General features: G+C 68.6%; 51 protein-coding genes and 1 pseudogene. 21 read left to right on the top strand and 31 right to left on the bottom strand.

What is annotated here, in order from left to right; all coding sequences use genetic code 11:
• Nucleotides 1-284: 284 nt before the first annotated feature.
• Together GWK61_RS20105 and GWK61_RS20100 are read right to left on the bottom strand one after the other, a co-directional pair.
• On the bottom strand, nucleotides 285-965 hold the full coding sequence (locus GWK61_RS20105; protein ID WP_015796763.1) for a response regulator: 681 nt from the start codon (nucleotides 963-965) through the stop codon (nucleotides 285-287).
• A gap of 34 nt (nucleotides 966-999) precedes the next feature.
• On the bottom strand, nucleotides 1,000-2,151 hold the full coding sequence (locus tag GWK61_RS20100; RefSeq protein WP_323747651.1) for a sensor histidine kinase: 1,152 nt from the start codon (nucleotides 2,149-2,151) through the stop codon (nucleotides 1,000-1,002).
• Between the two features lie 196 nt (nucleotides 2,152-2,347).
• Here GWK61_RS20100 and phoU point away from each other — a divergent pair, with 196 nt between their 5' ends.
• Nucleotides 2,348-3,001, top strand: a complete 654-nt coding sequence (gene phoU / locus GWK61_RS20095) for a phosphate signaling complex protein PhoU (protein ID WP_194910264.1) — start codon at nucleotides 2,348-2,350, stop codon at nucleotides 2,999-3,001.
• 158 nt (nucleotides 3,002-3,159) lie between these two features.
• On the opposite strand, the gene GWK61_RS20090 is transcribed toward phoU, so the two are convergent.
• From GWK61_RS20090 to GWK61_RS20055, 8 genes are all read right to left on the bottom strand, one after another.
• Nucleotides 3,160-4,455 carry a hypothetical protein gene (locus GWK61_RS20090; protein WP_194910262.1) on the bottom strand — a complete coding sequence of 432 codons (1,296 nt, stop codon included), beginning with the start codon at nucleotides 4,453-4,455 and terminating at the stop codon, nucleotides 3,160-3,162.
• Nucleotides 4,456-4,462: 7 nt separating this feature from the next.
• Entirely contained in the window at nucleotides 4,463-4,996 is a 534-nt protein-coding gene (locus tag GWK61_RS20085) for a SigE family RNA polymerase sigma factor (RefSeq protein ID WP_194910260.1), read from the bottom strand.
• Nucleotides 4,997-5,074: 78 nt separating this feature from the next.
• Nucleotides 5,075-6,997: a GTP-binding protein gene (locus tag GWK61_RS20080; protein ID WP_194910258.1), complete on the bottom strand. Its 1,923-nt coding sequence runs from the start codon at nucleotides 6,995-6,997 to the stop codon at nucleotides 5,075-5,077.
• Between the two features lie 135 nt (nucleotides 6,998-7,132).
• The gene (locus tag GWK61_RS20075; protein ID WP_194910257.1) at nucleotides 7,133-7,504 is read right to left on the bottom strand and encodes a hypothetical protein; all 372 of its coding nucleotides are present in this window, start codon (nucleotides 7,502-7,504) and stop codon (nucleotides 7,133-7,135) included.
• Nucleotides 7,505-8,027: 523 nt separating this feature from the next.
• Nucleotides 8,028-9,812: an ATP-binding protein gene (locus GWK61_RS20070; RefSeq protein ID WP_194910255.1), complete on the bottom strand. Its 1,785-nt coding sequence runs from the start codon at nucleotides 9,810-9,812 to the stop codon at nucleotides 8,028-8,030.
• Between the two features lie 640 nt (nucleotides 9,813-10,452).
• The gene (locus GWK61_RS20065) at nucleotides 10,453-10,872 is read right to left on the bottom strand and encodes an NUDIX hydrolase (protein WP_194910253.1); all 420 of its coding nucleotides are present in this window, start codon (nucleotides 10,870-10,872) and stop codon (nucleotides 10,453-10,455) included.
• Nucleotides 10,869-11,525, bottom strand: coding sequence for an NUDIX hydrolase (locus GWK61_RS20060; protein ID WP_194910251.1), 657 nt, complete (start codon nucleotides 11,523-11,525; stop codon nucleotides 10,869-10,871). Before GWK61_RS20060 ends, GWK61_RS20065 begins: the two co-directional genes overlap by 4 nt.
• Before the next feature lie 426 nt (nucleotides 11,526-11,951).
• The gene (locus GWK61_RS20055; protein WP_194910249.1) at nucleotides 11,952-12,329 is read right to left on the bottom strand and encodes a GntR family transcriptional regulator; all 378 of its coding nucleotides are present in this window, start codon (nucleotides 12,327-12,329) and stop codon (nucleotides 11,952-11,954) included.
• 117 nt (nucleotides 12,330-12,446) lie between these two features.
• Here GWK61_RS20055 and GWK61_RS20050 point away from each other — a divergent pair, with 117 nt between their 5' ends.
• The 11 genes from GWK61_RS20050 (at nucleotide 12,447) to GWK61_RS20000 (ending at nucleotide 20,115) form a co-directional block, all read left to right on the top strand.
• Nucleotides 12,447-12,764 (top strand): hypothetical protein, encoded by a 318-nt coding sequence (locus GWK61_RS20050; protein WP_194910247.1) that lies wholly within the window; start codon nucleotides 12,447-12,449, stop codon nucleotides 12,762-12,764.
• Nucleotides 12,765-12,771: 7 nt separating this feature from the next.
• Complete coding sequence (locus GWK61_RS20045; protein WP_194910245.1) at nucleotides 12,772-12,969, top strand: hypothetical protein; 198 nt, start codon at nucleotides 12,772-12,774, stop codon at nucleotides 12,967-12,969.
• A complete protein-coding gene (locus tag GWK61_RS20040; RefSeq protein ID WP_194910243.1) occupies nucleotides 12,954-14,321 on the top strand; it encodes a hypothetical protein in 1,368 nt (455 codons plus the stop codon). Before GWK61_RS20045 ends, GWK61_RS20040 begins: the two co-directional genes overlap by 16 nt.
• A 170-nt stretch (nucleotides 14,322-14,491) precedes the next feature.
• Nucleotides 14,492-14,866 (top strand): hypothetical protein, encoded by a 375-nt coding sequence (locus GWK61_RS20035; RefSeq protein ID WP_194910242.1) that lies wholly within the window; start codon nucleotides 14,492-14,494, stop codon nucleotides 14,864-14,866.
• A gap of 452 nt (nucleotides 14,867-15,318) precedes the next feature.
• Nucleotides 15,319-15,630 carry a hypothetical protein gene (locus tag GWK61_RS20030; RefSeq protein WP_194910240.1) on the top strand — a complete coding sequence of 104 codons (312 nt, stop codon included), beginning with the start codon at nucleotides 15,319-15,321 and terminating at the stop codon, nucleotides 15,628-15,630.
• 5 nt (nucleotides 15,631-15,635) lie between these two features.
• Nucleotides 15,636-15,827 carry a hypothetical protein gene (locus GWK61_RS20025; protein ID WP_194910238.1) on the top strand — a complete coding sequence of 64 codons (192 nt, stop codon included), beginning with the start codon at nucleotides 15,636-15,638 and terminating at the stop codon, nucleotides 15,825-15,827.
• A 1-nt stretch (nucleotide 15,828) separates the two neighbouring features.
• Complete coding sequence (locus GWK61_RS20020; RefSeq protein ID WP_194910236.1) at nucleotides 15,829-16,488, top strand: DUF2637 domain-containing protein; 660 nt, start codon at nucleotides 15,829-15,831, stop codon at nucleotides 16,486-16,488.
• Nucleotides 16,489-16,636: 148 nt separating this feature from the next.
• Nucleotides 16,637-17,242: a hypothetical protein gene (locus GWK61_RS20015; protein WP_194910234.1), complete on the top strand. Its 606-nt coding sequence runs from the start codon at nucleotides 16,637-16,639 to the stop codon at nucleotides 17,240-17,242.
• Complete coding sequence (locus tag GWK61_RS20010; RefSeq protein WP_194910232.1) at nucleotides 17,239-18,681, top strand: replication initiator; 1,443 nt, start codon at nucleotides 17,239-17,241, stop codon at nucleotides 18,679-18,681. The genes GWK61_RS20015 and GWK61_RS20010 overlap by 4 nt, the downstream gene beginning before the upstream one ends.
• Entirely contained in the window at nucleotides 18,678-18,875 is a 198-nt protein-coding gene (locus GWK61_RS20005; RefSeq protein ID WP_194910230.1) for a helix-turn-helix transcriptional regulator, read from the top strand. Before GWK61_RS20010 ends, GWK61_RS20005 begins: the two co-directional genes overlap by 4 nt.
• A gap of 1 nt (nucleotide 18,876) precedes the next feature.
• Complete coding sequence (locus GWK61_RS20000; protein WP_194910229.1) at nucleotides 18,877-20,115, top strand: tyrosine-type recombinase/integrase; 1,239 nt, start codon at nucleotides 18,877-18,879, stop codon at nucleotides 20,113-20,115.
• 83 nt (nucleotides 20,116-20,198) lie between these two features.
• Here GWK61_RS20000 and GWK61_RS19995 read toward each other — a convergent pair whose 3' ends face one another.
• The 3 genes from GWK61_RS19995 to mshA all read right to left on the bottom strand — a co-directional run bounded on the left by GWK61_RS19995 (nucleotide 20,199) and on the right by mshA (nucleotide 22,882).
• Nucleotides 20,199-20,954 carry a phosphoglyceromutase gene (locus GWK61_RS19995; RefSeq protein ID WP_194910228.1) on the bottom strand — a complete coding sequence of 252 codons (756 nt, stop codon included), beginning with the start codon at nucleotides 20,952-20,954 and terminating at the stop codon, nucleotides 20,199-20,201.
• A gap of 9 nt (nucleotides 20,955-20,963) precedes the next feature.
• Nucleotides 20,964-21,512, bottom strand: coding sequence for a type III secretion system chaperone family protein (locus GWK61_RS19990; RefSeq protein ID WP_194910227.1), 549 nt, complete (start codon nucleotides 21,510-21,512; stop codon nucleotides 20,964-20,966).
• An 86-nt stretch (nucleotides 21,513-21,598) separates the two neighbouring features.
• On the bottom strand, nucleotides 21,599-22,882 hold the full coding sequence (gene mshA / locus GWK61_RS19985; protein ID WP_194910226.1) for a D-inositol-3-phosphate glycosyltransferase: 1,284 nt from the start codon (nucleotides 22,880-22,882) through the stop codon (nucleotides 21,599-21,601).
• 862 nt (nucleotides 22,883-23,744) lie between these two features.
• On the opposite strand from mshA, the gene GWK61_RS19980 reads away from it, so the two are divergent.
• From GWK61_RS19980 to GWK61_RS19965, 4 genes are all read left to right on the top strand, one after another.
• Nucleotides 23,745-24,218 (top strand): helix-turn-helix domain-containing protein, encoded by a 474-nt coding sequence (locus GWK61_RS19980; protein ID WP_194910225.1) that lies wholly within the window; start codon nucleotides 23,745-23,747, stop codon nucleotides 24,216-24,218.
• 16 nt (nucleotides 24,219-24,234) lie between these two features.
• The gene (locus GWK61_RS19975) at nucleotides 24,235-24,948 is read left to right on the top strand and encodes a hypothetical protein (protein WP_194910224.1); all 714 of its coding nucleotides are present in this window, start codon (nucleotides 24,235-24,237) and stop codon (nucleotides 24,946-24,948) included.
• Between the two features lie 180 nt (nucleotides 24,949-25,128).
• On the top strand, nucleotides 25,129-25,455 hold the full coding sequence (locus GWK61_RS19970) for a DUF2516 family protein (protein WP_194910223.1): 327 nt from the start codon (nucleotides 25,129-25,131) through the stop codon (nucleotides 25,453-25,455).
• Nucleotides 25,452-26,348 (top strand): alpha/beta fold hydrolase, encoded by an 897-nt coding sequence (locus GWK61_RS19965; RefSeq protein ID WP_194910221.1) that lies wholly within the window; start codon nucleotides 25,452-25,454, stop codon nucleotides 26,346-26,348. Before GWK61_RS19970 ends, GWK61_RS19965 begins: the two co-directional genes overlap by 4 nt.
• 555 nt (nucleotides 26,349-26,903) lie before the next feature.
• On the opposite strand, the gene GWK61_RS19960 is transcribed toward GWK61_RS19965, so the two are convergent.
• Complete coding sequence (locus GWK61_RS19960; protein WP_194910219.1) at nucleotides 26,904-27,407, bottom strand: MarR family winged helix-turn-helix transcriptional regulator; 504 nt, start codon at nucleotides 27,405-27,407, stop codon at nucleotides 26,904-26,906.
• A 328-nt stretch (nucleotides 27,408-27,735) separates the two neighbouring features.
• Between GWK61_RS19960 and GWK61_RS19955 the strand changes: the two genes are divergently transcribed.
• Nucleotides 27,736-29,244, top strand: a complete 1,509-nt coding sequence (locus GWK61_RS19955) for an MFS transporter (RefSeq protein ID WP_228562609.1) — start codon at nucleotides 27,736-27,738, stop codon at nucleotides 29,242-29,244.
• Here the strand turns inward: GWK61_RS19955 and GWK61_RS19950 are convergent.
• Complete coding sequence (locus GWK61_RS19950) at nucleotides 29,165-30,175, bottom strand: permease prefix domain 1-containing protein (protein WP_194910217.1); 1,011 nt, start codon at nucleotides 30,173-30,175, stop codon at nucleotides 29,165-29,167. The two genes, GWK61_RS19955 and GWK61_RS19950, sit on opposite strands and share 80 nt — an antisense overlap.
• Nucleotides 30,172-30,546: a PadR family transcriptional regulator gene (locus tag GWK61_RS19945; RefSeq protein WP_194910216.1), complete on the bottom strand. Its 375-nt coding sequence runs from the start codon at nucleotides 30,544-30,546 to the stop codon at nucleotides 30,172-30,174. Before GWK61_RS19945 ends, GWK61_RS19950 begins: the two co-directional genes overlap by 4 nt.
• Nucleotides 30,547-30,699: 153 nt before the next feature.
• Here GWK61_RS19945 and GWK61_RS19940 point away from each other — a divergent pair, with 153 nt between their 5' ends.
• From GWK61_RS19940 to GWK61_RS19930, 3 genes are all read left to right on the top strand, one after another.
• Nucleotides 30,700-31,119, top strand: a complete 420-nt coding sequence (locus tag GWK61_RS19940; protein WP_194910213.1) for a YciI family protein — start codon at nucleotides 30,700-30,702, stop codon at nucleotides 31,117-31,119.
• A gap of 124 nt (nucleotides 31,120-31,243) precedes the next feature.
• Nucleotides 31,244-32,569, top strand: a complete 1,326-nt coding sequence (locus GWK61_RS19935; RefSeq protein WP_194910211.1) for an RNA polymerase sigma factor — start codon at nucleotides 31,244-31,246, stop codon at nucleotides 32,567-32,569.
• Between the two features lie 73 nt (nucleotides 32,570-32,642).
• Complete coding sequence (locus tag GWK61_RS19930; protein ID WP_194910209.1) at nucleotides 32,643-32,981, top strand: hypothetical protein; 339 nt, start codon at nucleotides 32,643-32,645, stop codon at nucleotides 32,979-32,981.
• Between the two features lie 84 nt (nucleotides 32,982-33,065).
• Here the strand turns inward: GWK61_RS19930 and GWK61_RS19925 are convergent, their stop codons facing one another.
• From GWK61_RS19925 to ygfZ, 4 genes are all read right to left on the bottom strand, one after another.
• Entirely contained in the window at nucleotides 33,066-34,061 is a 996-nt protein-coding gene (locus GWK61_RS19925; protein WP_194910207.1) for a DUF5996 family protein, read from the bottom strand.
• Between the two features lie 87 nt (nucleotides 34,062-34,148).
• The gene (locus GWK61_RS19920) at nucleotides 34,149-35,105 is read right to left on the bottom strand and encodes an asparaginase (protein ID WP_194910205.1); all 957 of its coding nucleotides are present in this window, start codon (nucleotides 35,103-35,105) and stop codon (nucleotides 34,149-34,151) included.
• Nucleotides 35,106-35,113: 8 nt separating this feature from the next.
• Nucleotides 35,114-35,674, bottom strand: a complete 561-nt coding sequence (locus tag GWK61_RS19915; protein WP_194910203.1) for an RsiG family protein — start codon at nucleotides 35,672-35,674, stop codon at nucleotides 35,114-35,116.
• Between the two features lie 208 nt (nucleotides 35,675-35,882).
• A complete protein-coding gene (gene ygfZ / locus GWK61_RS19910; RefSeq protein WP_194910201.1) occupies nucleotides 35,883-36,890 on the bottom strand; it encodes a CAF17-like 4Fe-4S cluster assembly/insertion protein YgfZ in 1,008 nt (335 codons plus the stop codon).
• Between the two features lie 96 nt (nucleotides 36,891-36,986).
• On the opposite strand from ygfZ, the gene GWK61_RS19905 reads away from it, so the two are divergent.
• Nucleotides 36,987-38,369, top strand: a complete 1,383-nt coding sequence (locus GWK61_RS19905; protein ID WP_194910199.1) for a hypothetical protein — start codon at nucleotides 36,987-36,989, stop codon at nucleotides 38,367-38,369.
• 28 nt (nucleotides 38,370-38,397) lie between these two features.
• Here the strand turns inward: GWK61_RS19905 and GWK61_RS19900 are convergent, their stop codons facing one another.
• The 11 genes and pseudogenes from GWK61_RS19900 to GWK61_RS19855 all read right to left on the bottom strand — a co-directional run.
• Nucleotides 38,398-38,865: a Fur family transcriptional regulator gene (locus GWK61_RS19900; protein ID WP_194910197.1), complete on the bottom strand. Its 468-nt coding sequence runs from the start codon at nucleotides 38,863-38,865 to the stop codon at nucleotides 38,398-38,400.
• 68 nt (nucleotides 38,866-38,933) lie between these two features.
• Complete coding sequence (locus GWK61_RS19895; RefSeq protein WP_194910196.1) at nucleotides 38,934-39,467, bottom strand: heme-binding beta-barrel domain-containing protein; 534 nt, start codon at nucleotides 39,465-39,467, stop codon at nucleotides 38,934-38,936.
• A 354-nt stretch (nucleotides 39,468-39,821) separates the two neighbouring features.
• Nucleotides 39,822-40,121 (bottom strand): DUF1416 domain-containing protein, encoded by a 300-nt coding sequence (locus tag GWK61_RS19890; RefSeq protein ID WP_015796793.1) that lies wholly within the window; start codon nucleotides 40,119-40,121, stop codon nucleotides 39,822-39,824.
• Complete coding sequence (locus tag GWK61_RS19885; protein WP_194910195.1) at nucleotides 40,118-40,981, bottom strand: sulfurtransferase; 864 nt, start codon at nucleotides 40,979-40,981, stop codon at nucleotides 40,118-40,120. The genes GWK61_RS19890 and GWK61_RS19885 overlap by 4 nt, the downstream gene beginning before the upstream one ends.
• 206 nt (nucleotides 40,982-41,187) lie before the next feature.
• A complete protein-coding gene (locus tag GWK61_RS60830) occupies nucleotides 41,188-41,268 on the bottom strand; it encodes an Ms5788A family Cys-rich leader peptide (protein ID WP_344661945.1) in 81 nt (26 codons plus the stop codon).
• Nucleotides 41,269-41,368: 100 nt separating this feature from the next.
• Nucleotides 41,369-42,058, bottom strand: coding sequence for an anti-sigma factor family protein (locus tag GWK61_RS19880; protein WP_194910194.1), 690 nt, complete (start codon nucleotides 42,056-42,058; stop codon nucleotides 41,369-41,371).
• Nucleotides 42,055-42,588, bottom strand: a complete 534-nt coding sequence (locus GWK61_RS19875) for a sigma-70 family RNA polymerase sigma factor (protein WP_194910193.1) — start codon at nucleotides 42,586-42,588, stop codon at nucleotides 42,055-42,057. The genes GWK61_RS19880 and GWK61_RS19875 overlap by 4 nt, the downstream gene beginning before the upstream one ends.
• Before the next feature lie 251 nt (nucleotides 42,589-42,839).
• A complete protein-coding gene (locus GWK61_RS19870) occupies nucleotides 42,840-43,601 on the bottom strand; it encodes an LmeA family phospholipid-binding protein (RefSeq protein WP_194910192.1) in 762 nt (253 codons plus the stop codon).
• Nucleotides 43,598-44,827 carry a hypothetical protein gene (locus tag GWK61_RS19865; protein ID WP_194910191.1) on the bottom strand — a complete coding sequence of 410 codons (1,230 nt, stop codon included), beginning with the start codon at nucleotides 44,825-44,827 and terminating at the stop codon, nucleotides 43,598-43,600. The genes GWK61_RS19870 and GWK61_RS19865 overlap by 4 nt, the downstream gene beginning before the upstream one ends.
• A 53-nt stretch (nucleotides 44,828-44,880) precedes the next feature.
• The gene (locus GWK61_RS19860) at nucleotides 44,881-45,132 is read right to left on the bottom strand and encodes a MoaD/ThiS family protein (protein ID WP_194910189.1); all 252 of its coding nucleotides are present in this window, start codon (nucleotides 45,130-45,132) and stop codon (nucleotides 44,881-44,883) included.
• Nucleotides 45,132-45,440: pseudogene (locus GWK61_RS19855) on the bottom strand (hypothetical protein); the annotation flags it as partial. The gene GWK61_RS19860 and the pseudogene GWK61_RS19855, both read right to left, overlap by 1 nt.

The following is a 45,440-nucleotide window of genomic DNA, read 5'->3' as shown; positions in this document are numbered from 1 at the left end:
CCCGCAGTCGACGACCCCGCCGAGGCCGACCACCACGGCCCCGCCCCCGCCGCACAGCACCACGCCGACGGGCCCGGTGATGGGCTCGCGCCCGAGCGGCGGGCCCTCGACCCCGCCGCCGTCGATGTCGACGCGCTGAGGGGCACCCTGAGACAGCCGAAGGGGCCCCGGTGAAAACCGAAGCCCCTTGGCACGTACCTGCTCGCGCGTCGGCCCCCGAGGCCGGCGCGCACACAACCGTCGAATCAGCCCAGCCCTTGAGCCGGCTCGGCCCGTCAGCGGGTTCAGCCCTCGAACTTGTACCCGAGCCCGCGCACCGTCACCAGGTGCACCGGCGTCCCCGGGTCCGGCTCGATCTTCGCGCGCAGCCGCTTGACGTGCACGTCCAGCGTCTTGGTGTCGCCGACGTAGTCGGCGCCCCAGACCCGGTCGATCAGCTGCATGCGGGTCAGCACGCGGCCGGAGTTGCGCAGCAGCATCTCCAGGAGCTCGAACTCCTTCAGCGGCAGCTCCACCGGGCGGCCGTCGACGGTCACCTTGTGCCGGTCCACGTCCATGCGGACCGGGCCGGCCTCCAGGGCCCCGCCGTCCGGCTCGTCGCTGGCGGCCTGGCGGCGCAGCACCGCGCGGATGCGCGCCACCAGCTCGCGGGCCGAGAACGGCTTGGTGACGTAGTCGTCGGCGCCCAGTTCCAGGCCGACGACCTTGTCGATCTCGCTGTCCTTGGCGGTGAGCATGATCACCGGGACGTTGGACTTGGCCCGGATCTGCCGGCAGACCTCGGTGCCGGGCAGCCCCGGCAGCATCAGGTCCAGCAGGACCAGGTCGGCGCCGTGCCGGTCGAACTCCTCCAGCGCGGCCGGGCCGGTGTCGGCGACCGCCACCTCGAAGCCCTCGTTGCGCAGCATGTAGGACAGGGGGTCGCTGATCGAGTCCTCGTCCTCGACCACGAGTACACGGGTCACTTCGGGGTCCTCCCACTTGGTTTGTTCATGGCCATCACATGGCCCGTGCCAGATCGCGTTCCTCGACACAGACCGGGAGCTTCAGGGTGAAGGTGGAGCCGTTCCCTTCGGAGGACCACACCGACACCTCCCCGCCGTGCGTGGCCGCGATGTGCTTGACGATCGACAGGCCCAGACCGGTGCCGCCGGTCGCGCGCGAGCGCGCCGGGTCGACACGGTAGAACCGCTCGAAGATCCGCTCCAGGTCGCGTTCGGGTATCCCGATGCCCTGGTCGGTGACCGCGATCTCGACCAGGTCGCCGTTGTGCTTGACGGCCACCGCGACCCGGGTGTCGTCCGGCGAGTAGTTCACGGCGTTCTCGACCAGGTTGCCCAGGGCCGCGGCCAGCTGGGTCCGGTCGCCGCGCACCGCGACGTCTTCCTCGGCGTCCGCGATCAACTCGATCCGGCGCGCCGCGGCCGTCTCGTAGCTGCGGTCCAGGGCGTCGGCCACCACCTCGGCGACGCGCACCTTCTCCGCCGAGGCGGACAGCGGGGCGTCGATCTGCACCCGGGACAGGTCGATCAGGTCCTGGATCAGAGAGGTCAGGCGGGCCGACTCCTGCTGCATCCGGGCCGCGAAGCGGCGGACCGCCTCGGGGTCGTCGGAGGCCGACTGCACGGCCTCGGCCAGCAGCGACAGCGCCCCGACCGGGGTCTTGAGCTCGTGCGAGACGTTCGCCACGAAGTCCCGGCGCACCTCGTCCACCCGCCGGGCCTCGGTGCGGTCCTCGACCAGCACCAGCACCAGCGTGGCGCCCAGCGGCGCGATCCGGACGGTGGAGTGCAGCACGGCCGTGGCGCCGTGCGGCACGTCCATCTCGACCTGGCGTATCTCGCCGTCGCGGCGCACCTGGCGGGCCAGGTCGAGCAGTTCGGGCGAGGTGAGAGAGCGGGACTTGACCAGTCCCATGGCATAAGCTGCCGGTGATGCCTTCACGACGGCGTCGCTGGCGTCCAGTACGACAGCCGAGCTTCGCAGGACCTGCAGGACACCGGCCACGCCCGGCGGGACCGGATCGTCGCTCGGCGGTTCGGGTGGACCCACGCGTTCCCTTTCACTGAACCGGAAGGCCAAAGCTCCGCTGACCCCGGTACCGAGGCCGATCAGCGCGGCCAGCCCGGCGGTCGCAGCATTGACGTTCACACAGCCAACAGTAAGGGCGCTTCGCACCGGCACAACTCCCACGGATCATTCCGCCGTACCGACGTGGCCAAGAGTTCACTTTCCGGCCCCAGTCGATTCACCGGCGGCATTGTCCCGGGATGCCTGGACGGGGAAGAGTAGTCCGCGTCCGTACAGCAGATCACCAGCACACGCGACGACAGGAGCGGTAACCCCCATGCGCGACGCCTTCCACGAGGAGCTCGACTCGATCAGCGAGACCCTGGTCGAGATGACGCGGCTGGTCGGCTCGGCCATGGCCCGGGCCACCACCGCGCTCCTGGACGCGGACCTGACCCTGGCCGAGTCCGTGATCGACGCCGACGACAAGGTCGACGAGCTCCAGCACACGCTGGACGACAACAGCTTCGACCTGCTGGCCCGCCAGCAGCCGGTCGCCGGCGACCTGCGCACCATCATCACCAGCCTGCGTATGAGCGCGGACCTGGAGCGCATGGGCGACCTGGCCCGGCACGTGGCCAAGGTGGCCCGCCGCCGCTACCCGCAGTCGGCGATCCCGCCGGAGATCCGCGGCACCATCGTGGAGATGGGCGACATCGCCTCCGAGCTGGTCGCCAAGGTCGGCTCGATCATCGCCGCCCGCGACGTGGAGGCCGCGCTGGCCCTGGAGTCCGAGGACGACGAGATGGACCGCCTGCACCGCGGCCTGTTCAAGTCGCTGATGGACGACAAGTGGAAGCACGGCATCGAGACCGCCGTGGACGTCACGCTGTGCGGCCGCTACTACGAGCGGTACGCCGACCACGCGGTGTCGGTGGCCAAGCGCATGGTGTTCCTGGTGACCGGCGAGCACCCCGAGGCCGTCAGCTGAGCGAAGTACTCGGGCCGACCTGTACTTGACTCGGGCCGACTTGCACCAGACAGACACGGCTCCGGCCGGCTGCCGGGAACGGCAGCCGGCCGGAGCTGTTTCTTCACTGGTCAGCGGACCCAGGGCAGCAGCGGACCCAGGGCAGAGGGGTCATCGGGTCAGTACAAGGCGGCCAGCTTGGCGACGTCGCCGATCACCTTCGCCGCGCCCGGCGCCTTGACGATCGCCATGGCCTGCTGCGGTGTCAGCCCGGGGCCCTGAGGCGCGGTCTCAAAGGGCTTGCCCATCTGCGTCGGCTCCACCGACTCGCCCAGCTTCGACTCGCCGAAGACATCGATCACGACCGACGAGTCGGCGGACTTCCCGGTCCATCCCCCGTAGACACCGAGCCGCGCCTTGCCGTCGGGTCCGACCTTGGTTCCGAGCCCTACGCCGCTGTACGGAGCGAAACACAACGACTGGGCAGGGCAGGAAATCTGCTGGTCCTTGCCCAGGAGACTGAACCACTGGAAAGTGTTGACCCCGCCAGGGCCGACGAGTTCGAGCGCGCCCGGCGCGCCCGGGTTGAACTTCAACCGGAATCCCGGCGGCAGGACCTTCTGCGCCTCGGCGTTGATCTTCGCCTCGGTGGCGTACCGCTGCCGGACGGCGTCGGCCGAGGCCGGGACCGACGGGTCCAGAAGCTGCCGGAGCTTTGCGAACGCCGGCGATTCCACCATCTTCTTGAAAGCCGTGGAACTGATGGGGGTGGCACTGCCGGAGCCGTAGAGGTAGAAGCGGAACACCTGCTTGGAGCCGGTGGGCTTGAACTCGTACCACGCGGTGAACTGGTGCTTCGGCGACTCGGTGCCACCCTGCACCACCGCCACCCGGATCGTACCTCCGGCCACTGCGATCGAGGGGGCGGAGGTCCTCGCAAAGGCGTCGGTGTACCCCGCGTTGTTGTCGGAGTTGTCGAAGCGCAGGAGGTAGTCGTCGCTCCCGGAGCGCACCACGATCGCCGGCACGTAGTCGCCGGTCATCGTGTACGAGACGCCGGTAGCCTGCATCTGATTCGGGCTCACCGTCACCCCTGCCGGGAGCAACGGGCGGAACACCGACGGCAGCTGCTGGACGATCTCCCGCTGCCGGTCCGCGTACGTCGGGCCGGAGTCTTCGTAAGCCTGCGGCGCGATCTGCGCCGTGGAGTCGGTGTTGATCGACCAGTCGCCGCCGACGACGGAAGGGCTCGCCCCGCCGGTCATCGCGACGACCCCGCCGATCACCGCGACCACGCTCAGCGTCGCCCCGGCGACGGCCAGGCCCCGGCGGCGCGACACCGCCATGCCCTGCGCGATCGCGCCGTCGGCCAGATCGGTGCGGTGCAACGGCTCCGGCTCGTCGAAGAGCCGGCCGATCATGGCGTGGACCATCAGGTCCGTGGTGTCTCGGTTCTCTGAGTTCGCTGGTGTCATTTCCAACTCACCTGGTTTCTACGGAGTCGGGAAGCAGGCTCGCGAAGTCGCCCAGCCGCCCGCGCAGCTGGGCCAGCCCGCGCGCGGACATGCTCTTGACCGTGCCCGGGCTCATGCCCAGCGCGGCCGCCGTCTGCTCGACGCTCTGGTCCTCCCAGTAGCGCAGGGCGACGACCGCGCGCGTGCGCGGGGCCAGCTCGGCCAGCGCCGCCAGGATGGTCAGCCGCATCGCGGCGTCGCCCTCCTGGGCCGGCCGGTCGACCAGCGCCTCGATCGAGGCCGCCTCCCGCTGCCACTTGCGGCTGTCGAGATAGCAGCGGTAGACGACGCGGCGCGCGTACGCGTCCGGCATGTCCACCAGCCGTATCCGCTGCCAGGACCGGAAGATCCGCTGATAGGCGGTCTGGACGAGGTCTTCGGCAAGGTGCCAGTCGCCGCACAGCACATAGGCCGAGCGCCTCAGGTGGCCCTGACTTCCCGTGACGAAGGCCCGGAACTCCTCTTGGGGCTCCGGGCTGGTGCCTTTCCTGAGAGATCTCACGCAGATACAACCGGTGTCCGCGCGCTCAGGGTTCTAGCGCCTCTCCGTACTTTCTCCAAGCGTTCTCCCACAACGGCTCTACGCCTTCTCCAACGCCAGGTGACGCAGGTACTCCCCCAGCTCGGCCGGATTCCCGTCGGTCCGCTCCCGGGCCGGCGGCCGGCTCCGCACCAGCCGGTCCCCCGCCGCCTGCGACAGCCAGACCGCCTCACCTCGCGTGAGCGCGGGCAACGTCTTCTCGACGTCCTGCACCGTACGCGCCGGCAGGTTCCCGCGCAGGGACCACGACGCCGTGCCGCCCTCCGACAGCTCGATCTCGGCTTCCGCCGCGATCAGCGCCGACAGCACCGCCGAGACCGTGTCCGCCGGGACGTCGAGTTCGAAGGCGTGGCAGGGCTCGTGAACGTCGGTCCCGGCCTCGGTCAGCGCCCGCATCAGCACGAACGGCGCCAGCTTCCGGAAGTCGGCCGCGGTGCTGGTCACCGAGCAGAAGCCGCTGTGCACCATGGTCACCACCACGTCCGTCACCTCCCAGCCGTCGAGCCCCTGGTCCAGCGTCCGCAGCACGGTCTCCTCGGTCGCGCGGTGGTACACCGGCGGCAGCGCGCCGAGCTCGGTCTCATAGCGGAACACCCGGCCGCTGCCCGCCTGGCCCGGCGCGACCCGGAATCCGAGCGTCGCACGGAACCGGGTGCCGGGGTCGTGGGTCATGTCCTCGCGGTACTCGCCGACGCCGACGGGACGCTCGGTGTAGACGGTGCGGCTCGGTTCGAAGAGCGCCTGGACGCCGTACTCCTCGGCCAGGGTCGCGGCGACGACCTCCTTCTGGACCTCGCCGTAGAGGAGCACCGAGCTTTCGCCGCCGGGCAGCGCGCGGGTACGGATCAGCGGGTCCTGATCCGCCATGGCGACCAGGGCGGCGTGGAGGCGGGTGCGGTCGCCGTCTGCTGCGTGGACGACGGTTTCCAGGCTTGGGGTGGCGAAGTCTGTTGAGGTGTTGGCATTCACAGATCGATCGGTCTCGCCGGATCCGAAGCGGTCGCCGACCCGGATTCCCGTCAGCCCCCTGACCTTCGCGATGTCGCCGGGGCGGGCCTCGTCGGCGCCCTGGAGTCCGACCACCTCCACGCCGGTGACCGTGCCGAACTCGGTGCGGTCGCGGACGCGGAGCACGCCGTTGCGCACGCGCACGTAAGCGATCTTCTCTCCCGCACGTCCGCGCTCAATGGCGAAAACGGTGCCGCGGGTCTCGCCATCGGCATCTCCGCCAGCACGCGGCAACAGATCACGCACCCCGTCGACGAGTTCCGCGACCCCGACTCCGGTGATCGCCGAGCCGAAGTAGACCGGGTACGCACGGCCGAGCGCCGTCTGGCGCGCCAGGGCTTCGCGCAGCTCGGACTCGCCGGGGAAGCGGTCGTCGACCAGTGCGGCCAGGACGGCGTCGTCGTGCTCGGCCAGCCGCTCGGCGTCGGCGGCGCCGAGGATCGCGGGCCGCACACGCGCCGCCTTCGTCCCGGCGTCCTCGGCCGCGGTCACGGCGACGGCGCCGGGCGTCAGCAGCCTGCGCACATCCGCGAGCAGCTCTTCGTGCCTCGCACCGACCCGGTCGATCTTGTTCACGAACAGCAGCGTCGGTACCCGCAGCCGTCGCAACGTCTTCATCAGCCGCCGGGTGTGAGCCTGCACCCCCTCGACGGCCGAGAGCACCAGCACGGCACCGTCCAGCACCCCCAGCGCCCTCTCGACCTCGGCGACAAAGTCGGAGTGCCCAGGCGTGTCGATGAGGTTGACGCGCAGGTCGCCGACACTGAACGCGGCGACCGCAGACTTGATGGTGATCCCCCGACGCCGCTCGATCTCACCACGGTCGGTCTGCGTGGTCCCGGCATCCACACTGCCAAGCCGCCCGATGACCCCGGTCTCGAAGAGCAGGCGCTCGGTCAGGCTGGTCTTACCCGCGTCGACATGCGCGAGGATCCCGATGTTCACAGTAGGCACGGTTGATTGCGTCCTCGAAAGCTCGATCCATAGGGGAAACGAAGATTTCGGAACGACGGCGCATGCCCGTGGCCTTTCCAGAGAACGACAGTGCCGCCGTGCAGGCTCGCACGACGGCACCGGTGGGGCAAACGATTATTCGGTGCTGGCTGTGAACTGCAGACGCCGGAAAGTGCCGGTTGCACCCTCGGCACTTATGTCGGGCGTTGCGTAGTGGCTGGAGGCCTGCCAATCAGGCGTGCCGTGCCCCGCAGCGTGGATCGCGGTCCGCATTGCCGCCAAAGCTCGCTCGATGCACTCCGGTTCCGACGAGCCGGACACCCTGAGCTCAACCTCGACGATCATCTGGTCGGCGTCCATGGCGACGCCAGCGTCGCTCAACTCGGAGTTGCACTCTTCGAGCGCCAGAAGGGCCTCCATCACCTTCCCGGCGCTCTGCTCGAGTTCCTCAGCCGTCTCGGGCCCGTCGACGCGGAACGACAGCGCCAAATGCACCTCGATGCTCATGGCACGTTCCTCCAGCACGGTTGACGCTTGCCCCAGCTCACAACATTCTTAGCGTAGTTTGCCCCGCTTGGCGTGAGGTGATACCACCTCATGTGCGCCCCACAGGGGCACTTGAGTGTGTAGTACGTGGGCGGATCCTTGATGGTCCACCCGTTGCGATGAAAGAGTTCGAGGACCTCTTCGTGGTCCTTTTTATGTCGCTGCCAGTACCCCATGCGATTTCCCGAGTCGAAGGCCGTGGCCTTCCACTGTAAGCACATCGGGCACGCAGCGTAGTCGATTGTGCACACTACTGATCAGTATCGTAGCGTGCCACGTCAAGGGCCGGTTGCTCTCACCGAGAGCAGCGACTCCGGTGAGAGCAGAATCCGTCTTGCCCTACTTCTTCCCCTGGGACTTGTAGTCCACTCCTGCGACCAGCATGCCCGTTCGGCACCATGCCGCTGAGCTGGGGTTGGACTGTCGTCGCTTGTCGTCGTTTGTCGCCGTCGGCTAACCTCCCACGGCCCACGGACGGCCCAGGTTAGGCCTGGCTGGGATCCTCGCTGTGCGGCTTGGTTGTGCGGATCCATTTCGCGCTCCGGGATCTCTGTTGGCCCACCAAGCCAACAAACCCCTTATCCTTCAGGGAAGCCAAGGCAGAACCCACCTGGGCGCTATCGAGCCCTGTTGCCGCCTCAATTGCCTTACGCTGAAGCATTCCCTGACCCAGAGCATCATAGACAAGCTTCTGGTTACCAGTAAGCATCTCTTCAGGAGTTACCCATCTTGCCGTCATGCCAGACGAAAAGAGAATGTACTCGGCTTCTGGCTCCTCGCCGTCCAAAATCAGGCTGTACGAGGTGCCTCCCCTAACTCCGCTTTGAGTAACAAGACCACGTTCCACTAGGTCTTTCAACTCCTTTGCCGCGAGACGGCTATCGGCAATTCCGGTCGCCACACGGAATTCGCTGTTCGTGAAAGTACGCCCCTGTCGCATCATGACCAGACCTGTCATCTGAGCACGACTCAACGGCGCCCCGCCAAGAGACCCGAGCCACTCCAGAGCGTCCTGATCAATAAGGGTGTGATTTGGGAACTCTGCCTCAAACGTTGAAATATAGTCACGGAAGGTCGGCTGTTCCATTCCGGCCTCCGACATCACATATCGCATCCTAGCAATACCACTACCGCGATTCTCACAAACCATGTGATCTACCATAAGTGGCGTGTCTTCCAGGATCTTCAAGAGCGAGCCGTTACGGGAAGAGGAAGCATTCAACGTCCCTAGCGATCCAACGTCCACCGGGCCAAAAAGGCCTCCGGGATTTCTCACGATCAGCCTATCCGGATACATCTCGATCTGAATCTGCATACCTCGCGCTTGCTTTGAATAGTCGCGATGGACTAGAGCGTTTGCGAGGACTTCTCGAAGCACCTCCTCGGGGTACTCATACTCGTCCACCCTAAAAGCCCCGGTCACGATGCTGCGTCGGCGCATATTTCGCTTCAGTACCCTAATAGCCTCCGTAACCATCGTTGGAATAGATCCATCGATTGACTGATTCTCAGTGAAGCGCTCTCCCCGTGGACCCAATTCCCCCGGAGCCGACGTTGGATACGAAACGAACGTAATATCAAGTTGCGGTTCAAACTGTTGCGGATAAATACCAAATGCCAGCAAGCCGGCGAGAGTTGGCAGAAGTCGACCCTCGTGCTCGACGAGAACATTCATCATTTTCAAGACCTCTTGATCAGAGATGCGTGAAAAGATCGCAGCCTTCGTCTCCCGGATCCTTCGTAGAAATCTAGCGAGCGCCTCTGGATCCAGATCACCTTCGCCGGCCGCCTCAATCGGCTCCAGGTCATTCTTTTGATATTCGCGGTTAGCAAAAAGGATCGAGACCTCATATTCGGTGAGCTTTCTGTCACCGTCGGCTACTCGGATCCTGGCTCCGTTCCAGGGGCCAAGTGATTTCTTGAAACAAGGCCTCTGATTGCGTGGCAATTTTGGAATCACTGCCACAACGACGTTCTTCCCACCGGTTGAAAGTGTCTTAACGTCGACACGAATTGGCGGATCAAGTTCGCTGGCGATCGCCGCCACGGCAGCTTCTGTAGCGCCAGCATTCACCACCCCTACCACATCGAAGTTGTTCTTTTCATCTACCCCGAGTACTAGAGTACCGCCCTCGGCATTTGCGAAAGCACTGATTGACTCCCACAGCGTGGCAGGGATTCCCCCTTGGGCCTTCTTAACCTCGCAAGTCGAATGATCGGACCCGATGCGCCGAAGCTCATCAATAAGATCATCAAGATCAATGTCCATCTCTACTCCTTGCGATTCAACTAGGCTGGCTGATGACCTCTGCGAGGCTGTACCAGCCGTTGGTACGCCCTGTACCAGATCCTACAGAGCTGTACCAGGTCTGTGCTAGCACAGGGCGAACCTGTGCAAGGTTGTACAGGGGACAATGAAACGTTGGCGGCCAACGCACGCGCGTTGGAGCTGGGCTCGTGCCCTGTCCCGTGGCTTACCGCCACATGGTGCGGGCTGAGGTTCTGGGCATTCCGTCGGACAGGCAGGCTTGTCCCTTCCGGGCCGCGCCGAGGGGTGCAAGGCACGCCCTTCGCCTTGCACCCCTCGGCGCGGTCTGGTAGTCGCATCGCGATGGCTGTCCGACGGAATGCCCAGAACCGACCCACGTCCGCACGCTCGATCCGTCGGCTTCCCGCTCGACTGGATTCGATCTTGGGCATTCCAGAGGTCGGCCCGCCGGAGGCTCGTACTCTGCTCTTGGTCATGGAGTCCGCCAGCCTCCAGCAAGCCGCGCGCCAGGGCCGAGACCGTGAGCGGGGCGAAGACAGGAGCGGCGGGCTCGGGCAGGGCGCGCGGCTGCGCGTAGCGCAGCGGAGCGCCTTGATACTCGTAGAGAAAGTTTCGACCAACCCCCTGTAAGCCCTGCTGGCTACGCCTTAACCGTCAGAGCCGAGTCGAGGTACGCCTGTACCGGCTCCCAGAACCCATCGGGGACACGCTCCGCGGTTTCGGTGCGGTCACTCCACTCGACCTCGGCCAGCTCATCAGCGTCGGCAACATGAACCGCTCCAGACTCGGCGATGCAGACCACGTATGACATGTGGCGACCGGTAATCGGGTGAAGTCGTGCGCCAAGCAGGGTCACCGCCGAGACGATGAGGCCGGTCTCTTCCTTCGTCTCCCGAACTGCGGCTTGCTCGGCGGTCTCTCCTTGCTCGATCGCGCCGGCTGGAAGTTGCCACGAAAGCGTGCCTTCCTTCACCCTGCGGCGCACCAAGAGCACGCGGCCGTTGTCGACAACGACAGCCGCCGCGATTCCGGGCTTCTCGTCGGGGGTCTGAGCGGTCACGTCGATTCCTCCAGCGCCTTGAGTACGGGCCTATAGATCCTCTCAGCCGGGATGAAGCGCGTCACCTCACTTCGAGCGGCCCAAAGCACTTCGACGTTCTCCACCACGTCGTTGTTCGCCGCGTCGCCAGCCAAGTAGTCACATAGTAGGTAGTCACACAACACGCCTGTGATCGGATGAAGGCGAGTGCCGAGACTTTGGCGCACTGTGCAGTGAACGCCCGTCTCCGCCAAGGTCTCACGGACGGCGACCAGCTCCGGTGATCCTCCGGGCTTGATAACGCCTGCCGGAAACTGCCAGGTGATGCCGCCGGCATCATCCCCGCGTCGGCAGACCAGCAAGACTTCATCGCCGCGCATCACGATCGCTATGGCCACCCGAAGTGACTGAGCGGCAGGGTCGCTGATCGTGCTCTTTGAGGCGGCGCCCACCAGTAACGCGAAACGGGTCCGGGTGGCATCGGGTGACCGTTCCAGGGCCGTATCAAGTAGCTGTTGCATTTCCGCACGTGGGATCACATCCGGGTCCGCGTGCCACGTCGCGACGGTGCGGACGGCAACGCCAAGGTGGTTGGCAAACCCTTCGTTCGTCATTCGGAGGGCGGCTTGGAGTGAACAGGCGAGGCTCCCTGACCACTCCTCGACAACATCCACGTGGTCCCTCCCGCTGTCGTCACCAGAGTGCATGCGGAGTGCATGGTGAGTGCACCGTGAGTGCGCTCCCGGTACATGGGCGTATCAGTGTCCTACCTGTTGACTAGTGGTCATGGACATCAAACCCCACGTAGGGGCGGAAGCCAAGAGATCCAAAAGATCTCGGCTTCGGGTTTCGCAACGGACCCCTGCGTGGTGGGCCTTCTCTTGGAGGCTGTTTTGTCGGCCTACCGGGTTGCGCGGTTCTTCGTGCCTCGGACTGTCACACAGGGCCGTGCGCGGACGCATTCCCAGACTGCACGACCCATGACTCACGAAGGGAACGATCAATGGCGATGACTCGGGGCGAGATGGCTAGGACGCTGGCTCGCCTGGAAGCCACCTCCGCCAGCGTGGCGAAACTGATCGAGTCCGCAACGAAATTGGCTACTGAGCTTGACCTCTGGCGGACCGAACTTCAGTCTCAAGCTCCTGCAACCGCTCGGCCATCGACCTCACGGCTTCGTCTAGTGCCGCAAGGTGACGACTGATCGCAACAAACTCGGGCGACCCCGCCGGCTCCTTCGAATCGGCGGGGTCCTCCACGAACATTCCGCGGTTGCCGTATGACGCCACCAGACCCTCGGACTTCAAGATCTCCACGGCTGCTTGAACCGTGTTCTGCGCGACGCCAAACCTCGACGTGAGGTCACGGATCGTCGGGAATCGCTTGCCCGCCGGCAGTTGCCCGCTAGCGATTTCTTCTCGAAGCGCGTCCGCGATCTGAATGCGCGGAGGGCGGGGGTCATCGGCGCTGACGGTCATGACGCCAGCATACGAGCTAGTACGCCATAAGACGAAGGATCTTGAGTCACCCTATTGCGCTGGAGTATGTACTAGGGCATCATAGGTGTAGAACCCCAACCGACCGGGAGGTCACTAATGCTCATCGCTCCTCTGGACTCGACCCGCGACCTGCTCGCCATCGGCCCGGCCACCCCCCAGGTCGACCGCGAGAGCGGCGCTCACGCGCTGGAGCGGGGTACGGACGTCCCGCTGTACGACGTCTCGCTGGTCATGCCGATCGACGGCGGTAACCCGCTGACCATGCGCGTCACGGTCCCGCAGCCGGGCCTGACGGAAGCCGTCGACATGGGGACCAAGGTCAAGGCGATCGGCCTGACGCTGGTCACCGACGTGAAGAACGGCAGGGCCTGGTACGTCTACAAGGCGTCGGCCCTGAAGATCGTCAAGGGCTGATTCCCGGATGCTGGTCGCCGCTCTGGTCGTGGTCGGCCTGGTGGTCGCGCTCACCGTCGCGCGTTCGCTGGCCGGCCACTGGCTTGTCGTTCTGGTTAAGGAACTGGCCTGGTCGGCGTTCCTTCTCGGCCGTCTGCTCTACCGGGGTGGCCGCTCTCTCGTCCTTCTGATCCGCGGGGAGGCTCGCACATGGTCGGCACGTTGATAGTCCCCGAAGTCCTCGGCTGTGCGGCAGTGCTGCCAGCCATGGCGTCGGGCGTCTCCTATATCCGCTCGGATCGCGATCGAAGGGCCGCGCTCCGCCTGGCCTGGCGCGTCCGGGCCACCTGGAAGAAGACCGCGATGCGCGTCGGTCTCTACCAGACCGATCACGCGTCCAAGGTCGGATCGGCCGTCCCCCTCGATGGCGAGTACCGCTCCAAGGCTGAGCGTCCCCGCACACTGATACCGGCGATCAAGGTTCGCGCTGACCGGTTCGGTCTGACCATCGAGGTCAAGACCATCGGCAAGATCGGCCTCGCAGAGTGGCAGGGTGCAGCCGAATACCTGGCTCACGCCTGGCGCGTCCATCAGGTCCAGGTGTTGCCCTTGAAGCCTGGTCGGCTGATCGTCCGCGCGCTGCTGCTCGACCCGCTGACCGAGCCGTGGACGCTGAAGCCTGACCTGAGTCCGAAGTCCGTGGACCTGAAGTCCTGGGCGATCGGGCGCGACGCGAACGCCGAGCCGGTCACTATAAGGTCGTCGGGCGTTTCCGGAATGGCTCTCGCCGGACTCGCCGGCTTCGGCAAGTCCTCGCTCATCGCCTCGCGGTTCTGTCAGCTCGCCCCGTCGCCTGCTGTCCAGTTCGTCTTCCTCGATGGCAAGGGCGGACCCGACTATGACGACCTGGCTCCGCGGGCGTGGTTGTTCGGCAAGGACGATCGCGAACACGCCATCGGCATCATGCGTCAGGTGCATCAGCTCCTGCTCGCCCGCCAGGCGGGCATCAAGCAGATTCTCGGCGTCAAGAACATGTGGCACGTCGGCCCCTCGGCGCAATGGCCCTTGGTCGTCGTCGTGATCGATGAGGCGCACACGTTCTTCTACGCGCCAAAGGCCACCTCGGGGGATAAGGCGTCACAGAAGGCTGTCGCCGATGCTGCCGAGTTCACCCGGCTGGTCGAAGAGGTCGTGCGCAAGGGCCGGAACGTCGGCCTTCAGGTCCTCCTGGCGACTCAGAAGGCAACCGGCGACGCGATCCCGACCCAGATCCGCGACAACTGCCAAGTCGCGATCAGCTACGCACAGCGGACCTCTGAAGCGACCGTGGCGATCCTCGGCGCGGACATTTCTGAGTACCCGCACGCGCACCCCCGGCGGCTACAAGACGCCGCGTACATCGGTGTTGCCTCGATGGTCGCTGAGGGCCGACCGGGCTTCACCCTCGTCCGGACGCCGTACGTCAGCGATGAGGACTCCGCAGCGATGGCTGACGCCACGGCGGACCTCGTGGCCGATCCGCTCGAACTGATCCGCTCGCAGCTCGGTGGGCCTCACCTGCTCGGCGACGTCGCCTAGGGCAAAGAATCTTGCCTCGACCTCTTGTGAACTAGTACGTCCTAGGACATACTAGGGATAGAGCAAAGGCAAGTAGCCCGCTCACCAAACCACCAAGGTCGGCGCGACCTCCTCGCGCCAAGTCCTTACCCGCTCCATGCCCAAAGTCGAACGAGAAAGGCAGAACTCTGATGAGATGCACGATCAACGGCGTGGCCGCGACGCTGCGCCAGGTGTCGCGGTACCTGGACGAGATCTCGTTCCTGCCGGAACTAGACGACCCGCACAGCACGCGCATCGACATCAACACCGACGGCGAGACGTGCGTGACCGTGTACCTGGCCGCGTACCGGGTCGCCGAGAGCGACGTGATCGAGCGGCTGCTCACGCTGGCCGGGCTGCTCGGCGGTCAGTTCTTCCTGAGCGGGCCGATCGAGGAATACAACGGCGGCACCTTCCGAACCCTGGACGTCCAGGTGGCGATCCCGACCGGCGGCACGCTCAAGATCTGGTCGCCGATCGCGCACGCGGACCCCGCCCCCGTGGTGCTGAGCCATGCCGCGTAAGGCGACGGTCAAGACCTCCGAATCGGTGCCGACTCCGCCGGCTGCTAACCCCTGCAACTCCTGCAAGGGCGAAGGCGTCGTAGCTCTCCCGGCTACCCGGCGCCGTCGCATCGAGGGCGAGTCCGCCATCTGTCTGACCTGCCTGGGCTCCGGCGAATCGTCATGAGTCGCCAGCACAAGGCACACGAGCCCTACGACCTCCCGGACGGCACTCGGGTCTTGGACTGGTCGGACAGCTCTCACTACTGCCCGACTTCGGGACCGTGCCGGTACTGCGGCAACGGGACCATCCTCCGCGACTCCGCGGGTCGCGCTTCTCACAAGGTCTGCGCCGAAAAGAACGGCGGCGTGTGACCGGCGATCCGGACAACTGCCCTGGCCATCAACGCCGTGACTTGGCGCTGGTGGTCCGGGGGAGCCGCCCGGCTCGGATTCTAGAGAAAGGACGGAACGTGACCATCCCGCGCGTCGACCTCTGGGAGCCGTCGATCCCCTCGGACGGCCTCACCGTTGACACCCCCTTGGGGCCGGTCGACCTCGTCGCGGTCGACCGTGCCCGCGACGGCCACCCGATCGAGCTGAACGAGGCCGAGCTGACCTGGCTCGCGCTGAAACTCGGTTACGTCCCCTACCCGCGTGACGTGACCGGGATCGACGCCCGTCGCCTCGTCGGCGAAGCCCTGAGCCTCAACACCGCCGCGCTGTCGCACCGCATCGTCTACCGGCTCCGCCGTGCTGGCGTGACCACCGGAAAGGCCGCGTGATTCCGATGATCGAGCTTCGCGCCATCGGCCCGTCCGACGAGATCGCCCGTCTCCTCGACTACCTCCGTGCCCTGACCGGCGTGGACGTGGCGTCCGTCTCCGGTGCCATGCGGGCACGGACTTCCGGTTCGGTCCGCTACTACCTGTCAGCCCGGCTCGACGAGCCGCACCCGATCACCTCGAAGGGAGGCGACTGACATGGGCAAGCTGCGGCGATTCACGGATGGCGTGCTGTTCCAGGCTGTCCTGACCGGCTCCCTGTCCTTCTCTCACATTCACGACCTTGCCGCCGGCCACGGCCAGGACGGCTGGAAGGCGTGGCTCTACCCCCTGTCCGTCGACCTGCTCACCGTCGCGGCGTACCGGAAGATCGTCGCCAAGGACAGCGGGTCCAAGATGCTCGCCTGGCTCACGTTCCTGCTCGGTCTCGCCGCGTCGCTGGCGGCGAACATCGTGTCGTCCTGGGACAACAAGATGGATCGCCCGTTGGCCGTGTGCCTCGGTGTCTGGCCGGCGGTTGCCTTTCTGGCCTGCACGCTGCTGAGCCACCGTGACGAGTCGGCTCCCGCTGTCGAGCTGGTCGAGTCGGTCGAAGCCGAACAGTCCGCGGTCGCTCCGGTCCCGCCGACTGTTCCCGCAACACCGGTCCAGGCTGCCAGCCAGCCTGCCGTCTTGGCGCTGCCCGCTGCGCCGGCTGAGGCGCCCTCGGTCGCTCCCGCACTCCTCGACTGGGCGCGCACCATCGCTGACGAATACGAGCGCGTCAACGGCGAGCCGATCGACACGGCGGCTCTGCGGACCAAGCTCCGGATCTCCGAACCGCTCGCCCACACCATCCACACACACCTGTACGCCTGAAAAGGAGGGCTGACCAATGACCGACCTGACAACCTCCGAGCCGTCTGCCGTTCCCTACCAGGTGCCCGCGTCGGCCCCGCGTCCCCGCTCGCTGGTCTCCCCGGCATCGGTCGCCCTGGCGCTGGTCAGTCCCGCTGTTACAACCGGCATGCTCGCCGTGGCGCGGTACTGGAGCGAGAACGGTGCTCGGCACTCGATCGGCGACATGATCCCCGTCGCTGCCGGATGCCTGCTCGGGCTCGCCAGTGCTGGCCATGCCTCGGCCACCCGTGACCCGCTTCTGACCGGGACGTGCCTGGCGCTCTCCGGTGCGTGCTTGGGCATCGGAGCCATGGCCTACCCCGCCGGCATGTCAGAACCCTTGATCGTCTGGGGCGTCGCCACGGTGACCGGCTGGATCACGGCGCGTCGACACGTCCGCGAACGTCGCACGGTCCGCGAGGAATACGACCAGCGCGACGCTGACCGCGCGCACGCGCAGAGCCTCGCGGTCATCGGGGGGCAAACCGCCGTGGCCGTCGCTTCGATCAAGGCTCAGGCCAAGCTCGAAGCCGCGCGCATCACCGCCATGGCCGAACTGAAGGCTGCTGACCTGCGCGTCAACGCCGCCGAGTACCACGTCTGGCAACTCGAAAGCGCTGACCGACGTGACGCGCTGATGACTCCTCCATCCCTCGCTCTGGAGCCGGTTCGCATCACTTCTGACCGCGAAGTCCTCGACAGTGCCGAAGCCGAAACTCGGAGGGCCGCGTGACGGTGCTCGACCTCGACAACCTCAGCGACCTGGCCACTTTCGCCAGGATCGCTGAGGCTGAGGGCATCCGGCAGACCTCGGGCCGCTGCGATCAGCCAATTCAGCTCGCCGGCGTCCGCCGCATCTGGCACAAGCCCTCGGGGACAGTTCTGCACGAACTCAACTCGGCAACCATGCCCGGCGGCGTCCTCGTCATGGCCTGCGGCAACCGCCGTGCCTCCCACTGCGAAGCCTGCTCGACGCTCTACAAGTACGACACGTACAACCTCATCGTCGCCGGCCTCCGCGGCGGCAAGGAGGTGTCTGCGGTCGTCGCTGACAATCCGCGGCTGTTCGTCACGCTCACCGCTCCGTCGTTCGGTCCGGTCCACCTCGGCCCGGACAAGAAAGGCCAGCGTCGACCCTGCCACCCGCGCCGTACCGGTCCCTCCTGCGGACGTTGGCACGGCCCCGATGACCTGCTGATCGGGAGTCCGCTCAACCCCGACACCTACGACTACACGGGTCACGCCCTGTTCAACGCGATGGCCTCCGCGCTGTGGTCCCGTACCACGACCGAGATTCGTCGTGCCCTGGCTCGGCTGCTCGGCCTGACCCGCGCCGAAGCCGCTCGGCGGTTCACGGTCGTCTTCGCCAAAGTCGCCGAATACCAGGCTCGGGGCCTCGTCCACTTCCACGCGGTGATCCGCCTCGACGGGCCGCACGGTCCCGGCTCGCCTGCTCCGTCCGGCATCCCTATCTACATGCTCGCCGAAGCCGTCGAGATCGGCGTTCGCCGCGCAACCGTCGATACCCCCGACGCCTCGACCGTTCCCACTCGTGCCCTGGCTTGGGGCCGGCAGCTTGACGTGCGCCTGATCTCGGCGACCGACCTCAACGCCGAAGCCGCGTCGGCACTGTCCGATGTGGCCGTTGCCCGCTACATCGCCAAGTACGCCACCAAAGCCGCCGAAGCCGCCGGCCTCGACCTCTCGCCCATCGCCTGCCGTCGCTGCGCCGGCCACGGCTTCGTCGTCCTGGACGTGAAGTCCGAAGACGGAACCGCCTCGACTCGCGAACTGGCCTGCGGGGACTGCCGTAGCTACGGCACCCGCGCCAACCTCGACCGCTTCGACCTCACGCCGCATGCTCGTCGGCTGATCGAGACCTGCTGGCGACTCGGCGGCATGCCCGAACTCGCCGAGCTGAAGCTTCGCAAGTGGGCTCACATGCTCGGCTTCCGCGGGCACTTCTCCACGAAGTCGCGGACCTATTCCACCACGCTCGGTGCCCTCCGCACCGAACGGGCCGACTACCAGGCCGCTCAACGTGCCGACGTTCCAGACCTCGACCTCTACGACGAATCGACCATCCTCGTCGTCAACGACTGGTCATTCGTCGGCCGTGGACATCCCGACGTGTACCCGAAATCACAGCCTGACCAGGAGGATCGGCAATGACAATCGCGCTCCCGGAACGCTACCTCACCCCAGAAGATCTGGCCGAACTCCTCGCGCTGCCCTCGGTAGAGACGTTGTATCAGTGGCGACGCAAGCGCACCGGTCCACCGGCATTCCGCGTCGGCAAGCACCTGCGATACGACCCCGCCGACGTGCACATGTGGATCGCTGGCCTCGTCGAGCAGGAGCGCTGATATGGCTGGCCACATCCAAGACCGCTGGTATAAGACCGAGGCTGGTCTGGACGGGAAACCCATCCGGGTCAAGTCCGACCGCTACGGCACGGGCCTGCGGTACCGCGCTCGCTACATCGGCCCGGACGGCACTGAAAAGAACAAGAGCTTCCCGGACCGACAGAAACGCAAGGCCGAAGAGTGGTTGACCAACATCGAAGCGGACATGTCTCGGGGAATCTATATCAACCCCAAGACGGTAAAGGTCACGTTCCGGCAGTACGCCGAGGAGTGGCTGAAGACCAACAGCGGCGATCCGAACACGCAGGCATCCATGGAGTCACAGCTTCGGCGTCACGCATATCCGCATATCGGATCACGTCCGATCGGCTCATTCCAGCCTCGCCACATCCGCACCTGGGTTGCTCAGCTGGAAGAGAACCGCTTGTCAGCGGCCTACATCGGCGTAATCTACGCCAACGTGCGTACCGTCATGAGCGCGATCGTGGATGACGGTTTCCTGCCTCGAAGCCCGTTTGCTGCTTCGTCGGTCCGGCCTCCATCGATCGAGCGGAAACGACTCACTCCGTGGGCGCCTGAACGCGTCTTCGCGGTCCGTTCGGCACTTCCCGACCGCTACGGCTCGACGGTTGATCTGGGCGCCGGCTGCGGTCTGCGTCAAGGCGAGATCTTGGGCGTATCCGTGGATGAACTCGACTTCGAGTCGGACACGCTGCACGTTCTCCACCAACTCAAGCTCAGTCGAAGCAAGCCGATCTTCGCGCTTCCCAAGGGTGGCAAGGTTCGAGACGTTCCCCTACCGAAGCCGGTCGCAGAGTCTCTACGTGCACACATGGACGCCTTCAAGCCGGTTGAGATCACGCTGCCCTGGGGAAAGGTGGACGGCCCGAAGGTCACCAAACGACTGATCTTCACTGGCCCTGGCGGTGGCATCGTTTGGCGAGGGTCGTTCAACACTGACCAGTGGAAGCACGCTCTCGTAGATGTCGGCGTGATCCCCCGGCCGGCGAAGGGTAAGACTCATGCGGCTGCCCGTGAGCACGGAATGCACGCGCTCCGGCACTTCTACGCCTCGGTGCTCCTCGACGCTGGCGAGAGCATCACGGCCGTCAGCGAGTACATGGGACACACCGACCCCGGCCTGACCCTCCGGGTCTATGCGCACCTCATGCCCAACAGCAAGGAGAGATCGCGCGCGGCTGTCGCTGCGGTCTACGACAAGTTCGGCCCGCCGGCCTGACGGCCCAAAGACGGCCCAGAGCAGATCAAGAGCCCCCTACCGACGCCATTCCGGCTGGTAGGGGGCTCTTTCGTGCCTCGATGCTACTTCTTCCCCTGGTTCTTGACCGCCTCGATCGACTCCGCCGCAGCAGCCGGGTCCAGGTACTCGCCGCCGGTCTTCGTCGGGCGGAAGTCGGCGTCCAGCGTGTAGAGCAGCGGGATGCCGGTGGGGATGTTCAGGCCCGCGATGTCCGCGTCGGAGATGCCGTCGAGGTGCTTCACCAGTGCGCGCAGGGAGTTGCCGTGCGCGGCCACCAGGACGGTGTTGCCGCCGCGCAGGTCGGGGACGATCGCGTCGTACCAGTACGGCAGCATGCGGCCGACGACGTCCTTCAGGCACTCGGTCTGCGGGCGCAGTTCGGTCGGGAGGCCCGCGTAGCGTGCGTCGTCGAACTGCGAGTACTTGTCGTCCAGGGCGAGGGCCGGCGGCGGGACGTCGTAGGAGCGGCGCCAGAGCATGAACTGCTCCTCGCCGAACTCCGCCAGGGTCGCGGCCTTGTCCTTGCCCTGCAGCGCGCCGTAGTGCCGCTCGTTGAGGCGCCAGCTGCGGCGCACCGGGATCCAGTGCCGGTCGGCGGCCTCCAGCGACAGGTTCGCGGTGCGGATCGCGCGGCGGAGCACCGAGGTGTGGACCACGTCCGGCAGCAGGTCGTGCTCGCGCAGCAGTTCGCCGCCGCGCACGGCCTCGGCCTCGCCCTTGGCGTTGAGATTGACGTCCACCCAGCCGGTGAACAGGTTCTTGGCGTTCCACTCGCTCTCGCCGTGGCGGAGCAGGATGAGGCGGTATTCGGCGGTCATGGCGCCAGCCTACTTCGGGGGTACGGGCCCGCTCTCGTCCCGGGTGTCGGGTGTCCGCTCGATGAGATGGCGGAACGCCGCGAGGTTCGCCAGCGACTCCCCGCGGGAGGTCCGCCACTCCCACTCGCGGCGGATCGCCGAGGCGAAACCCAGCTCCAGCAGCTGGTCGAAGGAGGAGTCGGAGGCCGCGACCGCCTCGCCGAGCAGCTGGTCCACGGTCTCGGCGGTGATCAGGCCGAGCGGCAGCCGACCGACCAGGTAGACGTCGCCGAGCCGGTCCAGCGCGAAGGCCAGCGAGCCGAGCCGGGTGTTGCGCTCCAGGAGCCAGCGGTAGACGCCCTCGTGGTTCTCGTCAGGACGGCGCGCCACGAAGGCGTTGAGCGACAGCGTATGGTCGCCGACCACCAGCGAGCACGTGGTCCACAGCTTGTGCTCGCCGGGGAGCTTCACGACGAACGTGCCCTCGTCGGGCTGCTCGTACTCGACCCCCGCGTCGGCCACCGCGTCCCGCACCGCCGCGCGCGCGGCGGCCTTGAGGCTTTCTCGATCACCACCCATGGGACGACCCTATTGCCGACGCGGCGCCGGGCAACTCCCGCCCTACTGAGGCTGGTGCGGATACCGCCCTGCTGCCGCCGCTACCGCTACTGCCCGGCGCACAACTCCCGGTACCGGAGCGCGCGCAGATCCTCGATCGAGCGGCTGTAGACGTCGGCGGTCGCGGCGGCCGTGGCCGACCACCCGAAGCGCGCGGCGTGCTCGACGGCGTTCTCGCCGTAGTCGGCCAGCAGGTGCGGCGTGTCGAGCAGCCGGGCGGTCGCGGTGGCGTAGTCCCCGGGGTCGTGCCCGGTGACCAGCGTGCCGGAGCGGCCGTCGGCCACCGCGGTGGCCAGCCCGCCGACCCGCGCCGCCACCACCGGCGTACCGCAGGCCTGCGCCTCGATCGCGACCAGCCCGAAGGACTCGCTGTAGGACGGCACGACCGCTATGTCCGCGGCCCGGTACCAGTCGGCCAGCCGGGTCTGGTCCACCGGCTTCACGAAGCGCACCACGTCGGCGATGCCGAGCCGGCGCGCCAGCCGGTGCAGGTGAGTGGGCTCGGCCAGCCCGGACCCGCTCGGCCCGCCGACCACCGCGACGACCAGCTTCTCGCGCCGCTCCGGGTCGCGGGCTATCAGCTCGGCGGCGGTCCGCAGCAGCACGTCCGGGGCCTTCAGCGGCTGGATCCGGCCGACGAACAGCAGGACCGAGGCGTCCGCCGGCAGCCCCAACGACTCCCGCGCCGCGCGCTTGTCCCCCGGACGGAAGCGGTCCAGGTCCACCCCGGGGTTCACGGTCGAGACCCGTTCCGGATCGGCCCCGTAGAGCCGCACCAGCTCGGAGGCCTCCTGGTCGGTGTTGGCGATCAGCCGGTCGGCGGCGTCCACGACCTGGTCCTCGCCGACCAGCCGGGCCGTCGGCTCGGGATCGTCACCGAGCGCGAGCGCGGCGTTCTTGACCTTGCCGAGGGTGTGCATGGAGTGGATGAGCGGGACGCCCCACCGCTCCTTCGCCAGCCAGCCCACCTGGCCGGAGAGCCAGTAGTGGGAGTGGATCAGGTCGTAGTAGCCGGGCTCGTGCATCGCCTCGGTCCGCAGGACGCCGGAGGTGAAGGCGCACAGCTGCCCCGGCAAGTCCTCCTTGGACAGGCCCTCATAGGGACCGGCGGTGACGTGCCGCACCAGAACGCCGGGCGCGAGATCCACGGCCGGTGGCAGCGCGCCGGTGGTGGCCCGCGTGAAGATCTCCACCTCGATGCCCAGATCGGCCAGCCGGCGCGAGAGCTCGACGATGTAGACGTTCATGCCTCCCGCGTCGCCGGTACCCGGCTGGTGCAGCGGAGAAGTGTGCACGGAAAGGAGCGCCACACGCCTGGGCAGCGATTCCACGGCGCTCTACCTCCTACATCGGGGCCATCCGGGGGCGTCGTCACAGGCGCGCAACCGGGCCACGCGAACGTGGCCGGCGGCCGTGGCCGACAACGATGCAACGGCAGGACCTCGGCGGCGCATTCCCCGGCGGGGCGGGCACCGCACGACGGTCCGATCATCGGATGACTCTACGTGGCAGCCCCGCAGCGGGTTCAGAGGCGACTGAGGTGTGAGACAGGCGGCTTGAGCACGCGCGATGCGTGCCGGACCACACTAGTGAACCCCCGCGCGACGGCCACGTGTGAGGAGGAACACGCCCGGCGCGAAGCAGCGGAAGAAACGCCGAAAAAGGACCCGGCCCCGCACAACCGATCACGCGGGGACGCGAACGGAGCGGGGCCGGGCAGGCGCGCGGGTCTGCACTCGCACACCGCCGAGGGTCGGGCTCCCTCGGAGGGCTCTCAGAGTGGCATGTCCGATGTCAAAACCACATAAGAAAACTGACTACGCATCGTAGTAGATGCCTGGCACTGAGCCTTCCACCGCAGGTCAAAGACGAATCCCGCGGCGTATGGCGCGGGGGTGGCGAGTATCGGCGTCTTTATTTCGGGCGCTTTCCGAGGCTCCGGAAGGGCATCCGCCGGGCCCGCGAGGCCACTCGGAGCAGCCCGCCAAGGGAACGGCCACCGGAAAAACACCGCCAGGGATTGGGTGATTTTGCCGTCGCGGAGGGGTGGCGGACGCTGGGCCGTCGTCGCGCGGTTACGGAGCGCCCCCGGCATCAGTACGGGCTCTGAGATACGAACTCGACGACGTGCCCCTCGTCACACCAGCAAGCACCCGCTTGCAATTGCAAGCACTCGCGTGCCACCCTGAACCCATGCCCCACAACCCCCTGGGAGCCATCCCGATCGGACCGCTCGGCGAGTACATCCGCGAGCAGCGCCGCAACGCGCAGTACTCCGTGCGGCAGCTGGCGCAGGCCGCGGGGGTGTCGAACCCCTACCTCAGTCAGATCGAGCGGGGGTTGCGCAAGCCCAGTGCGGAGATCCTGCAGCAGTTGGCCAAGGCGCTGCGGATCTCGGCCGAGACGCTTTATGTGCGGGCCGGGTTGCTGGACGGGGGCGTCGACGTCGATGGGGACGCGGCGACCGACGGCCGTGACGTGCGCTCCGCCGTGGCGGGCGATCCGTGGCTCAACGCGCGGCAGAAGCGTGCGCTGCTCGACATCTATGAGGCGTTCCGTATTGAGAGCGCCCGGGATGCGGCGGTGGCGGACGAGCCGGCCGCCCCGGACGACGAATCCACCGAAACCACCCATGGTCCGGCGAAGGCCGGGCTCACCGAGCAGTGAATCGAGAGGCATCCTCATGAACCTCGTGGACAGCGCCCGCAAGACCGTGACGACCACCGTCACCAACCCCAAGCCCTTCTACTTCGCCGCCGGCGTCGGGGACGCCGCCGTGTCGGCGCTCAAGGACGCCCCCTCGCTGCTGAGCGAGGCCGGGGGCAAGGCCGGCGAGGTCGCCACCTCCGTGGCCGGCAAGGTCGCCGGGGTCGCCGAGACCGTGCAGTCGAAGATCGCGCTGGGGCAGCTGCAGGACGACGCCAAGGCGCTGCGCGACCGCATCGCCGAGCCGGACCTGCGCGCCGCGCGCGAGAAGGCCCAGACCCTGCTGCTCATGCAGGTCGGCCGGGCCCTGGAGGTCGCGGGCAAGGCCGTGGAGACCTACGACGGCTACTCCGAGCGGGGCAAGGCCGTCGTCGAGCGCGTGCTCGCGGGCCGGGTCACCGACGTCGAGGTCGTCACGGTGCAGGAGACGAGCGGTGCCGAGCCGGTGCGGGTCGAGTCGGTCGTGGTGATCGAGGACGACGAGCCGAAGACCGAGGCCGCCGACAAGCCCACCGCTGCCGCCGCCACTACCGCCGCGCCGAAGGCCGACGCCTCCGCCGCCAAGCCCGCCGCCGCTCCGAAGGCCACCGCCGAGCAGCCCAAGCCCAAGGCCGCCGGCACCACCGCCAAGAAGGCCACGCCCCGCCGCTCCGCCAACGGCACCGCCGCCAAGAAGGCCGACCAGGCCTGAGCGCCGCGGCGAGCCGTCGATGGATCGCCTCACCATCGATCGCCTCAACCTTGATCGCCTCACCATTGGTAGATCGCGTGGTAGATCGCGAGGAGACTGGGAACGAGCCCGCCGGTCGCGTACGTTGAACGTAACGACCGGCAGGCCTCCGGGCCGCAACCCTAGAAGGAGGACGGCGACATGATCGGTTCCGCCCTGCGCGACGGCCTCTCCAGCTTCCTCGCCATCATCTCCCTGGCCGTGCTGGTCGGGCAGGTCGTCGTCCTCGTCGACGCCGCCATGCGGCGCGAGGACGCCTACCGCGCCGCCGGCAAGCTCACCAAGCCCGGCTGGCTGATCATCCTCACCGTGGCCATCGCCGCGAACCTGATCCTGGGCCTGCTGTTCACCATCATCGGCGTGGTCGTCGCGATGGTGTACTGGGTCGACGTCCGCCCGGCACTGAAGGAAGTCTCCGGCGGCAACCGCAAGAGCGGCAGCAACCAGGGTCCGTACGGCCCCTGGTGAGGACCCTGACGCTGCCCTACGCCGGCCCGGCCGGCGGCGGGATCGTCGAGTACGCGTGCGCCGGCGCCGGTTCCAATACCAGTGCCGGCTCCAGCGCCGGTGCCGACAACGGCGCCTGCGCCGACACCTCCGCCGACACCCCGGCGCCCCCGACCACCCTCTTCCTCCACGGCCTGGCCGGTTCCATCGAGGACACCCGCCCCCTGGCCTCCGGCGTCCCCGGCCGCAAGGTCTTCGCGCACCTGCCCGGCCACGGCCGCTCCACCGGCCCGGATCCGCTCGGCTACGACACCCTCGCCGCGGCCGCGCTCGCCGTCGCCGACCACGAGCACGCCACCGCCGCCCTCGGCGTCTCCCTCGGCGCGGCCACGCTTCTGCGCATCCTCAGCCGTACCCCCGACCGCTTCGAGCGCGTGGTGCTCTACCTGCCGGCCGTCGCCGACGTCCCGCGCCGCCCCGAGGCCGTCGCCCCGCATCGCGACCTTGCCGACCGGCTGGCCGCCGCGGACGCGCTGGGCGTCGCCGACGCCCTGCTGCGCACGCAGCCGCTCGCGGTCCGCGACACCCGCATCGCCGAAGCCTGGGCCGAGCGCCGCGCCAAAGAACTCATCGCCGAGGACGGCGACCCTCGACGCTGGCTCCCGCTTGCCGCCGCTGTGCCACTGGACCCGCAGGGCCTGGAGCGGCTGCGCGCCGTCCGGATCCCGGTGCTCGTGATCGCCCAGGAGGGCGACCCGGCGCACCCGGTCGAGGCCGCACGCCGCATCGCGGACGCGCTCCCGACGGCCCGCCTGACCGTCTTCGACGAGGCTGGCGCACTCTGGGGCCATCGCGCCGAACTCAGGGAACTCATTGCGGGATTCCTTACCTCAACGGACGCTCTTCAGCGTTGATATACGTTCGGTAACGCACCGGCCTCTACCTGCGATTTCTTTTCTCAGGGTTTTCTCACAGCGGTCTCAGCGAAACCGAGGGACAGCCGGGTCATAGTTATCTCACCCCCGAAAAACCCGGGAGAGCCCGACTCCCGGACGGTGTGGCTGCTGACGAGACGGCCATGCTGGGCCCCGGTCCTTTCGGACCGGGGCGTCGGGTCAAATTTGAAGACCCCCGAAAGTGGACCGGTGGGAGACGCCCTTCGCGGCGTCTGGTGTGTGGGATGCAAGACCCGGACCGCCCGTCCGACGAGGCCGCTCAGCCCTCCTCCCTGAGCCGCGGCCACGTCGGGCGGGCGGTTCGGTGTTCCCGCAGATGAGCACAGAATGGTCTCCTTTAAAGCCCGCTTAACGGACTCATGCTCTGATGACTCCAAGCGTCGCGGCGTGGGCGGGCCTGGGACGCCCCCCGCCGCGGCGCTCCACATCTTCAGCAGCAGGTCAGAGCCCGTATCCGCACGCGCGCCGAGCGAGTCGGAACCTTCGCGGGCAGGTCTCTCGCATACGGGATCCTCACGCCTGCCGAGCCCGCCGCGCCCCCGCCGGACTTTCCTCCGGCGTCGCGAGGTGGCCACGGGTCAGCAGCTTCAGCGCCTCCAGCAACACCGGGCGCATCTCCTCCGGCAGGGAACCGATCGCCTCGGCGTGTACGCGATCGACGATCTCCTGCGTCCGCTTCGCCATCTCGGCGCCGGTGTCGGTGACGGCGATGATCCGGGCCCTGCGGTCGGTGGCTGAGGGGCGGCGCTCGGCCAGCCCCGCCTTCTCCAGGGCGTCGACGGTCACCACCATCGTGGTCTTGTCCATGTCGCCGATCTCGGCGATCTGGATCTGCGTGCGCTCCTCCTCCAGCGCCTTGACCAGCACGCAGTGCATGCGCGCGGTCATACCGACCTCGGCCAGCGCCGCGGCCATCTTGGTCCGCAGCACGTGGGAGGTGTGGTCGAGCAGGAAGGACAGGTCGGGCGCCGTACACGCCACAGCGCCTGCGGGATGCGCGGGGGCCAGGGAGGTCATGGCGCCAGTCTACTCCGCGAGAACTCCGCCAGCAGATCTTCCCGAGAGGGATTGTCTGCTTCAAAACTATCCGCTACGGTCATTCATGACGGCAACACGGTGCAGCTCGCCAACCCGCCAACCCGCCAACCCGCCAACCTGCTAGGCCGACAGCGCAGCAGCACGGTGGCTAGGCGGCTCGGCAACTCGGCAGTTTGCAAGCCCGACAGCCCGACAGCTCAGCAGCTCAGCAGGCTGGCAGGCCGGTAGCTCGGCAGGCCGGCATCCCGCGAGCCCGCCACCCCGGCACCCGGCCGCGTCCCGACTTCCCGCGTCCAGGAGTGATCGCATGTCCCTCGAATCCCCCGCATCCCCTGCACCCCGCGCCGGCAGCACAAGGCGCCTAGCCCTCGCCGTGATCGCCGCCAGTGCCCTGATGGCGGTGCTGGACGGCAGCATCGTCACGGTCGCCATGCCCGACATCCAGTCCCGTCTGGGTTTCTCGCCGGCCGGGCTGAGCTGGGTGGTGAACGGCTACCAGCTGGCCTTCGGCGGCCTGCTGCTGCTCGCCGGCCGGCTCGGCGACCTGCTCGGCCGCAAGCGGATGTTCCTGGCCGGCATCGCGCTCTTCCTGGCCGCTTCGGTCGTGGCCGGGGCCGCGACCTCGCCGGCGATGCTGGTCGCGGCCCGGTTCGCACAGGGCGTCGGGGGCGCGGCGTCCTCGGCGGTGAGCCTGGGCATCCTGGTGACGCTGTTCACCGAGCCACGCGAGCGGGCCAAGGCGCTGGGCGTCTTCGCCTTCACCGGCGCCGCCGGGGCCTCGATCGGCCAGGTGCTCGGCGGGGTGCTGACCGACGCGCTGAGCTGGCACTGGATCTTCCTGATCAACATCCCGATCGGCGTGCTGACGCTGGCCGCGGCGGTGAAGGCGATCCCGGCCGACCGGGGCCAGGGCCTGCGGGCCGGCGTCGACGTGAGCGGCGCGCTGCTGGTCACCGGCGGCCTGATGCTCGGCATCTACACCGTGATCGGCACCGCGGACCACGGCTGGGGCTCGGCCCGCACGCTGGGCCTGGCGGCGCTGTCCGCGCTGCTGATCGCAGGGTTCTTCGTCCGCCAGGCCACCGCCGCGAATCCGCTGATGCCGCTACGGATCCTGCGCTCACGCGGCGTGGCCGGCGCGAACATCGTGCAGATGCTGATGATCGCGGCGATGTTCGCCTTCCAGATCATGGTCGCGCAGTACATGCAGAAGGTGCTCGGTTACGACGCCACCGAGAGCGGCCTGGCGATGCTCCCGGCGGCGGTGGCGATCGGCGGCGTGGCGCTGGGCGTCTCGGCCCGGCTGATCGCGAAGTTCGGCGCCCGCAGCATCCTGATCACCGGCCTGGCGATGCTCACCGGCGCGCTCGCGCTGCTGCTCCGCATGCCGACACACGCGAATTACGTCCGCGACCTGCTCCCGACCATGCTGCTGATCGCCGGCGGCGGCCTGGCGATGCCCGCGACGGCCGGCCTGGGCATGGCCGGCGCCCGCGACCAGGACGCCGGCCTGGTCTCCGGGCTCTACAACACGACGGCGCAGGTCGGGGCGGCCGTCGGCGCCGCGGTGCTGTCCACGCTGGCCGCCGGCCGCACGGCGCGCCTGCTCAGCGCGGGCCGCACTCCGGCGGAGGCGCTGAGCGGCGGCTACCACGTGGCGTTCACGATCGGCGTCGTCCTGCTGGCGGCGGCGCTGGTGGTCGCGGTGGTCGTGCTGCGGCGCGTCGGTACGCCGGCTACGCCTGCACCGCCTCAAGGCCCTCGACCCGCACCGCGCCGCGACGGTTACGCGTCCGCAGCCCGAGCAGGCCACTGAACAAGCAGTAGCCGAGGAACGCCGCAACTGCCTCGATCGCGGCGGCGGGCACGTCGAGGTCACCCTTCAGCAAGTCCGGCGCCTTCAACGCGATCCCCGCCGCCACCGAGAGGGTGACCGCCGAGCGCCACGGATGCCGCCGCATCTCCAGCCAGCTCATCAGACGCGGCATCCGCTCGACCGCCGCCGACCAGACGCCGGTCACCAACTCGTACAGCCGAGTACTCCACGTCCATCGCATCGCCAGCGCCTCGCAGCAGTCTGCGATCACGTCAAGGGTCGAAGTACCTCCGGACGCGGTCCCGACGCGCAGTGCGGAACGGACGCTGAAGACCAGCGCGACCGGCACGGCGAGCGCCACCAGCGCCGACATCGCACCCACGTCCCACGCGGAGTGAGCGATGTTCCCGGCCGAGATCACAGCGATCGGCGCCAAGGCCAGAACCGCTACGGCCTGCGCCCGAACCGCCGTCGCCAGGCTCCGCGGAGTCCGGCCCAGCAGCCAAGGCGCGAACACCACCAGAAGGAACGCGGTCCCGGCGCACATCGCCGCCACCTGCCCCAGCAGCACGGGAACGGCGAAGTAGGCAGCCTGATCCGGCCACGGCACCGCCGGTGCCCCGCCTCGATTCGCAAGCCCGGCGGCGCCGACTGCCGCCGCCACACACGCCACCAACGCCCACGCCGCGATCCGCGCACTGTGCAAGGCGCAGTCGCGGTTGAACTCTGCGGCCAGTTCCCCCGGGGCGCCGAAGCGGGTGGTCGCCCGGCGCGCAGCGGCCTGCGGCGTGAGGCCCGCTGCCTCCTCCTCGGCGACGAGATCGGCGAGATGAGCCGTGACCTCGCTGACGATGCGCCGCCGTCCGCGCATCCCGATGCGGAGCCGCCAGGCCAGGTCGTCGGTGTAGGCCTCGATCGAGCGGTAGCTCATCGCGCGACTGCCCCGTCCGCGAATCCGGCGCCCGGACCGGCCTCGGACCGGTCGCCGCCGCCGAACACCCGCTCCACCGCCGCCGAGAACGACCGCCACTCGGTGCGCCGCTCCTCGGCCGCGCGCCGGCCGGAGACCGTCAGGCTGTAGACGCGCCGCCGGCGTCCGCCGACCTCGGACCAGCCGCTGGCCACCAGTCCGGTCCGCTCCAACCGGTGCAGGGCCGGGTACACCGAGCCCTCGGGCAGGTCGAAGACCCCGCCGCTGCGGTCGCGCAGTGCCTCGATGAGTCCGTAGCCGTGCGACGGCCCGGTGGCGAGCACCGCGAGCACCAGACCGTCGAGGTGTCCGCGCATCATGTCCTGGCTCATACCTAGGAAGCCTAGGCTTAGGGAGTCTCGGTATCAAGGGCGTCGCGGGCGGACGCCGAAAAATCTTCCGCGTCCGGTGTCGATTCCGCCGCGCGCCGTCCGACGCAGTCAGAGAGGCTGGACCGACCAGCCACGACGTGAGGAGCGACCGCCATGCCGAAGTTCATCGTCTTCGTACCGGGCAGTGCCGAGTCCGAGGCCGGGGTCATGCCGCCGACTGAGCTGTTCGAGGAGATGGCCGCCTACAACAACCAGCTCGCGAAGGCCGGCGTGCTGCTCGCCGCCGAGGGCCTGAAGCCGACCTCGGCCGCCGCGAAGGTGCGATTCGACGACACCGAGCGGCGCACGGTCATCGACGGGCCGTTCACCGAGGCCAAGGAGATCATCGCCGGCTACTGGCTGCTTGAGACCTCCTCGCTGGAGGAGGCGCTGGAGTGGGTGAAGCGCGCGCCGTTCGGCGGCGGGGTGACGCTGGAGGTGCGGTCGATCGGCTCGATGGACGAGCTCGAGGTGGAGTTCTCGCCGGAGCTGCGCGAGGCCCAGCAGCAACTGCGGCAGCAGCTCGACCAGTAGCAGGCAGCCAGTAGCGAACAGTCAGTAGCAAGCAGCGACCAACACTCACGCGAGCGACGTCGCCGGGGTGACCCGGCGCCCCCGCGACCCGGCCGCCTCCCGCTCCGGCTGCCAGACTGGCGGTATGGCGCAGGCGACCGAGACCGTCGAGGCAGTGTGGCGGCTGGAGGCGGCCCGGGTCGTGGCCACCCTGGCCCGCTACACCGGCGATCTGGGACTGGCCGAGGAGCTGGCGCAGGACGCGCTGGTCGCGGCGCTGGAGCAGTGGCCGGCCGAAGGGGTGCCGGCCAACCCCGGCGCCTGGCTGACCGCGGTCGGCAAGCGGCGGGCCGAGACCCTGCGCCGCAAGGTCGGGGAGCTCGGCCGCGAGCTGGAGATCGACGGCGAGGGCTACGAGGACGGCGCGGTCCTGGACACGGTGGACGCGGTGGACGCCGCGCGGTCCGACACCGCCATCGACGACGACCTCCTGCGCCTGGTCTTCACGGCCTGCCACCCGGTGCTCTCGGCGGAGGCCCGGGTCGCACTCACGCTGCGCGTCCTCGGCGGCCTGACCACCGCCGAGATCGCGCGCGCCTTCCTGGTCCCGGAGGCCACGGCCGCGCAGCGCGTCGTGCGGGCCAAACGCGCGCTGGCCGACGCCGGGGTGGCGTTCGAGGTCCCCGACGGCCCCGAGCGCCGCCGGCGCCTGGCCTCGGTGTTGGAGGTCGTCTACCTGATCTTCAACGAGGGCTACTCGGCCACCGCCGGCGACGACTGGCTGCGCGCCGACCTGTGCGCGGAGGCGCTGAGGCTGGGCCGCGTGCTGGCCGGGCTGATGCCGGCCGAGCCGGAAGTGCACGCGCTGGTGGCGCTGATGGAGATCCAGGACTCGCGGCGGCACGCCCGGACCGGTCCCGACGGGGAGCCGGTGCTGCTGCTGGACCAGGACCGGACGAAGTGGGACCGGCCGCAGATCGAGCGCGGGCTGGCCGCGCTGGTGCGCGCCGACCGGGAGTTCGCGGCGGAAGTCGCGAAGGCAGCAGCAGCCGCACCCGATCCGGATTCGCAAAACCCTGCGGCCGTCGAGCCGGGCACGTACCACCTCCAGGCCGCACTAGCCGCGTGTCACGCCCGGGCCCACTCCGCCGAGGACACCGACTGGCAGCTCATCGCCGACCTCTACCAGCGGCTGGTGCAGCAGACCCGATCCCCGGTCGTGGAACTGAACCGCGCGGTCGCGGTCGGTATGGCCGAAGGCCCGGAAGCCGGCTTGGCGATCACCGACGCGCTCACCGGGCTGCGCGCCATGCGGGGCTACCACCTGCTGCCCAGCGTGCGCGGCGACCTGCTGGTCCGGCTCGGTCGCCTCACCGAGGCGCGGGAGGAGTTCGAGCGCGCCGCCGGGTTGACCGCGAACACGCGGGAGCGCGCGCTCCTGATGGCGCGCGCCGCCGCGTGCGATCCCTGATTCAGCTCACTCGATCAGCTCAGCTGGTCAGCTCACTTAATCAGCTCACTTGGTCAGGTCGACGACATCCGACATGCAATCCGCCTGCGGCTGCGAGCCGTTGTCGCACGTCCCGGGCGAGGACGCGGTGTCGTACTGGTCCGGGATCAGCGCGAAGAACGGCGTCACCCTCACCGCCGACCTGATCCCGCTGGTCGGCGCGACCTACGAGGTGTACTGGGGCGTCAACGGCACCGCGGTCACCGGGTCGCTGGGCGAGACCAGCCTGGACCTGACCACCGCACCGCTGACCAAGGGCCAGTGGAACCAGGTGATCGTCTACGTCGTAGACGAGAATCCAGCGGTCGCCGACCCCGACTTCCGGACGAAGTACATGACGAAGTCGGCGAAGTGGTGGGTGTGGGGCGGCTGACGAGCTGCCTCTGGAAACCTCTCAGGGAGACAACGCTTAAGCGGAGAAACGCCTAGGCCGAAAATCGCTTAGGTGGAGAAACGCTCAGGGCCGCTCGGGCCAGTGCCGTCCGAGCGGCTCTTTGCTGCGCAGCAGCGGATCAGTGATGCCGTCCCAGCACGCCAGAGCCGCATGATCCCAGTTCGCGAGTTCCGCGCCGGCCTCGTATGCGGACTCGTAGAAGGCCAGTGCGCAGCCCACAGGATCGCCCGACGTACGCGCCTCGTCATAGGAGTAGTACGCGGTGTGGCTCCCCCGCGCGGTGACCCACCGAGCGGGCTCGGGACGCAGCGTCTTCTCCTCGATCCCCTTGGGCTCGGGATACGTATAGGAGTAGAACGTGGGCTCCGGGGTGTCGGGGTCGCCGTACCAGAACCCGGAGCTGATCTGCTCCCGGGAGTAGGACTCGCGGGTCGCCTCGTCCATACCGTCCGGCGTGGGGATCTGGCGCGGCGAGTAGCGCTGGGTGGCGATGTCGAACGTGTGCCAGAAGACCTGGACCGGGCTGACCTTGCCGGAGAAGGACGCGCTGAACTCCTCCAGGATGCGGCCCACCTGGCTGTAGACCTTGAAGGCGCGATGCGCGTGTTCCGGCACATAGGTCTTGTGCTCTGTGTCCTCCGCGAACGGACGCTCTTTGTCCGGGAGGTCATAAGGGTGCGGATGCGCTATATGCGGATCGACGTCCAGCGAACGCAGAGCGTCCTGAGTCTGGTTGTAGAAGGACGCGACCGTCTGGTCCGTCAGCGGCACCAGTGCCTGGCCCCCGTGATCGGTGTCGATGCGCAGGACGTGGTCGAAGAAGTCGAATTCGCAGGTGAACAGCGGACCCTGCTGCGCCGTGCCGAGTTCGACGGTGGACCAGCCGCGCGGCTGGTTCCGCAACGTCATGTGCCACCAGTGGTTGCGGCGGATGCCCCGCGCGAGGGCGATCTTGCCGACGATCTGCAGATAGCGGTGCAGGGTCTCCCGCGTGGGACGCCACTCCTCGTAGGGGAGGGCGGGGAGGACTTCCGACGGGGTCCACGGCGACTCGGTCATGTTCGCGAGCCTAAGCGGGAAACCGGCGGGGCGCCCGTCATAGAGCGCCCCACTTGGAACTGTCCCTGGAACTGTCTGAATGACGCTCTAGATCGCGGAGCGCACGGCGCCGACCGGGTGCCCGCCGCCCAACAGCGGGGACTCGGCGTACCGGCTGAGCACCGGGGCCTCGACGCCGAGCCGGCGCAGCGCGGCGACCAGCACCGGGCCCACCGCGCGGCGCTCGTGGTCGCCGTCGCCGACCTTGAGCGCGACCGCGCGGCCGTCGGGCAGCGCCACCGCCTGCACGCCCTCGGCGCCGCCCTTGGCCAGCAGGCCGGGGACGCCGGCCATCAGGTCGGTGTCGATCCGGTCGGTGCCGGAGACGTACTCGGGGTGGGCGCGCATGGCGTCGGCGACGCGGCGCTCGGGGGTGGCCGGGGCGGCCAGGACCGCGGCGCGGAAGGCGCGGGCCAGGCCGACGAGCGAGATGCCGTAGAGCGGGGCGCCGCAGCCGTCGACCGCGTCGTGGTGGACCTGCTCGCCGGACAGCCGCTCGACCGCGGTGCGGGAGGCGCGCTGCATCGGGTGGTCCGGAGCGAGGTAGTCGGCGGTCGGCCAGTGATTGATCACACACGTGGCGAGCATCGCGGCGTGCTTGCCGGAGCAGTTCATGGTGACGCGCTGCTTGTCGCCGCCGGCCCGGACCATCGCCAGCTTCGCCTGCTCGGCCAGCGGCCAGTCCAGCGGGCAGGCCAGCATCCGCTCGTCCAGGCCCGCGCCGGCCAGGATCTTGCGCACGCCCTCCAGGTGGAAGGGCTCGCCGGCGTGCGAGGCCGCGGCCAGCGCCAGGAGTTCGCCGGTCAGGTCCAGGCCGTTCTCCAGCATGGCGACCGCCTGCATCGGTTTGTTGCTGGACCGCGGCATCATCACCGCCTCCACGTCGCCGTAGGCGAACTCGACGCTGCCGTCGGCGGCCAGGGCCACCAGGCGGCCGTCGTGCCACCCCTCGGTGAACCCGGAACGGACTATCTCGGCGAGGGGGACGACTCCCTGTGCGGTCATGTGCGGTGTTACTCCATCTTCTGCTCCTCATTGAGCAGATCGTCGACGGTTGCCTGCCCCTCACGGTAGCGGCGCGTCAGCTCCGCCGCGAACCGGTCGATCACGGACTGCGCGATGCGCCGGTACTCGGATACCTCCCGCTCATAGGCCTTCAGCGTCAGCCGCGCGTCGGCCAGCTGCCCGTCGGACAGGTCCAGCACGATCGCCGGGCCCACCGCGTCGATGCGCTCCTCCATCTGCGAGCGGTACTCCCCCGGATCGGGGTCGGGCACGATGACGATCTCCATGTGCCGCGGCGAGCGCGCGTTCGCCGGCGGATCGTCGGCGAGGATCGCCGCCAGGGACTGGACCAGGGGCTCCGGAGAGCCGGCGGCACGCCGGCGGAGTTCGGCGTCGATTATGTCGATGCGGCCGTGCAGGACCCGGCGCAGGTAGGAGAGCTCGGTCTCCTCGCGCAGCGCCGCACCGCGCTCGCGGCGGATCGCGGCGAGTTCGAGGGCCTCGACCTCTGCGTCCGGGCGGCGGGCGGCGACGAGGACGCGGTCGAGTCTGGTGGCTTGGGTGCCCATAACAGCATCGTTCCATGGTGGGGAATAGCGGGGATTGAGGTTGGGGGTATCGCCACCCGATCGCGATGGCGTGGCGGGCGTTGGAGCGGTGGCCTTCCGACTTGTCAGACTGCTCGCCGCTCTTCCCCTTACCCGCTCGCCGCTCCCCAAGCCGGTCTTACTTCGCTTACTCTGCTTAGCCCGACTCCGCTTAGCCCGCAGACCCCGCTCAGCGCGCGGCGCGGAACGTCGGCCGCCGGTTCGCGCCGGCGTCCGGCGCCACCACGATCTCCTGTGCCGCCGGGATGCCGTCGGCGAGCAGCTGGTCCTCGACCGGTGTGGCGCGCTTCACCACGGCGAGCGCGACATGGCCGAGCTCGTAGTGACGCGCGGCGGAGGTCACCTGGCCGACCACGCGGCCGTCGGCAGTGGTGACGTCGGTGCCGTGTGCCGGCAGCCGCTCGGGGGTGCCGTCCAGGTGCAGGAAGACCAGGCGGCGTGGCGGGTGGCCGAGGTTGTCCACACGCGCGACCGTCTCCTGGCCCCGGTAGCAGCCCTTGTTCAGGTGCACCGCGCCCGGGTGGCCTTCGGAGGCGATCCAGTCGATCTCGTGCGGGATGGTGCGGTCGTCGGTCTCCAGGCCGACGCGCGGCCGGTGCGCGGCGATCCGGAGGGCTTCGTAGGCCCACATGCCCACGGGGTCTCCCGCGCCGCCGTCCTTGGCGAAGTCCGCAAGGCGCTCCCTGGGGAGGAACAGCTCGTGGCCCAGCTCCACCTCGCGGGCCAGCACGCCCTCGGGCACCGGGCCGGTCGTGAGCACCAGCGCATAGCGGTCGGTCACGTCCTCCGGCTCGACGCGCATCATGAAGCGCATCCGCTCCAGGAACGCCAGCACCTCCGGCGCGGTGCCCGGTTCCACGTGGAACCAGGTCGCCTCGCCGTCGTCCACCAGATAGAGCGCGTGCTCGACCCGGCCCTGGGGCGACAGGATCAGCGCCTCGACGGCCACCCCCGGCTTCAGCGACTCCAGGTGCTGGCTGGTGAACGAGTGCAGCCAGGTCAGCCGGTCCGGCCCGGACACCCGCAGCACGCCGCGGTGCGACAGGTCCACGAACCCGCGGTGCTCCTCCGACAGCCGGCGCTGCTCGCCGTGCGGATCGCCGTAGTGTGCGGCTACTCCGGTGTCCGGCGCGTCGGCCGGGACGGCGGCGGGCAGGGTCAGCAAGGGGCTCGTCATGGGTCTAGTCTCTCCTATCGCAAAACGCCTGTTACGCTGCCGTTCTCCCCGCACGCGGGGGCTCGATCAGATGTAACGCGCAGGGCGGGGAAATCCATGGCAAGGCCGACACGGACCACGTGGGTGGCGTGCGCCGCGCTGGCCGTGGCCGGCACGCTCGCGGTCGGCGGCCTCGCGGCGGCGACGGCGGAGAAGCACCCGGGGCACGGCGCGCCGGCCGCCCAGCCGTCGGCCGGTTCCCGGCCCGCGAGCTCTTCGAGCAGCCCGACCACCGAGCCTCCAACCGCCGCGAGCACGCCGGACGACTCCATATCGATCACCGACCTCGACACGTTCGTGGCGGCGCACTCCGCGGCGTTGAAGGCCAAGAACCGCGCCGGCTTCGTCGCGGCCGTCGATCCCGGGCATTCGGATCTGGTCACACGCCAGGGGCAACTGTTCGACAACCTGGAGAAGATCCCCTTCACCACCGCGATCTACTCGGTCACCATGATCGACGACCAGAGCACCCTCCCGCAGGGCACGACCGCGACCGTCACGGTGGCCTTCGACCACCAGATAACCGGTGTGGACAGCGTCCCGGTCGAGGAACGCTACAAGTGGACCGTGCAGCGCACCGGCCCGAACGCTCCCCTGCGGGTGACCGCGGTCGACGGCGCCGCCTCGGAGCACAACTACCCGGCGCCCTGGGACGCCGTGGCCGGTCTCACGGTGCTCACCCGGCCGAAGGTGGTGATCATGGCGGACGACACGTCGGCGTCCTTCGCCAAGAACCATGCGGACGCTCTGGAGCGCGACGCGGAGTACGACTTCGCGCACTGGACCGGCGGCTCGGGCACGGCACCCGGCTTCGCCGTCTTCCTCACCGCCGACCGCTCCCGCTACGAGGCGATATACAGCCAGAACCGCGCGGAGTCGGTCGGGGTGACGGTGCCTATAGCCGCGGCGGACAAGGAAAACGGCTTCTATCCGAGCTCCCGTATAGCGGTCGACACCACGCAGTACAAGAACGCCGACCCGGCCGACGCCGACATCGTGTTCAAGCACGAGATGGCGCACGCGATGATCGGTCCGTTCGAGGACCAGAGCGCGACCTCCGGACAGCAGCACCTGTGGGTCATAGAGGGGTTCGCGGAGTGGGAATCGCAGAGGATGTACTCGACGTCAGAACTCCTCTATGACGGAGACACGCTGCACGCCTACGTACGCAAGCACGGCGTTCCCCATGCGCTCCCCACGGACAGCCAGGTCTACAGCTCCGACTCCGACACGTCCGGGCTGAACTACTTCTACTCACACATGGCGATCCGTTATATGGCCGACGAGTACAGCCCTGAGAAGGTCGACCAGTTCGTCCTGGCCGTCTACAAGCACGCGACCGATTCCACCTGTATCGACGACGCAATGAAGAGCGTCCTGGGAACCACCACGGATCAGTTCACGCAGGGCTTCACGAAGTGGCTGCGGAACTCGGTGTGACGATTCTGGTTGAGGTCGCCGGCTCCGGTCAGGAAGCCTCGTCTTCCAACTCGCCTCGTTCTTCGTCCTGCTGCCGCGCGGAGCACTCCGCGCACGTCCCGAACACCGCCAGGTGTCGCACGTCCGTCTCGAAGCCGTAGTCCTGCTTCAGCCGCTGCACCAGCGGTTCGGCGGCGGAGTCGGCGGCCTCCAGAATGCGCCCGCAGCCCCGGCACACCAGGTGCACGTGCGCAGGCTGATCAGCCGTGTGGTAGATCTGCGCGCCGTGGCCCAGGTGGGTGTGGGTGACCAGACCGAGCTCTTCGAGCAGCTCCAGGGTCCGGTAGACCGTCGACAGGTTCACGCCGCGGGCGGTGCGGCGGACCTCCTCGCAGATGGCCTCGGGGGTGGCGTGGTCCATGGCGGCCACGGCTTGCAGGACGAACTGCCGCTGCGGCGTGAGGCGGTAGCCCTTCGCGCGCAGCTCCTTCGTCAGGTCCGTGGGCGCGGTTTCCATACCACCACTATCCCACCGGGTGGGGACAGCGGTCGCCACCGTCCATATGCGCAGAGTTCCCGGAAGACTTACTTGACCGGCTTGAGCTGCGCCGAGAGGTGCGACTGCATCGACTGGCCCATGGCCGCCATGTCGAACGCCCACAGCAGATCGCCCTGGACCAGACCGTACAGACGGTGTCCCGCGGTGTACTCCTTGGCCGTCTCGGTGCGCGCGACCACGTCGGTGCGCAGCTCGATCTTCGCGCCGTCCGCCTCGCCGACCCAGATCTCGGAGATGCCGGTGGGGTGCGCCAGCACCACTTCCAGCTGGGTGCGGGTGGTGCCCGCGGTGCCGTTCTCCTCGGTGCGGGCCCGGGGACGCCAGTAGCCGGACTCCATGGCCAGCGGCCGGACCTGGTTGCCGTCCTCGTCGAGCAGCCAGGAGCGCGACTCGTACTTCAGGTAGGGCTTGTTCGGCGTGTAGGAGAACACGGCCTCCTGCCCGAAGTTGAACGACTCGATAGTCGGGTACCCGCCGACCCCCGCGCCGGCCCAGGTGCCCAGCAGGAACGCCAGCGGCACACAGTCCGGGTGCAGGTCGGACGGGATCTCCAGCGGCATCAGTTCTGGCCCTTGAACAGCCGCAGCACCGTGAAGGACGCGAACCACACGACGGCGAGGGCCACCAGGACCAAAAGGATGTCGAACAGAGTCTGGACGGTCATGGTGGGGAGTTTATCGGAGCGGGTGGGGCGCTGTTCGGTGAGCTGGGTCTCTTCGGGTGGCGGGGTCCGGACGCGCCGGACGGGGGTCGGATCGAGGCCGGGACCGAGGTCAGGATCGAGGTCAGGACCGGGTCGCGGACACGAAGGCGCCCGCCGCCGATCAACCGATCGGTGGCGGGCGCTCCCCTCACACTTCCGGGGTTCCGGCCTCGCTCAGACCAAGACGCTCAAGCCAAGCAGCTCAAGCAACTCACACCGCGAGCGCGACCTCGGCGACCTCGCCCAGCGTCGCCTCGACCGAGGCGTCCACGGTGCCGCCGGGCACCAGCGCGCGCACGGTCCAGGTGCCCGGGGCCGCGAAGAAGCGGAAGCCGCCCTCCGGGCTGGTCGGGACCTCGGCGGTGAACTCGCCGGTGCTGTCCAGCAGCCGCACGTACCCGGTCACCGGCGCGCCGTCGCGGCTGACCGCTCCCTGGATGACAGTTTCCTTCGCCACGTCCACTCCTTCGATGCTGAATCCGCCGGCGGGGGCGCCGCACGAGGCCGTCATTGCTGGCCGCCCTCGGGCGAGCCGGGGTTGGAGCCGAGCGCGACCGGCACGCCGACCAGCGAGCCGTACTCGGTCCACGAACCGTCGTAGTTCTTCACGTTGGCCTGGCCCAGCAGCTCGTGCAGGACGAACCAGGTGTGCGCCGAGCGCTCGCCGATGCGGCAGTAGGCGATGGTGTCCTTGGCCAGGTCCACGCCCTCGGCCTCGTACAGCTCGGTCAGCTCGTCGTCGGAGCGGAAGGTGCCGTCGTCGTTGGCCGCCTTGGACCACGGGATGTTGCGCGCGGTCGGCACGTGGCCGGGGCGCTGCGACTGCTCCTGCGGCAGGTGGGCCGGGGCCAGCAGCTTGCCGGAGTACTCGTCGGGGCTGCGCACGTCGACCAGGTTGTCGGTGCCGATCGCGGCCACGACGTCGTCGCGATAGGCGCGCAGCGCCTGGTTCTGCGGCTGCGCCGTGTAGGTGGTGGCGGCGCGGGTCGGCTGCTCGACGACCAGCTCGCGGGAGTCCAGCTCCCACTTCTTGCGGCCGCCGTCGAGGAGCTTGACGTCGCTGTGGCCGTAGAGCTTGAAGTACCAGTACGCGTAGGACGCGAACCAGTTGTTGTTGCCGCCGTAGAGCACCACGGTGTCGTCGTTGGCGATGCCGCGCTCGGAGAGCAGGGCCTCGAACTGCTGCTGGTTCACGAAGTCCCGGCGGACCGGGTCCTGCAGGTCGCGCTTCCAGTCGATCCGGACGGCGTTGCGGATGTGGTTCTTGTCGTAGGCGGCGGTGTCCTCGTCGACCTCGACGAGGACGACTTTCGGGTCGTCCAGGTGCGCCTGGACCCAGTCGGCGTCGACCAGGACGTCGTTGCGACTCATGGGGAGTCCCTCCGGATGGTTCGGGTTCGGATCGATCGGAGTGAGGTGGTGCTCGCGGACACGGTTGTTCCAGGTCCGCGGGCATGCGGAAGCACGAAGGTGTCTTGCTTGGGTCCGCGCTGATGGCAGAGGGCCGCCCGTGCTACAGCGGTCGGGCGTCGTGTCCCCACGAAGACGGGGTCACGGAAGCAGCCGACCCTCCGGGGTCAGCGCATTCGACACAGGCAGGCGGCGACGCGGCACAGATCGACTGCGCGTCGCTTGGTGAAGTCCGCCTGCTGCTTCATGTCACCGACTCTAGAGACGCCTCGGGGCGGTGTCACGCACGTACCGCACTGTGAGACGACGGTCTTATGTTTTTTACACCGCGCTGGTCACGCCCGGCTTTCAGGAGGTCATCGGCACGGTGATGTCGTACGCGCCCCAGCCGGTGACCTTCACCTCGAAGTGGTCGATCTGCGCCGCGGGCAGCGAGGTCGCGGCCGGGATCGCGATCGCCTTGCCGGCCACCGACCGCCAGTTCGAGAGCTGGACCACGGCCTGGTTCTTGGCCACGACATAGAGGGTGCAGGTCAGGCCGTTCGGGGTCCCGCTCATCGTCGCGGTGACCGAGGTCCCCCAGCCGTGGTCCTGGTAGGAGATCTGGGCGGTCACGCCGCTCTGCGTCACGGCGGGCAGGGCCTCGCCGGGAGCGGTCGCCGACCTACTGTGCCCGGCCCAGAAACCGCCGATGACCAGCGCCATCGCGCCGGCGAAGCTGCCTGCGCCGACGAGGATCCGGCGGTGGCGCGGAGCGCGGAACGGCGCGGGGACAGGGCTGCGGAACGGCGAGCGCCGGCGCGGCGGCACCGGCTCGGGCAGCTCCGGCATCGGCGCCCCGACCAGCCCGATGTCCATGACCCGTTTCACGCCGACGAACGAGGCGTACTCCTCCTGGCACTCGGGGCACTCGGCCATGTGCCGGCGCACCTCGCGGGCCTCGTCCGGATCCAGCGCCCCGAGAGCGAGGGCCCCGACGGCGATCCGCAGGTCCTCGTTGTCGCAGGCGCCGGGCCGCACCTCTGCTTCCCGGTTCACGGTTTGATCCCCCGTTCCTCGAAAGCGGCCCGCAGCGCGCGCAACGCATAGTACGTACGCGATTTGACGGTACCTGGGGGAATGCCGAGTACGTCGGCGGCTTCGGACACGGACAGGCCCTTGAAGTACGTCTCCCGGAGCACCGCACGGTGGTCGGGGCTCAATGTCGTCATCGCTTCGGCCACCTCCCATCCCAGCAGCATCCGGTCGTGATCGTCTTCGACGACCGCCTCGCGGGCGGTCCCCAGTGCAAGTCCCTCGTCGCCGACTTCCCGGGGCCGGGAGCGCCGGGCGCGTGCCTGGTCCACCACGATGTTCCGGGCGACCGTGCACAGCCAGGCCCGCGGCGAGCCGCGGTCCGGCGCGAACGCCTCGGCGTGCTGCCAGGCCCGCAGGAAGGTCTCCTGCACCACGTCCTCGGCCCGGCCCCGGTCGCCGTCGGTCAGTTTGAGGACGTACCCGAGCAGCGGGCCCGCGTGGTCCGCGTAGAGGGATCTGAGACGCTCCGCGTCCGCGCTCGCGACGTCCACACCGGGGACACGGAAAGCCGGAGGTTCCGGTTCAACCCGCCGCCACCACGTCACACGCAGATGATGTCATCGCCGGCGGCCGTTCGACAGCGGATCGGGCGGGGCCGGTGCGGCGGAGTTGAGGAAGCGCTGGTGGGAGCGCTGACGCCGGCGGCGATTTGTGAGATCGAACCGCCGCCGGGGCGCGTACGTATATCTCCATCGCGGGACGGAAAGTGGTCGTGTTCCCGGTGAGGGCCTGCCGCGAGGCCTCAGCCGGAGGACACGCCCGAACCCGTGACCAGCACGTGGTCGGCCTCGGCGTAGACGCGCAGCCCGTCGGCCGAGGTCTGCATGTTGGCCATCTGGAGGGTGAGCTGCATCGGCAGGGTGCCGACGTTGATCGGGAAGTCCAGCTCGCGCGGGACGCGACCGGCCAGGCCCAGGGAGGAGGACTCGACCTTCGACGCCGTGAGCTGCAGGCGGTTGCCCGCGGCCAGCGACAGGTGGCTCTGCAGGGTGGTCTTGCCCAGGCCGGGGATGTTGCCGGTGACCCGGACGGTGTTGTCCGGCCCGTCGGTCAGCGTCACGTCCAGACCCTGCGCGGCGGCCGCCGACTCCATGTCGGTCCAGCTGAACAGCGCGGTGCCGGACAGGTGGTCGACGTCGGCCTGCTTGAAGCCGTCGGAGGGCGCGACGCCCTTGAGGTCCACGTGCAGATCGGTGACCCGGACGCCGTTGCGGGTGATGCCCCGCGCGTCGACCGAGACCTTGTCCAGCTTCATGCCGATCAGCTGGGTCAGGAACGGGAAGTTCGCGATGGCGACGGAGGGTTTGGACTGGAGGTTCTGCGATTGTTGGATGCGTTTGGCGATCTGGCTCTCCGCGATGCCCACCGTGATCCGGTCCGCGGCCACGAACAGACCCACGAGCACCAGCAGCGTGATCGCCAGCCTGGTCGGCCACTTGCGGCGTCTGACCGGCGGCGGATGCGCCTGCCACTGCAGCTGGTCGAGCCCCTCCTCGGAAGTCATGGGACGAGGATAGCCGCGGCGTACGAAGCCAGGGCGGCGATCGTGACCGGTATCGCGACGACCGCGGCCCGGCTCGCACCCAGTTCGGCGTTGCGCGCGGCGGACACCGACAGCACCGCGCAGACCACGGCGCCGGCCGCGACCGAGGTGAGGTGCAGCACCGCGGCGGGCACGAACAGGCCGGTCAGACCGGCGAAGAGCAGCGCCGAGGCGGCGGCGGCGAGCGCGCGGACCGCGCCGGGCTCGACACCGCGCCGCCGGGCGCGGAACACGGCGTCCGCGGCGACCAGGACGAACCCGGCACCGAGGCCCGCGGCGGCGGGGAGCACGGCGTCGTCGGGCTGGAACTTGAAGGTCGCGGCGGCACCGGCCATCGCCGGGAGCGCCGCGAGGACGGCGGTGCGGCGGGAGGCGAAGCCGGCGAGGTCGAGGACGGCCCAGGCGACGACGAGTTGGAGCGGGAGGACCACGGCGGCCACGGCTTTGGCGGAGACGAAGGCGGTGACGGCTATGGCTGCTGTCGCTGCGCCGGCGTAGGGGAGGTGCTGTAGCAGGGAGAGGCGGGGGCGGGCTAGGTTTTCGCGCGCAGGGGCGTAGTCGTCGGAGTACTCACCTGAGTAGTCGTCCTGGTACGGCTCGGCGTAGGACTCGGCAGCAGGTGCGGATCGGCGACGGCGGGACTGCACCGGCGGTTCCTCAAAAGGCTCTTCGTAGTAGGGCTCTTGGTAGCCCTCATAGCCTTCTTGGGGATAGGCCTCTTGGTAGCCCTCCTGCGGGTAGTCCTCGTAATACGCGCCCTGCTGTTGTTCGTAGCTCTGACTCTGGTCGTACTGCTCATAGCTCGGCTGCTGCTCATAGCTGGGGTACTGCTCGTAACTGGGACTGGGGTACTGCTCGTAGCTGGGAGCGTTCTGGTACCCGTATGCAGGATCCGGAGCGTATTCGTAGCCCTGGTGCGGCTGCGGCGGCTGTTCGTACGCCGGAGCCGCCTCGTACCCGTACTGCTGCTGGGTCTCGTAGCCCTGGTACTCCGCTACCGGGTGCTCGTAGCCGTACTCGTATCCGTAGCCCTCAGGCTGCTGCGCATAAGAGGGGTCAGCATAAGAGGAGTCATCGGCGAAGTAACCCTGTTGGTAGGCGGGGTCCTCCGGATACACGTACTCGGGCTCCTGCGCCGACGGCTCGGAAGCCGCCCGCCCACGCCGTCGGCCCGTGTACTCGCCCACCCTGAGTTCCTCCTGCCGACGCCTACCCGTCTGCAAGGTATCAGCCGCCTCGCTCAGCCTCCGGCGAACGGCGGAAGCACCTCGACCACCGCCCCCTCGGCCAACCGCACGTCGGCCGGATCACGCCGCCCCACCGGCGCCCCGTCCACCAGGAACGACGCCCGCCGCACCACCTCACCGAGCCGCACACCATGCCGCGCCACCGCAGCGGCCAGCACCTCGGCCAGCACCTCCCCCTCGAACGCCTCCTCGGCGACACCCGCCGCCGCCTTCGCCGCCGCCCAGTAGCGGATCAGCCCGCTCATCACGCCTCGCCTTCCATGACCTCGCCAGCCTTGCCGGTCTCGCCCGCGCCGGGCTCGCCGCCGCCAGCCTCGCCGAGACCACCGCCGCCTTCGCCGTCGCCTGCTGCCTCGCCACCGTCTACCTTGCCGAATGCACCGCCGCCTCGCGCGCCGCCTGCCTTGCCGCGACCGCCAACCTTGCCTCCGCCTGCTTCCCCGTCGCGTCCTCTATATCTGCGCTCTCGATCGTCCTCCCCGGCCAGCGCATCAGCAGCTTCACCAGTGCTGTCACCCCCGGCACCGTCACCCGGCACCGCCAGCCCCCGCAC

This window comes from Catenulispora rubra (assembly GCF_015356825.1).
Lineage (GTDB): Bacteria > Actinomycetota > Actinomycetes > Streptomycetales > Catenulisporaceae > Catenulispora > Catenulispora rubra.
This window is presented reverse-complemented; position numbering and strand designations above follow the sequence as displayed.

Excerpts from the sequence above, each read along its gene's own strand:
- phoU (WP_194910264.1), top strand. The coding sequence starts at position 2,348 with ATGCGCGACGCCTTCCACGAGGAGCTCGACTCGATCAGCGAGACCCTG.
- GWK61_RS20090 (WP_194910262.1), bottom strand. The coding sequence starts at position 4,455 with ATGACACCAGCGAACTCAGAGAACCGAGACACCACGGACCTGATGGTC.
- GWK61_RS20075 (WP_194910257.1), bottom strand. The coding sequence starts at position 7,504 with ATGAGCATCGAGGTGCATTTGGCGCTGTCGTTCCGCGTCGACGGGCCC.
- GWK61_RS20070 (WP_194910255.1), bottom strand. The coding sequence starts at position 9,812 with ATGGACATTGATCTTGATGATCTTATTGATGAGCTTCGGCGCATCGGG.
- GWK61_RS20055 (WP_194910249.1), bottom strand. The coding sequence starts at position 12,329 with ATGACCGTCAGCGCCGATGACCCCCGCCCTCCGCGCATTCAGATCGCG.
- GWK61_RS20050 (WP_194910247.1), top strand. The coding sequence starts at position 12,447 with ATGCTCATCGCTCCTCTGGACTCGACCCGCGACCTGCTCGCCATCGGC.
- GWK61_RS20045 (WP_194910245.1), top strand. The coding sequence starts at position 12,772 with ATGCTGGTCGCCGCTCTGGTCGTGGTCGGCCTGGTGGTCGCGCTCACC.
- GWK61_RS20040 (WP_194910243.1), top strand. The coding sequence starts at position 12,954 with ATGGTCGGCACGTTGATAGTCCCCGAAGTCCTCGGCTGTGCGGCAGTG.
- GWK61_RS20035 (WP_194910242.1), top strand. The coding sequence starts at position 14,492 with ATGAGATGCACGATCAACGGCGTGGCCGCGACGCTGCGCCAGGTGTCG.
- GWK61_RS20025 (WP_194910238.1), top strand. The coding sequence starts at position 15,636 with ATGATCGAGCTTCGCGCCATCGGCCCGTCCGACGAGATCGCCCGTCTC.
- GWK61_RS20020 (WP_194910236.1), top strand. The coding sequence starts at position 15,829 with ATGGGCAAGCTGCGGCGATTCACGGATGGCGTGCTGTTCCAGGCTGTC.
- GWK61_RS20015 (WP_194910234.1), top strand. The coding sequence starts at position 16,637 with ATGCTCGCCGTGGCGCGGTACTGGAGCGAGAACGGTGCTCGGCACTCG.
- GWK61_RS20005 (WP_194910230.1), top strand. The coding sequence starts at position 18,678 with ATGACAATCGCGCTCCCGGAACGCTACCTCACCCCAGAAGATCTGGCC.
- GWK61_RS20000 (WP_194910229.1), top strand. The coding sequence starts at position 18,877 with ATGGCTGGCCACATCCAAGACCGCTGGTATAAGACCGAGGCTGGTCTG.
- GWK61_RS19995 (WP_194910228.1), bottom strand. The coding sequence starts at position 20,954 with ATGACCGCCGAATACCGCCTCATCCTGCTCCGCCACGGCGAGAGCGAG.
- GWK61_RS19990 (WP_194910227.1), bottom strand. The coding sequence starts at position 21,512 with ATGGGTGGTGATCGAGAAAGCCTCAAGGCCGCCGCGCGCGCGGCGGTG.
- GWK61_RS19980 (WP_194910225.1), top strand. The coding sequence starts at position 23,745 with ATGCCCCACAACCCCCTGGGAGCCATCCCGATCGGACCGCTCGGCGAG.
- GWK61_RS19975 (WP_194910224.1), top strand. The coding sequence starts at position 24,235 with ATGAACCTCGTGGACAGCGCCCGCAAGACCGTGACGACCACCGTCACC.
- GWK61_RS19970 (WP_194910223.1), top strand. The coding sequence starts at position 25,129 with ATGATCGGTTCCGCCCTGCGCGACGGCCTCTCCAGCTTCCTCGCCATC.
- GWK61_RS19960 (WP_194910219.1), bottom strand. The coding sequence starts at position 27,407 with ATGACCTCCCTGGCCCCCGCGCATCCCGCAGGCGCTGTGGCGTGTACG.
- GWK61_RS19955 (WP_228562609.1), top strand. The coding sequence starts at position 27,736 with ATGTCCCTCGAATCCCCCGCATCCCCTGCACCCCGCGCCGGCAGCACA.
- GWK61_RS19950 (WP_194910217.1), bottom strand. The coding sequence starts at position 30,175 with ATGAGCTACCGCTCGATCGAGGCCTACACCGACGACCTGGCCTGGCGG.
- GWK61_RS19945 (WP_194910216.1), bottom strand. The coding sequence starts at position 30,546 with ATGAGCCAGGACATGATGCGCGGACACCTCGACGGTCTGGTGCTCGCG.
- GWK61_RS19940 (WP_194910213.1), top strand. The coding sequence starts at position 30,700 with ATGCCGAAGTTCATCGTCTTCGTACCGGGCAGTGCCGAGTCCGAGGCC.
- GWK61_RS19935 (WP_194910211.1), top strand. The coding sequence starts at position 31,244 with ATGGCGCAGGCGACCGAGACCGTCGAGGCAGTGTGGCGGCTGGAGGCG.
- GWK61_RS19930 (WP_194910209.1), top strand. The coding sequence starts at position 32,643 with ATGCAATCCGCCTGCGGCTGCGAGCCGTTGTCGCACGTCCCGGGCGAG.
- GWK61_RS19925 (WP_194910207.1), bottom strand. The coding sequence starts at position 34,061 with ATGACCGAGTCGCCGTGGACCCCGTCGGAAGTCCTCCCCGCCCTCCCC.
- GWK61_RS19920 (WP_194910205.1), bottom strand. The coding sequence starts at position 35,105 with ATGACCGCACAGGGAGTCGTCCCCCTCGCCGAGATAGTCCGTTCCGGG.
- GWK61_RS19915 (WP_194910203.1), bottom strand. The coding sequence starts at position 35,674 with ATGGGCACCCAAGCCACCAGACTCGACCGCGTCCTCGTCGCCGCCCGC.
- ygfZ (WP_194910201.1), bottom strand. The coding sequence starts at position 36,890 with ATGACGAGCCCCTTGCTGACCCTGCCCGCCGCCGTCCCGGCCGACGCG.
- GWK61_RS19905 (WP_194910199.1), top strand. The coding sequence starts at position 36,987 with ATGGCAAGGCCGACACGGACCACGTGGGTGGCGTGCGCCGCGCTGGCC.
- GWK61_RS19900 (WP_194910197.1), bottom strand. The coding sequence starts at position 38,865 with ATGGAAACCGCGCCCACGGACCTGACGAAGGAGCTGCGCGCGAAGGGC.
- GWK61_RS19895 (WP_194910196.1), bottom strand. The coding sequence starts at position 39,467 with ATGCCGCTGGAGATCCCGTCCGACCTGCACCCGGACTGTGTGCCGCTG.
- GWK61_RS19890 (WP_015796793.1), bottom strand. The coding sequence starts at position 40,121 with ATGACGGCCTCGTGCGGCGCCCCCGCCGGCGGATTCAGCATCGAAGGA.
- GWK61_RS19885 (WP_194910195.1), bottom strand. The coding sequence starts at position 40,981 with ATGAGTCGCAACGACGTCCTGGTCGACGCCGACTGGGTCCAGGCGCAC.
- GWK61_RS60830 (WP_344661945.1), bottom strand. The coding sequence starts at position 41,268 with ATGAAGCAGCAGGCGGACTTCACCAAGCGACGCGCAGTCGATCTGTGC.
- GWK61_RS19870 (WP_194910192.1), bottom strand. The coding sequence starts at position 43,601 with ATGACTTCCGAGGAGGGGCTCGACCAGCTGCAGTGGCAGGCGCATCCG.
- GWK61_RS19860 (WP_194910189.1), bottom strand. The coding sequence starts at position 45,132 with ATGAGCGGGCTGATCCGCTACTGGGCGGCGGCGAAGGCGGCGGCGGGT.